54 protein-coding genes and 1 tRNA gene (2 of these 55 cut by a window edge) are annotated in these 56,193 nt (G+C 61.0%); 32 read left to right on the top strand and 23 right to left on the bottom strand.

What is annotated here, in order from left to right; genetic code table 11:
* Positions 1-443 carry the end of a cell division protein ZapE gene (zapE, locus tag B8991_RS03985; RefSeq protein WP_084350538.1) on the top strand. 622 nt of this gene lie to the left of the window's left edge, so the window shows 443 of its 1,065 coding nt (coding positions 623-1,065); the start codon falls outside the window, past its left edge; the stop codon is at positions 441-443.
* A gap of 396 nt (positions 444-839) precedes the next feature.
* Here the strand turns inward: zapE and B8991_RS03980 are convergent, their stop codons facing one another.
* Together B8991_RS03980 and accD are read right to left on the bottom strand one after the other, a co-directional pair.
* The gene (locus B8991_RS03980) at positions 840-2,105 is read right to left on the bottom strand and encodes a bifunctional folylpolyglutamate synthase/dihydrofolate synthase (protein WP_084350536.1); all 1,266 of its coding nucleotides are present in this window, start codon (positions 2,103-2,105) and stop codon (positions 840-842) included.
* Complete coding sequence (accD, locus tag B8991_RS03975) at positions 2,102-3,025, bottom strand: acetyl-CoA carboxylase, carboxyltransferase subunit beta (protein WP_084350534.1); 924 nt, start codon at positions 3,023-3,025, stop codon at positions 2,102-2,104. Before accD ends, B8991_RS03980 begins: the two co-directional genes overlap by 4 nt.
* A gap of 492 nt (positions 3,026-3,517) precedes the next feature.
* On the opposite strand from accD, the gene ilvD reads away from it, so the two are divergent.
* From ilvD to B8991_RS03950, 5 genes are all read left to right on the top strand, one after another.
* On the top strand, positions 3,518-5,251 hold the full coding sequence (gene ilvD / locus B8991_RS03970; protein WP_084350532.1) for a dihydroxy-acid dehydratase: 1,734 nt from the start codon (positions 3,518-3,520) through the stop codon (positions 5,249-5,251).
* Positions 5,232-6,056, top strand: coding sequence for a dihydroxy-acid dehydratase (locus B8991_RS03965; RefSeq protein WP_143514484.1), 825 nt, complete (start codon positions 5,232-5,234; stop codon positions 6,054-6,056). The genes ilvD and B8991_RS03965 overlap by 20 nt, the downstream gene beginning before the upstream one ends.
* Before the next feature lie 65 nt (positions 6,057-6,121).
* A complete protein-coding gene (locus tag B8991_RS03960; RefSeq protein ID WP_084350527.1) occupies positions 6,122-6,892 on the top strand; it encodes a DUF6478 family protein in 771 nt (256 codons plus the stop codon).
* Between the two features lie 19 nt (positions 6,893-6,911).
* The gene (locus tag B8991_RS03955) at positions 6,912-7,289 is read left to right on the top strand and encodes a hypothetical protein (protein ID WP_084350525.1); all 378 of its coding nucleotides are present in this window, start codon (positions 6,912-6,914) and stop codon (positions 7,287-7,289) included.
* A 78-nt stretch (positions 7,290-7,367) separates the two neighbouring features.
* Positions 7,368-8,288, top strand: a complete 921-nt coding sequence (locus tag B8991_RS03950; RefSeq protein WP_084350523.1) for a DMT family transporter — start codon at positions 7,368-7,370, stop codon at positions 8,286-8,288.
* A gap of 4 nt (positions 8,289-8,292) precedes the next feature.
* Here B8991_RS03950 and B8991_RS03945 read toward each other — a convergent pair whose 3' ends face one another.
* The 5 genes from B8991_RS03945 to B8991_RS03925 form a co-directional block, all read right to left on the bottom strand.
* A complete protein-coding gene (locus B8991_RS03945; RefSeq protein WP_084350521.1) occupies positions 8,293-9,624 on the bottom strand; it encodes an NAD(P)/FAD-dependent oxidoreductase in 1,332 nt (443 codons plus the stop codon).
* Positions 9,621-10,436: an ABC transporter permease gene (locus B8991_RS03940; protein WP_084350519.1), complete on the bottom strand. Its 816-nt coding sequence runs from the start codon at positions 10,434-10,436 to the stop codon at positions 9,621-9,623. Before B8991_RS03940 ends, B8991_RS03945 begins: the two co-directional genes overlap by 4 nt.
* 82 nt (positions 10,437-10,518) lie before the next feature.
* Positions 10,519-11,409 carry an ABC transporter permease subunit gene (locus B8991_RS03935; protein ID WP_084350517.1) on the bottom strand — a complete coding sequence of 297 codons (891 nt, stop codon included), beginning with the start codon at positions 11,407-11,409 and terminating at the stop codon, positions 10,519-10,521.
* A 1-nt stretch (position 11,410) separates the two neighbouring features.
* Positions 11,411-12,535, bottom strand: a complete 1,125-nt coding sequence (locus B8991_RS03930; protein ID WP_084350515.1) for an ABC transporter ATP-binding protein — start codon at positions 12,533-12,535, stop codon at positions 11,411-11,413.
* A 64-nt stretch (positions 12,536-12,599) separates the two neighbouring features.
* Positions 12,600-13,682, bottom strand: a complete 1,083-nt coding sequence (locus B8991_RS03925; protein WP_084350513.1) for a polyamine ABC transporter substrate-binding protein — start codon at positions 13,680-13,682, stop codon at positions 12,600-12,602.
* A gap of 162 nt (positions 13,683-13,844) precedes the next feature.
* Here B8991_RS03925 and B8991_RS03920 point away from each other — a divergent pair, with 162 nt between their 5' ends.
* Together B8991_RS03920 and B8991_RS03915 are read left to right on the top strand one after the other, a co-directional pair.
* Positions 13,845-14,507: a GntR family transcriptional regulator gene (locus B8991_RS03920; RefSeq protein ID WP_179141421.1), complete on the top strand. Its 663-nt coding sequence runs from the start codon at positions 13,845-13,847 to the stop codon at positions 14,505-14,507.
* Positions 14,508-14,577: 70 nt separating this feature from the next.
* Positions 14,578-15,981, top strand: coding sequence for an aspartate aminotransferase family protein (locus B8991_RS03915; RefSeq protein WP_084350512.1), 1,404 nt, complete (start codon positions 14,578-14,580; stop codon positions 15,979-15,981).
* 67 nt (positions 15,982-16,048) lie between these two features.
* Here the strand turns inward: B8991_RS03915 and B8991_RS03910 are convergent, their stop codons facing one another.
* Entirely contained in the window at positions 16,049-16,546 is a 498-nt protein-coding gene (locus B8991_RS03910; protein WP_084350511.1) for a DUF3576 domain-containing protein, read from the bottom strand.
* A 282-nt stretch (positions 16,547-16,828) separates the two neighbouring features.
* Between B8991_RS03910 and B8991_RS03905 the strand changes: the two genes are divergently transcribed.
* The 3 genes from B8991_RS03905 to B8991_RS03895 all read left to right on the top strand — a co-directional run bounded on the left by B8991_RS03905 (position 16,829) and on the right by B8991_RS03895 (position 20,020).
* Complete coding sequence (locus B8991_RS03905) at positions 16,829-17,806, top strand: porin (RefSeq protein ID WP_084350510.1); 978 nt, start codon at positions 16,829-16,831, stop codon at positions 17,804-17,806.
* A 100-nt stretch (positions 17,807-17,906) separates the two neighbouring features.
* Positions 17,907-19,367, top strand: coding sequence for a tetratricopeptide repeat-containing sulfotransferase family protein (locus B8991_RS03900; protein ID WP_084350509.1), 1,461 nt, complete (start codon positions 17,907-17,909; stop codon positions 19,365-19,367).
* Complete coding sequence (locus B8991_RS03895) at positions 19,367-20,020, top strand: YggS family pyridoxal phosphate-dependent enzyme (RefSeq protein ID WP_084350508.1); 654 nt, start codon at positions 19,367-19,369, stop codon at positions 20,018-20,020. The genes B8991_RS03900 and B8991_RS03895 overlap by 1 nt, the downstream gene beginning before the upstream one ends.
* Positions 20,021-20,026: 6 nt before the next feature.
* Here the strand turns inward: B8991_RS03895 and B8991_RS03890 are convergent, their stop codons facing one another.
* Both B8991_RS03890 and ribA read right to left on the bottom strand, forming a co-directional pair.
* Entirely contained in the window at positions 20,027-20,527 is a 501-nt protein-coding gene (locus B8991_RS03890; RefSeq protein ID WP_084350507.1) for a L,D-transpeptidase family protein, read from the bottom strand.
* A complete protein-coding gene (ribA, locus tag B8991_RS03885; protein ID WP_084350506.1) occupies positions 20,524-21,609 on the bottom strand; it encodes a GTP cyclohydrolase II in 1,086 nt (361 codons plus the stop codon). The genes B8991_RS03890 and ribA overlap by 4 nt, the downstream gene beginning before the upstream one ends.
* A gap of 173 nt (positions 21,610-21,782) precedes the next feature.
* On the opposite strand from ribA, the gene B8991_RS03880 reads away from it, so the two are divergent.
* From B8991_RS03880 to B8991_RS03850, 7 genes are all read left to right on the top strand, one after another.
* Complete coding sequence (locus B8991_RS03880; RefSeq protein ID WP_084350505.1) at positions 21,783-22,469, top strand: response regulator transcription factor; 687 nt, start codon at positions 21,783-21,785, stop codon at positions 22,467-22,469.
* Between the two features lie 228 nt (positions 22,470-22,697).
* On the top strand, positions 22,698-23,504 hold the full coding sequence (locus B8991_RS03875) for a nucleotidyltransferase domain-containing protein (RefSeq protein WP_084350504.1): 807 nt from the start codon (positions 22,698-22,700) through the stop codon (positions 23,502-23,504).
* A gap of 157 nt (positions 23,505-23,661) precedes the next feature.
* Positions 23,662-24,450, top strand: coding sequence for an exodeoxyribonuclease III (locus tag B8991_RS03870; RefSeq protein ID WP_084351127.1), 789 nt, complete (start codon positions 23,662-23,664; stop codon positions 24,448-24,450).
* A gap of 135 nt (positions 24,451-24,585) precedes the next feature.
* Positions 24,586-25,497 (top strand): thioredoxin family protein, encoded by a 912-nt coding sequence (locus tag B8991_RS03865; protein WP_084350503.1) that lies wholly within the window; start codon positions 24,586-24,588, stop codon positions 25,495-25,497.
* Positions 25,498-25,524: 27 nt separating this feature from the next.
* Positions 25,525-26,166 carry an LON peptidase substrate-binding domain-containing protein gene (locus tag B8991_RS03860; RefSeq protein WP_084350502.1) on the top strand — a complete coding sequence of 214 codons (642 nt, stop codon included), beginning with the start codon at positions 25,525-25,527 and terminating at the stop codon, positions 26,164-26,166.
* Entirely contained in the window at positions 26,163-26,348 is a 186-nt protein-coding gene (locus B8991_RS03855) for a Trm112 family protein (protein WP_084350501.1), read from the top strand. The genes B8991_RS03860 and B8991_RS03855 overlap by 4 nt, the downstream gene beginning before the upstream one ends.
* Positions 26,349-26,509: 161 nt before the next feature.
* A complete protein-coding gene (locus B8991_RS03850) occupies positions 26,510-26,911 on the top strand; it encodes a hypothetical protein (RefSeq protein WP_084350500.1) in 402 nt (133 codons plus the stop codon).
* On the opposite strand, the gene B8991_RS03845 is transcribed toward B8991_RS03850, so the two are convergent.
* Positions 26,856-28,109 (bottom strand): UbiH/UbiF/VisC/COQ6 family ubiquinone biosynthesis hydroxylase, encoded by a 1,254-nt coding sequence (locus B8991_RS03845; RefSeq protein WP_084350499.1) that lies wholly within the window; start codon positions 28,107-28,109, stop codon positions 26,856-26,858. The two genes, B8991_RS03850 and B8991_RS03845, sit on opposite strands and share 56 nt — an antisense overlap.
* 48 nt (positions 28,110-28,157) lie before the next feature.
* On the opposite strand from B8991_RS03845, the gene B8991_RS03840 reads away from it, so the two are divergent.
* The 4 genes from B8991_RS03840 to B8991_RS03825 all read left to right on the top strand — a co-directional run bounded on the left by B8991_RS03840 (position 28,158) and on the right by B8991_RS03825 (position 34,750).
* Complete coding sequence (locus tag B8991_RS03840) at positions 28,158-29,486, top strand: amidase (protein WP_084350498.1); 1,329 nt, start codon at positions 28,158-28,160, stop codon at positions 29,484-29,486.
* A gap of 198 nt (positions 29,487-29,684) precedes the next feature.
* A complete protein-coding gene (locus B8991_RS03835; RefSeq protein ID WP_084350497.1) occupies positions 29,685-30,863 on the top strand; it encodes an aminotransferase class I/II-fold pyridoxal phosphate-dependent enzyme in 1,179 nt (392 codons plus the stop codon).
* 11 nt (positions 30,864-30,874) lie between these two features.
* A complete protein-coding gene (locus tag B8991_RS03830) occupies positions 30,875-33,847 on the top strand; it encodes a DNA translocase FtsK (protein WP_084350496.1) in 2,973 nt (990 codons plus the stop codon).
* 300 nt (positions 33,848-34,147) lie between these two features.
* A complete protein-coding gene (locus B8991_RS03825) occupies positions 34,148-34,750 on the top strand; it encodes a LolA family protein (protein WP_084350495.1) in 603 nt (200 codons plus the stop codon).
* A gap of 43 nt (positions 34,751-34,793) precedes the next feature.
* Here the strand turns inward: B8991_RS03825 and B8991_RS03820 are convergent, their stop codons facing one another.
* Entirely contained in the window at positions 34,794-35,381 is a 588-nt protein-coding gene (locus tag B8991_RS03820; protein ID WP_084350494.1) for a transglycosylase SLT domain-containing protein, read from the bottom strand.
* A gap of 252 nt (positions 35,382-35,633) precedes the next feature.
* Here B8991_RS03820 and hspQ point away from each other — a divergent pair, with 252 nt between their 5' ends.
* Positions 35,634-35,960 (top strand): heat shock protein HspQ, encoded by a 327-nt coding sequence (hspQ, locus tag B8991_RS03815; protein ID WP_084350493.1) that lies wholly within the window; start codon positions 35,634-35,636, stop codon positions 35,958-35,960.
* A gap of 436 nt (positions 35,961-36,396) precedes the next feature.
* Here the strand turns inward: hspQ and B8991_RS03810 are convergent, their stop codons facing one another.
* Positions 36,397-36,915 (bottom strand): ATP-binding protein, encoded by a 519-nt coding sequence (locus B8991_RS03810; protein ID WP_084350492.1) that lies wholly within the window; start codon positions 36,913-36,915, stop codon positions 36,397-36,399.
* Entirely contained in the window at positions 36,887-37,225 is a 339-nt protein-coding gene (locus B8991_RS03805) for an STAS domain-containing protein (RefSeq protein WP_084350491.1), read from the bottom strand. Before B8991_RS03805 ends, B8991_RS03810 begins: the two co-directional genes overlap by 29 nt.
* Positions 37,226-37,323: 98 nt before the next feature.
* Between B8991_RS03805 and B8991_RS03800 the strand changes: the two genes are divergently transcribed.
* Entirely contained in the window at positions 37,324-38,496 is a 1,173-nt protein-coding gene (locus B8991_RS03800) for a thiolase family protein (RefSeq protein WP_084351125.1), read from the top strand.
* Positions 38,497-38,524: 28 nt separating this feature from the next.
* On the opposite strand, the gene B8991_RS03795 is transcribed toward B8991_RS03800, so the two are convergent.
* Both B8991_RS03795 and B8991_RS03790 read right to left on the bottom strand, forming a co-directional pair.
* Positions 38,525-39,229, bottom strand: coding sequence for a response regulator transcription factor (locus tag B8991_RS03795; RefSeq protein WP_084350490.1), 705 nt, complete (start codon positions 39,227-39,229; stop codon positions 38,525-38,527).
* On the bottom strand, positions 39,226-41,115 hold the full coding sequence (locus tag B8991_RS03790) for a PAS-domain containing protein (RefSeq protein ID WP_084350489.1): 1,890 nt from the start codon (positions 41,113-41,115) through the stop codon (positions 39,226-39,228). The genes B8991_RS03795 and B8991_RS03790 overlap by 4 nt, the downstream gene beginning before the upstream one ends.
* 197 nt (positions 41,116-41,312) lie before the next feature.
* Here B8991_RS03790 and B8991_RS03785 point away from each other — a divergent pair, with 197 nt between their 5' ends.
* From B8991_RS03785 to B8991_RS03755, 7 genes are all read left to right on the top strand, one after another.
* A complete protein-coding gene (locus tag B8991_RS03785) occupies positions 41,313-43,286 on the top strand; it encodes an AMP-binding protein (RefSeq protein ID WP_084351123.1) in 1,974 nt (657 codons plus the stop codon).
* 145 nt (positions 43,287-43,431) lie between these two features.
* A complete protein-coding gene (locus B8991_RS03780; protein ID WP_235866549.1) occupies positions 43,432-44,187 on the top strand; it encodes an ABC transporter ATP-binding protein in 756 nt (251 codons plus the stop codon).
* 93 nt (positions 44,188-44,280) lie between these two features.
* Positions 44,281-45,234 (top strand): branched-chain amino acid ABC transporter permease, encoded by a 954-nt coding sequence (locus tag B8991_RS03775; protein ID WP_084350487.1) that lies wholly within the window; start codon positions 44,281-44,283, stop codon positions 45,232-45,234.
* Between the two features lie 265 nt (positions 45,235-45,499).
* Positions 45,500-46,576: a branched-chain amino acid ABC transporter permease gene (locus B8991_RS03770; RefSeq protein WP_084350486.1), complete on the top strand. Its 1,077-nt coding sequence runs from the start codon at positions 45,500-45,502 to the stop codon at positions 46,574-46,576.
* A 61-nt stretch (positions 46,577-46,637) separates the two neighbouring features.
* Positions 46,638-47,930: an ABC transporter substrate-binding protein gene (locus B8991_RS03765; RefSeq protein WP_084350485.1), complete on the top strand. Its 1,293-nt coding sequence runs from the start codon at positions 46,638-46,640 to the stop codon at positions 47,928-47,930.
* Positions 47,931-47,999: 69 nt separating this feature from the next.
* Positions 48,000-48,824 (top strand): ABC transporter ATP-binding protein, encoded by an 825-nt coding sequence (locus tag B8991_RS03760; protein ID WP_084350484.1) that lies wholly within the window; start codon positions 48,000-48,002, stop codon positions 48,822-48,824.
* A 114-nt stretch (positions 48,825-48,938) separates the two neighbouring features.
* Positions 48,939-50,111, top strand: coding sequence for a phenylacetate--CoA ligase family protein (locus B8991_RS03755; protein WP_084350483.1), 1,173 nt, complete (start codon positions 48,939-48,941; stop codon positions 50,109-50,111).
* Between the two features lie 138 nt (positions 50,112-50,249).
* On the opposite strand, the gene ykgO is transcribed toward B8991_RS03755, so the two are convergent.
* Both ykgO and B8991_RS03745 read right to left on the bottom strand, forming a co-directional pair.
* The gene (ykgO, locus tag B8991_RS03750; protein ID WP_005850168.1) at positions 50,250-50,375 is read right to left on the bottom strand and encodes a type B 50S ribosomal protein L36; all 126 of its coding nucleotides are present in this window, start codon (positions 50,373-50,375) and stop codon (positions 50,250-50,252) included.
* Between the two features lie 77 nt (positions 50,376-50,452).
* Positions 50,453-50,527: transfer RNA gene (locus B8991_RS03745), tRNA-Val, on the bottom strand.
* A gap of 149 nt (positions 50,528-50,676) precedes the next feature.
* Between B8991_RS03745 and B8991_RS03740 the strand changes: the two genes are divergently transcribed.
* A complete protein-coding gene (locus B8991_RS03740) occupies positions 50,677-51,555 on the top strand; it encodes an N-formylglutamate amidohydrolase (RefSeq protein ID WP_084350482.1) in 879 nt (292 codons plus the stop codon).
* 87 nt (positions 51,556-51,642) lie between these two features.
* Here B8991_RS03740 and lpxK read toward each other — a convergent pair whose 3' ends face one another.
* The 5 genes from lpxK to B8991_RS03715 form a co-directional block, all read right to left on the bottom strand.
* Positions 51,643-52,647, bottom strand: a complete 1,005-nt coding sequence (gene lpxK, locus B8991_RS03735; protein ID WP_084350481.1) for a tetraacyldisaccharide 4'-kinase — start codon at positions 52,645-52,647, stop codon at positions 51,643-51,645.
* A complete protein-coding gene (locus B8991_RS03730; protein WP_235866535.1) occupies positions 52,647-53,867 on the bottom strand; it encodes a 3-deoxy-D-manno-octulosonic acid transferase in 1,221 nt (406 codons plus the stop codon). Before B8991_RS03730 ends, lpxK begins: the two co-directional genes overlap by 1 nt.
* A gap of 2 nt (positions 53,868-53,869) precedes the next feature.
* Positions 53,870-54,112, bottom strand: a complete 243-nt coding sequence (locus B8991_RS03725) for a DUF4170 domain-containing protein (RefSeq protein ID WP_084350480.1) — start codon at positions 54,110-54,112, stop codon at positions 53,870-53,872.
* Between the two features lie 80 nt (positions 54,113-54,192).
* Positions 54,193-54,969, bottom strand: coding sequence for an inositol monophosphatase family protein (locus tag B8991_RS03720; RefSeq protein WP_084351119.1), 777 nt, complete (start codon positions 54,967-54,969; stop codon positions 54,193-54,195).
* Between the two features lie 26 nt (positions 54,970-54,995).
* Positions 54,996-56,193 carry the 3' portion of a TldD/PmbA family protein gene (locus B8991_RS03715; protein WP_084350479.1) on the bottom strand. The gene runs 149 nt beyond the window's last position, so only the last 1,198 of its 1,347 coding nucleotides appear in the window; its start codon lies off the right edge, out of view; the stop codon is at positions 54,996-54,998.

Raw genomic sequence — 56,193 nt, 5'->3', positions numbered from 1 at the left:
ACTTCACCCCACCGGATGCGGCCGCGAGGCAAGAGATTGAAGCAATCTGGCAGGATCTGACAGGGGGTCGCTCTGAAGAGCTGGAGATTGTTGTCAAAGGCCGACGGATAGAGTTGCCACGGTATCACAACGGTGTCGCGAGGGTCTCTTTCTACCAGCTTTGTGGACATATGCTGGGTCCGGCGGATTATCTGGCGATTGCTGACGCGGTGCGTGTCCTGATTGTCGAGGATATTCCGCGTCTTTCACGACAGAATTTCAACGAGGCGAAGCGGTTCGTCACGCTGATAGATGCGCTGTACGAGGCGAAAGTGCGCCTGATTGCCAGCGCCGCCGCAGAGCCGGAGATGCTGTATGTCGAAGGTGAGGGCACTTTCGAGTTCGAACGCACGGCAAGTCGGTTGCGCGAAATGCAATCCGACGGCTGGGGGCAGGCCGGTTGATTTCAGCCGCCGCCTGAACCCTTGTTCCCGTCACAACTGGCGGCAAAAAATGGGGCCCCGAAGGGCCCCCAAGATCTGCTCTTGTTATCGTTGGTTCTTGCCTTTTTTGTTCGGTCCAGGCGCGTGGCCCTTTCAGATCGCAACGCGGTCCTTATGCAAACTGTCTGCTCCCGGCGCAGCGCGGTATGCCGGGCGCGGCCCGCGGATCATTCGGATAAATCTTGCCTGCGTGGCCGCCCGTAACCGGTCAGACACGGTGTTGCGCCGGTCGATCATTCATTTAGCTTCCAAGAGCCGGGCTGCGTGTTTTGCACCGATCTCTTGGATCTATTTATAGGCGTAGTTTTGCGAATCAGTCAACATCTTGTGATTCGCCATTTTGGGGGAGGCGCGCGATCAGCCGTTCTCGCGCAGGACATGCCCCGCAAGGTAGAGCGAGCCGCAGATCAAAACGCGTGCCTCGGGCTCGCGCGCCGCAATGGCGTGCAGGGCGTCTGCCACACTAACCGCGCTTGACGTATCAAAACCTGCGGTATGCGCAATTCCGGCTGTGGTCTCGGCAGGCAGCGTGTTGGCCTCGCCGGGGATCGACACCGCAGTAAGACTGTCTGCGACGCGCGCGAGGGGGCGCAGATAGCCGGTGACATCCTTGGTGTTCAGCATGCCGCAGATCAGATGCGTCGGCCGTTGGGGCAGGCTGCGCAGATGCGCCGCCAATGCCTCTCCCGCGGCGGGGTTGTGCCCGCCATCCAGCCACAGCTCGATCTGTGGAGCAGACGATACCAGAAGGCCCTTGCGCAGGCGCTGCATGCGGGCGGGCCAGTTGGCGGCCGTGACTGCGGCCTCGGCGTTGCCGGTGCCAAGCTGACGCAGAGCAGCGAGCGCAGCGCCCGCGTTTTCGATCTGATGCGCGCCGGGCAGGTTGGGCAGAGGCAGATCCAGCAGGCCGGTCTCGTCCTGATAGACCATGCGGCCATGTTCCGGGTAGGCGTGCCAGTGCTGGCCGTGGGCCAATACAGGCGCGCCCAGACGGGCGGCGGTCGCTTCGATGACCTCCAGCGCGGCTTCAGGCTGCGGGCCCACGATGCAGGGCACGCGCCGCTTCAGGATGCCGGCCTTCTCGGCGGCGATCTTTGGCAACGTGTCGCCCAGAAAGCCCTCGTGATCCATCGATACCGGGGTAATGACCGTCAGTGCCGGAGAGGCCACGACATTTGTCGCATCCAACCTGCCGCCCAGCCCGACCTCAAGCAGCGTGTAATCAGCCGGCGTTCGCGCCATCGCCAGCAGGGCGGCGCAGGTGGTGATCTCGAAATAGGTGATGCTTTCGCCATTATTGGCGGCGTAGCATTCGTCAAGATATGCCGTCAGGGCGGTTTCGGAAATCAGCGTGCCTGCCAGACGGATACGTTCGTGGAACCGGGCCAGATGCGGCGAGGTATAGGCGTGAACCCGGTGGCCAGACGCCTCCAGCCCGGCGCGGATCATCGCTTGGGTGGACCCCTTGCCATTGGTGCCCGCGATATGGACCACAGGCGGCAGCGAGTCCTGGGGATTGCCAAGCGCCTCCAGCAGCCGCCAGACACGATCAAGCGTCAGGTCGATGATTTTAGGGTGCAGCGCCATCATCCGGTCAAGGATGACGTCAGAACCGGCGGTCATTTTGCGTCAACCGCTTCGGTGTCAGAGGGCGTCTTGCCGTCCGGCGCAGGCAGGTCGCCCATGACGGCAGGCGGAAGACCCATCAGCATCCGGGTGATTGTGATAAGTTCTTCGCGCATCTTCGTGCGGTTGGTGACGCGGTCAAGCATGCCGTGTTCCAGCAGATATTCCGCGCGCTGAAAGCCGTCGGGCAGCTTTTCGCGAATTGTCTGTTCAATAACCCGCGCTCCGGCAAAGCCGATCAGGGCATTGGGCTCGGCTATGTGGACGTCGCCCAGCATCGCGTAGGATGCGGTCACGCCGCCGGTTGTCGGGTGGGTCAGCACGACGATATAGGGCAGCCCGGCCTCTTTCAGCATCTGCACGGCGACGGTGGTGCGGGGCATCTGCATCAGGGATAAAATCCCCTCTTGCATGCGCGCGCCACCCGCTGCCGAAAACAGGATCAGCGGCCGGTTCAGCGCGACGGCGCGTTCGGCGGCGGCAATAATGGCGTTGCCGACATACATGCCCATTGATCCGCCCATGAAGCGAAAGTCCTGCGCCGCGGCGACGATCGGCGTGCGTCCGATGTCGCCTTCGACAACCAGCATCGCCTCTTTTTCGCCGGTGGTCTTCTGCGCCGCCTTCATCCGGTCGGGGTAGCGTTTCTGGTCCCGAAATTGCAGCGGATCGGGGATTGGATCAGGCACGGCAATTTCGGTGAAGATGCCCGCGTCAAACAGCGCTTCAAAGCGCGTGCGCGGTGAAATTGCCATATGATGGTTGCAATTGGTGCAGACGTTCAGATTGTCCGACAATTCGCGGTGAAACAGCATGGTTCCGCATTCGTCGCATTTCGTCCACAGGTTCTCGGGGATTTCACGACGCGAAAAGATAGAGTTTATGCGCGGTCGGACGTAGTTAGTGATCCAGTTCATCTGCAATTTCCCGAAGCCTGTGTGCACCGTGAAATAGTCGCCGGCGAAGGGAATTGCAATCCGCCCCTTCGGATGAGGCGCGCGCTGGGAGTGCGAAGCGCGCGCCTTGTCCGGAGTGATGTTGCGCCATGGCCGGGGAGTGAGGAGCACCGGCGCAGATCGCCGGACTATCGGCGAGGGGAAGTCCACGTCTGCTGTGACGAGACTACACCTAGGGTTGTATTCTGCCTGTCGACTTCTGTCAAAGGTTTATTTTGTGACGTTCCAATCATTTGAAATGTCGTGTGAGAAGGGACGCCGTCCAATTCGGGCTTGTGGCAATGGGATCGCAAAGGTCAGATAACGGCCATCCCAAAAGACCAAACTCAACGGCGCGGACTTCGGCTTGCTGATTGCAGCGCTCGGCGCGCGCAACATACAGGAAGATCCTTGTGAAGGCACAACGCGTTGGGTATTCCATCTGCAACGCATTTATCAAGGGAGGCCAGCGCCATGCTCAAGCGCCAGTTCGATAAAACCAAGTTGCCAAGCCGTCATGTCACCGAAGGTGCGGCGCGCGCGCCGCATCGGTCCTATTACTATGCGATGGGAATGACCGAGGAGGAAATTCATCAACCTCTTGTCGGCGTTGCGACCTGCTGGAACGAGGCCGCCCCGTGCAACATCGCGCTGAACCGTCAGGCGCAGTCGGTCAAGATGGGGGTCAAATCGGGCAGCGGCACCCCGCGCGAGTTCACAACGATTACCGTGACTGACGGGATTGCAATGGGCCATGAAGGCATGCGGTCCTCGCTGGCGTCGCGTGAAGCGATTGCCGATACGGTAGAACTGACGATGCGCGGTCATTGCTACGACGCCCTTGTCGGCCTGGCGGGCTGCGACAAATCCTTGCCGGGCATGATGATGGCAATGATTCGTCTGAACGTGCCGTCTGTGTTCCTGTATGGCGGGTCGATCCTGCCGGGTCGTCTGAATGGCAAGGATGTGACGGTTCAGGACGTGTTCGAGGCCGTGGGCCAGCATCAGGCCGGCAACATGACCACATGCGAGCTGGAAAAGCTCGAAGCGGTGGCTTGCCCTTCGGCGGGGGCCTGTGGCGGTCAGTTTACCGCCAACACCATGGCCTGCGTGTCCGAGGCGATCGGCCTTGCGCTGATGAACTCGTCGGGTGCGCCAGCGCCTTACGAATCGCGCGATGCCTATGCCGAGGCGTCGGGCGTGGCGGTCATGAACCTAATCGAAAAGAACATCCGGGCGCGTGATATCGTGACGCGCAAATCGCTGGAAAACGCCGCGCGTGTCGTGGCCTGCACGGGCGGGTCGACAAATGCCGGACTTCACCTGCCAGCCATGGCGCATGAGGCGGGAATTGACTTCTACCTTGATGATGTTTGCGATATTTTCCGCGACACCCCGTATTTCGTCGATCTGAAACCCGGTGGGCAGTTCGTCGCCAAAGACCTCTATGAGGTTGGTGGCGTCCCGGTCGTGATGAAAGAGCTGCGCAAAGCGGGTCTGCTGCACGAAGACTGCATCACCGCCGATGGCTGTACGATTGGTGAATCGCTGGACAAGATCACGCGCGAGGCCGATGGCCGTGTGATCTATCCGATTGAAACGCCTTTGACGAAAACCGGCGGTGTTGTCGGGCTGAAGGGTAACCTTGCCCCCGAAGGTGCGATTGTGAAAGTCGCAGGCATGGAAGCGCAGCATCAGCTGTTCACCGGCCCGGCGCGGGTGTTCGAATGTGAACAGGACGCGTTCGAGGCCGTGCAAAGCCGCAGCTACAAAGAAGGCGACGTGTTCGTGATCCGCAACGAAGGCCCCGCAGGCGGTCCGGGTATGCGTGAAATGCTGGCGACCACTGCGGCGCTGTCGGGGCAAGGGATGGGCAAGAAGGTGGCACTGATCACTGATGGCCGTTTCTCTGGCGCGACACGCGGTTTCTGTGTCGGGCACGTTGGCCCGGAGGCCGCGCATGGCGGGCCGATTGCATTGCTGCAAGACGGCGACGTGATCACGCTGAATGCAATCGAAGGCACGATCGACGTCGCACTGACCGATGAAGAGCTGGCAGAGCGCAAGGCCAACTGGAAAGGCCCGCGCGAGACGATCTATGCTTCCGGTGCGCTGTGGAAATACTCACAGCTTGTTGGTGAAATCTACAAGGGCGCAGTCACCCATCCGGGCGGCAAGGCTGAAAAGCATGACTACATGGATCTATGATCGCATGATGATGCGCCCGGCATTTCTGCTGGGCGCAATCGTGTCGTTGTTGGCCGGATGTGAAGCGGGACCAGCTGGACATCGCGGCTTGCTGGCGTCAGCGCGCGGAACCGCTTCGGTTGACGCCAACCCGATCACGACCTTACCTGTTGTCGGCGGCGAGGTCGTCCTGAGCGCCCCTGACGATTATTGCATTGATCTGGAAACTGTCGAAAGCAAGCGCACGCGCGCCTTTGCGGTCATCGCAAGCTGTCAGATTCTGAGCGGCGATACTTCGGGTGCCCTTGTACCTCCGGTGCTTGTCACCGTGACGGTCGGCGGTAAGGATCCGGGCGCGCAGATCCCCTCACCAGAGCAGATTGCCACCAGTGCCGGGGGTGGTTTATTGCGGAGTAGCGCGCGGAATGGTGTTTCTGTGGTGCAACTCGCCAAAGGCGGAACCGGCGTGTTGCCGAATGGCGATCAGCGGTATTGGCGGGGCGCTTTCCTGGTCGCGGGACGACAGGTCGGCCTTGCACTCTATGCGCCGAAGGGCAGCGAAATGGCGTCTGCCAACGGCGGAGCGTTCTTACAGGCCACAGCACGGGCCATTCGTTCCGCCAGTCCGGATGTGGACGACACGGCGCAACAAGAAGCACTGCCCGTCGGAACCGATGCTGCCAACGCGGCAACCGCGCCGCGTCGTACGGCGATGCTTCGGGGCGCTGGCGAAGCAGGCAAAGCGGCTGCCGCAGGATCACAGCCGAGGCAGCAGGGACTTGGCGCGGCAATCGGCAGTTTGTTCAAAGGCGACGCCTTGCGTTAACGGTCTCGCAGCGGCCGGGTTTGGCGGTTGGGTCACGCGTCGTGATGTGTGGTAAGAGGGATGGCATGGCAGAGCAAAACCGATTTCTCGACCGGTTGACCAATCGCGCTGCCTTGCGCCGGTGGGCGCGCGCCGCACGACGCGCAGAAGCAACGGATCTGAAAGAGTTGCGGGCGCAGCGCCAACATGCCCGCCGCCTGCGTCATCATCTCGACAAGCTGATCCGAATTGCCGAGAGTCGGTTGGCACTGCCGCGGATCGGCTCTACTCGCTTTCCCAAACCAAACGATACCGATTGGGCCTATAGGCCACAATTGTGGCGCGGCCCGCTGCGTAATCCTGGCCTGTCCGCGGTGGTTTCGAACGCGACGATGGGCGAAGAGGTGAAGATCTTTCATGATTGTACCCGGTCGGAACTGACGCTGCGCCAGTTGCGCAATACCCGCGTGGCCGACCTTGCCCCATTTGGCCTGCAAATGGATGTGTTCGGTTTTGACGGCAGCTACCTGTCGCTTGCGATCGATCTGCCGGACAGTGCGGTGAAGGACCTCCGGCGTCGTCATCTGTTGCGCATGGAAGCGATCGTCGAGCTGGAAAATCCGCTCCGCATCTTTGCGCGCCTGAATATAAAGCACGGGCCCAATGTCGAACAGCTGGTCATGGAACTGCCGTTGACGGACAAGGCGGCCCTTGTCGAGTTTGATCTGGCCTATTCAAAGCTGAACGAAAGGCGCGTAGAGCGTCTATGGCTTGACCTGATCTTCGAAGAGCCAGCTATGAATCAGGTCATCCTGAGGGACCTGACGTTCAGCCGCAGACCACGGGCGGAACTCTAATGAAGAGGCCATACAGAGCATGAGCGACTATCACATTGCCAAGCGGCGCTTTGTCGAGGGTGTGTGGGAAGGGATCGTGACCCGCAAACGTGCCGATTCACCCGCGCCCAGGGTCGAGGTCACCCATCAGGGCCGCGCGCTTCCCGAGGTGAAACTTACAGAAAGCCCGGATGGAGGGCATTGGGATCTGACGGTTCCGGTCCCGGCAAATATGCTGGGAGACGGTGCGCAGGTGTTCCTGATAAACGATGCCGCCTCGGGCGATTTGCTGGACAGCTTCGCCATCATTGCAGGCGAGGTGCTGGCTGACGATCTGCACGCCGAGCTTCAGCTTTTGCGCGACGAACTGGACATGCTCAAACGCGCGTTCCGGCGGCATTGCCTGGACACAGGCTGACGCTTTCGTGTCAGCGCGATTGACCTTTCGGGCGCTCGGGTCCAATGTCGCCGGACACTGAACTTTCCCGAGGTTTGAATGTCCCCCGCTCGTGGCATGGCGCTGAAGCTGTTTGCGCTTTTTCTGTTCATGGCCATGTCCTCGCTGATCAAGGCAAGCTCGGCCGAAGTGTCCAGCTTTCAGGCGGTGTTCTTCCGGTCCTTCTTTGCCCTGCCAATCATTGTGATCTGGCTTGCCGCCCGCAAGGAGCTTTCGACAGGTCTGCGCACCCGGAACCCGGCGGCGCATTTCTGGCGCGGGATCATCGGCACGTCAGCGATGGGGTGCGGATTTGCGGCGTTGGGCCTTCTGCCACTGCCCGAGGTTACGGCGATCGGTTTTGCCTCGCCCCTGATTACGGTGCTGCTTGCGGCGGTTTTGCTGGGCGAACGGGTGCGCGCCTTTCGTCTGACGGCGGTTGGCATCGGGTTGGTCGGCGTGCTGGTCATCCTTTGGCCGCGGTTGTCGATCTCTCCAAAGGATATGGAAATGGCCGCGACGCTGGGCGTGGTTCTGGTGCTGACGGGCGCCGCGCTGCGGTCGGTTGCCCAGATCCATATCCGCCGCATGGTGCAGTCCGAACAGACCTCTGCCGTTGTGTTCTACTTTTCGCTGACCGCGACAGTGCTTTCGCTGTTCACCATTCCGTTCGGTTGGGTGATGCCATCGACGCCGGTGCTGTGGATGCTGATCAGCGCGGGGCTGATCGGCGGGGTCGGCCAGATCTTTCTGACATCCTCTTACCGATTTGCCGAAGCATCGGTTCTTGCGCCGTTCGACTATGCCTCGATGCTGTTCGCGCTGATTTTCGGCTATGTCCTGTTTGGCGAGGTGCCGACGGGTGCAATGATGATCGGCGTTGCCATCGTGATGTCTGCGGGCGCGTTGATCATCTGGCGGGAACGGCAGTTGGGGCTGGAGCGTGGCAAGGCCCGCCGCAGCCTGACGCCGCAAGGCTGAGGGATCAGTCGGACAACCGCGCCCAGGCATATTCCGCCGCCAGAAAGCCCCGCCGGTAACGACCAAGCGGGAAGCGCGGAGGCGGTGCTGCAAAGGCGCGCGGGCGCAGGTGGCGGGGTGGCTTGCCCTGTGCCAGATCAGCAAGGATCGTACCGCAATAGCTGCCCATCGCCACGCCGTTGCCGTGATAACCGAAGGCCGTGAAAGCGCCGGGCATCTGCGGGATCTCGCCGCAATATGGTGTCAGCGACGCCGTCAGACAAACCATCCCGGACCAGTAGTAGGGGGTGGGAACATGCGCCCAAGCCGGAAAGATCCGGTCGAAATCCGTGCGGACGCGGGCGCGAATGCGTGTTTCATTGGCGGCAGAGCTAACCAGACCGCCGCGCATGCCAAAGACCATGCGGTTATCCGGCGTCAGGTGAAAATAATGCAGCAGTCGCCGGTCTTCATAGCCCATCTGGTGGCTGGTCCAACCCTGCGCGTTCAGCGTTTCCGCGTTCATCGGTTCCGTGGCGATGACAGAACTTTGCGCGGGCAGGGTGCGCCCCCGCAGCCAGGGGATCAGGTCCTCGGTCGTGTAGCCATTAGTGGCCACGATCAGCCGGTCGGCCTTGATGCGCGCCTGGGGCGTGGTCACGACAAAGTCATTGCCATCCCGCGCGACGTCAAGCGCAGGGCTGTCGCCGTGAAGCGCGACCCCCGCAGATGCGGCCGCCCGCGCGAGGCCCGACAGGTATTTGCGCGGGTGCAGCGCGAAGCCCACCGGCAAGGTCAGCCCGCCGTGATGGGTTGAGGCCATGCCTAGCGTTTTTAGCTGCCTTGTGTCGTGGACCTCAGTTTTTGCCCGATAGGCCTTGTCCATATCCGGTTTTTGAGTGCGCAGATGTTTTGCGGCGGCGCGGGAATGGGCGAGGATCGTTTCGCCATCAGAATGCCGGTCGATAGCGATCCCCAGACGCGTCGTCAGGGCGGCCACATGGTCGATTGCTGCAAGCTCTGCGTCGCGGACCTCTTGCGCCGCGCCCTCGCCGAAACGGCGCGTCAGCACCTTGTCTGGCGCGCGTGTGCCGCCCGCGCAGCAGAAGCCGCCATTGCGTCCGGAGGCGCCCCAGCCGGGGTGGCGGGCGTCGATCAGGCAGACAGAGGCGCCATCTTCGGCCAGATGCAATGCCGCGTTCAATCCGGTGTAGCCGCCGCCGATGACAAGTACATCGGCCGATATGTCGTCCGTTGCCGAGGCGGCGGCCAGCGCGTCTTCGGGCACGTCCCGCGCCCAAAGGTTCAGCCGGTTCGGCTCGCCGGAAAGGGCGTAGGCCCCGTAAAGATGCCTCATGTGCGTTCGGCGGCGCGGGTTTCTGCCTCTTGCCGGACGGCAGAGCGTTTGGAGATCAGCGAGGCGGAAATCACCCCCACCGTGACAATCGCGATCATGATGGTCGACAGCGCGTTGATCTCGGGCGAGACGCCAAGCCGCACGGCCGAGAAGATCTTGATCGGCAAGGTGGTCGAGGACGGACCGGCGGCAAAGGACGCGATCACCAGATCGTCCAGCGACAGGGTGAAGGCCAGAAGCCATCCGGAAATCACCGCTGGCGCGATGATCGGCAGGGTGACAAGGCGGAAAGCCTCGAACGGCGAGCAGCCTAGATCCAGCGCCGCCTCTTCGAGGGAAATGTCAAAACTTGCCAGCCGCGACGAAACGACAACCGAGACGTAGCACATCGAAAACGTTGTGTGGGCCAAAACAATAGTCAGAATGCCCCGGTCCAGACCGATGCCGATGAACAAGAGCAGCAACGACAGACCGGTGATGACCTCTGGCATGACCAGCGGCGCGTAGATCATACCGGAAAACAGAGTACGCCCAGGAAAACGGTTGGCGCGCACCAGCACATAGGCGGCCATGGTTCCCAGAATCGCCGCGAGGGTCGAACTGAAGAATGCCACGCGCAGAGTGACCCAGGCTGCATCCAGAAACGCCTCGTTCCGGATCAGTTCGCCATACCATTTGGTCGAGAAGCCGGCCCAGACGGTGACCAGCTTTGACTCGTTGAAGCTGTAGACGATCAGGATGACCATCGGCAGGTAGAGAAACGCGAAGCCGAGTGTCAGCGATGTGGCGTTAAACCAAGTGAAACGTCTCATATGTCCGCCTCCGGCGTGGCCGCACGAAGCCAGGTGACGTTATAGATCCTCTGCCGACGGCCCTGTGAAAATGTTTGCGCCCTCATCGTTCGGCCTCGCGTTGTTTCTGCTGGTTGCGCTGGAACAGGATGATCGGCACGATCAGGATCAGCAGAAGAATGATCGCCACCGCAGAGGCAACCGGCCAGTCGCGATTGGAGAAGAACTCTTCCCACAGCACTTTGCCGATCATCAGCGTTTGCGATCCGCCCAAAAGCGACGGGATCACGAATTCACCCAAGGCGGGGATGAAGACGAGAAAACATCCAGCCACAATGCCCGACTTGGACAGCGGCACAGTCACCAGCCAGAAGGCAGAGATGCGCGAACAGCCCAGATCCTCGGCGGCTTCCAGCAGGCTGTCGTCCAGCTTTTCCAGCGCGGCGTAGATCGGCAGGATCATGAAAGGCAGGTAGGTGTAGACGATGCCGATATAGACGGCGGTGTTGGTGTTGAGGATGGTCAACGGTTCCGAGATCAGCCCCAGCGCCAGAAGCAACTGATTCAGCAGCCCTTCGGTGTTCAGGATGCCCATCCACGCGTAGACGCGGATCAGAAAGCTTGTCCAGAACGGCAGGATCACCAGCATCAGCAGCGTCGGCCGCCATTCGCGCGGCGCGCGGGCCAGCGCGTAGGCAATGGGAAAACCGGTGGCCAGCGTCATCAGCGTCGATAGCAGCGCGATCTGAAACGAACTGAGATAGGCCTTCCAGTAAAGATCATCTGTCGTCAGGAAGGTGAAATTCTCGAAATCCAGCGCGGCCACGAAAGCGCGGAAACCGGCCCACCCCTCGGACAGGTCAAGCTGCGGCGTGTAGGGCGGAATCGACAGCGCAATATCGGACAGCGAGATCTTCAGGACGATGAGAAACGGTACCAAAAACAGCGCCAGAAGCCACAGATAAGGCAGGCCGATGAGGATCAGGCGCCGCATGTCATTGCTCCAGCACCACGCCGGCCGTATCGGTCCAGCTTAGCCAAACTGTGTCCTCCCAGGTGAAGGACCGGCGGGCGATCCGGCGGGTATTGGCGGATTGCGCCTTGAGCACCTGACCGGATGGCAGCTCGACGTGATAGGTCGAGATGTTGCCAAGATAGGCGATGTCCAGCACCTTGCCAGTCATCGCATTGGCCGCATCATCAGGACGCTCGGCAGAAATTGTCAGCTTTTCGGGTCGGATCGCGAAATGCACCTTTTGCCCCGGCGACAGGCTGAGCGTACTGCGCGCGTTGATCGGTTGCTGGCCTTCTGCCCAGGTGATCGTGACGGCCTCACCCTCTTGGGCGGTGGCGCCTTCGATGATGTTCACCTCGCCGATGAAATCCGCGACATAGACCGAATTGGGTGCCTCGTAGATCACATCCGGGGTGGACACCTGAACAAGCCTGCCTTCATCCATCACCGCGACACGGCTGGCGACGGTCATCGCCTCTTCCTGATCATGGGTGACGATCACGAAGGTGGTGCCGGTCTTTTCCTGAATATCCATCAACTCGAACTGGGTGTCCTGCCGCAGCTTCTTGTCCAGCGCCCCCAGGGGTTCATCCAGCAACAGCAGTTTCGGTGCCTTGGCAAGGCTGCGGGCAAGCGCCACGCGCTGTCGCTGCCCGCCGGAAATCTGGTGCGGTTTGCGGCGGGAGAACTTGGTCAGTCGCGTGAGACGCAGCATTTCTTCGACCCGTGCGGCGATTTCTTCTTTCGAGCCACCGCCACGGCGCAGGCCAAAGGCGATGTTGTCCCAGACCGACAGATGCGGAAACAGCGCGTAGCTTTGGAACATCATGTTCACCGCGCGCTTGTTCGGTGGCACCGGGGCGATGTCCTTGCCCGCCAGAAGGATGCTGCCAGAACTTGGCGATTCGAACCCGGCAAGCATCCGCATCATCGTGGTCTTGCCGCAGCCTGACGGCCCCAACAATGCAAAGAATTCCTGTTCGAAAATATCCAGCGACAGTGCGTCTATCGCGACAAACTCTCCGAATTTCTTTGTCACCTGCTTGAACTGAATCAATGGTTTCGCTTCGGGGTCGTTCCAAGGGGCAAAGACCGTCTGGTTCATGCAATCGTCCAGCAAATTGTCAGGGTCAGGCCCGCGCAGTGGACGCACGGGCCCGTAAAAGAGCTTAGGTGCCCGATTTGATCTTGGTCCACAGCCGCGTGACCGTCCGCTGTACGCGCGGATCAAAAGGCGTGGTTGTGAACAAGTTGTTCAAAGCGTCCTCGGATGGGTAGATCGCCGGATCGCCGATCACATCCTCGTTGAGAAACTCTTGCGACGCCTTGTTGCCATTGGCGTAGTAGACGTAGTTCGAGGCCGCCGCCGCGTTCTGCGCGTCCATGATGAAATTCAGGAATGTGTGCGCCTCATCGACGTGTGGCGCGTCAACTGGAATCGCCATCTGGTCAAACCACATCTGAGCGCCTTCCTTGGGCGTATTAAACGCAACCTCAACCCCGTTATCGGCCTCGGCCGCACGGTCACGCGATTGCAGGATGTCGCCGGACCAGCCAACGGCAACGCAGATGTCACCATTTGCCAGCGCATTGATGTATTCGGACGAGTGGAACTTCTGGATATAGGGCCGCACGGCCGCATAGACCGGTTCTACCTTGGCGATCACCTCGGGGTCGTGGCTGTCGGGGTCTTCGCCGATATATTTCAGCGCCGCGGGGATCATCTCGGCGGGTGCGTCAAGGAAATGCACGCCGCATTCGGCCAGCTTTTCCATATTCTCGGGCTTGAAGACCAGATCCCAGGAATCAATCGGCGCATCGGGCCCCAGCGCCTCCTGGACCTTGGCAACATTCACGCCGATACCTGTGGTGCCCCACATGTAGTTGATCGAGTATTCATTGTCGGGGTCGTATTTCGCCGTCCGGTCCGAGATCACGCTCCACATGTTCTCAAGATTGGGCAGCTTGGATTTGTCGAGCTTCTGGAAAGCGCCGGCCATGATCTGACGTTGCAGGAATGTGCCGGTCGGCACCACCACGTCATAGCCCGATCCGCCGGACAGCATCTTGGTCTCCAGCAACTCGTTGCTGTCGAACACGTCGTAGATCAGGTCAATCCCGGTCTCTTCCTCGAATTTCGACAGAAGGTCCTCGTCGATATAATCGGACCAGTTATAGACACGCACCTCTTGCGCCTGTGCCGCGGCGGTCAGGGCGAGTGTTGCGGTGAAACTCAGCAGCGCTGTCTTCATAAATTTGCTCCTGTTGGATCTGGGACGCCTTTTGTCGGCAGCCTCTGCGTGGATTTGATCAAGTTTTCTACCGTCTGGCAACAACTGGATGTTTCCATGGCGGGGAAATCAACGCAAGGTGCGGCTCAAGATCCGAAAACTGCGAATAGGAGGGATGTTGTGATGAACGGCCATGCAAATCACTGTCAAAGCAAGCTGCCCGCGCATGAAATTGTTTACCGCGCGCTTCGCGCGCGCGTCCTGTTCGGAGAGATGGCACCGGGGGAGGCCGTGACCATTCAGGGCATCGCCGAGACACTGAATGCCGGAATCACCCCGGTCCGCGAGGCCATCCGGCGGCTGATTGCCGAAAGCGCGCTGGTGTTTCAGGACAATCGCCGCGTTATTGTGCCGCAACTGGATGCGGCCGCGATTGAAGAGCTTGTGATCGCCCGGAATGCGTTGGAACCAGAGCTTGCCAGACGTGCGGCATTGCGTGCGGACGTCAGGGCAGTGCGTCAGCTTGAAACGATTGACGCGCAGTTGGACAGGGCAATCGCGGGGGGGGATGTGCGTGGCTATCTCGAACAGAATTACCGTTTCCACGACGCGCTTTACGCGCAGGCTGCCGCGCCGATCCTGCGCTCGTTGGCCGATGGGTTGTGGCTGCGATTCGGACCGTCCCTGCGCGTCGTGTGCGGACAGTTCGGTACGCTCAACCTGCCGGACCGGCATAAAGAGCTGATCGAGGCGCTGAAATCAGCAGATGCCGATGCCGCCGCAGGGGCGATCAGGCGCGATGTCGAACAGGGGATGAATCAGGTCCGTGCCGCCTTGCAGACTTGATTCGATTGACAGTGCAGAATTTGATCATATTTTACGGCCAGCCAACCTTTCCTTTATCCGCAGGTGTCCCATGCCCCAGATTTCCAACCATATGCCGACCGCAGAATTGCAGGCGCTGGACGCCGCGCACCACATGCATCCCTTCACCACCAATGACGAGCTGACGCAGAAGGGCGCGCGCATCATCACCCGCGCCGATGGCGTCTGGCTGACCGATAGCGACGGCAACCGCATCCTTGACGGGATGGCGGGGCTTTGGTGCATGAATATCGGCTATGGCCGCAGCGAACTGGCCGATGTTGCCGCGCGCCAGATGCGTGAATTGCCCTATTACAACACGTTTTTCCAGACAACGCATGTACCGGCCATCGCGCTGGCGCAGCGGCTGGCAGAGCTCGCTCCGGGTGATTTGAACCACGTCTTCTTTGCCGGATCGGGGTCCGAGGCCAATGATACCAATATCCGCATGGCGCGAACCTATTGGCAGATCAAAGGCCAGCCGCAGAAAAATATCATCATTTCGCGCTGGAACGGCTATCATGGTTCATCCGTCGGGTCGGGCAGCCTTGGCGGGATGAAGGGTATGCACGCGCAGGGCGGCTTGCCGATTCCGGATATTCACCACATCAACCAGCCCGACTGGTGGTCCGAGGGCGGCGAACAAAGCCCCGAAGAGTTCGGCCTCGCCCGTGCACGCGAGTTGGAACAGGCCATCGAAACCCTGGGCGCCGACCGGGTTGCCGCCTTTATCGCCGAACCGGTGCAGGGCGCGGGCGGCGTCATCATCCCGCCCGCGACCTACTGGCCCGAGATCCAGCGCATCTGCGACGACCACGACATCCTGCTGATCGCGGATGAGGTGATCTGCGGATTTGGCCGCACCGGCAACTGGTTTGGCTCGCAAACCACCGGATGGCGGCCGCATATCATGACCATCGCCAAGGGGCTGTCCTCCGGCTATCAGCCGATCGGCGGATCTATTGTCTGTGACGAGGTTGCGTCTGTCATTGGCGGCGAAGAGTTCAACCACGGCTATACCTATTCCGGCCACCCCGTCGCGGCAGCGGTCGCGTTGGAGAATCTGCGCATCCTTGATGAGGAAGGTATCGTGACCCGCGTGGCCGAGGATACCGGCCCCCATCTGCGCGCCGCCTGGGAATCACTGGCCGATCATCCATTGGTGGGCGAGGCGAAGATCATTGGCATGATGGCCTCTATCGCGCTGACCCCGGACAAATCCGCCCGTGCGCCCTTTGCCGCCGAGGCCGGGACCGTGGGCTATATCTGCCGCGAACGGTGCTTTGCCAACAATCTGGTGATGCGCCATGTCGGGGACCGGATGATCATTTCGCCGCCGCTGGTGATCTCGAAACAGGAAATCGACACGCTGGTTGAACGCGCCCGCAGGTCGCTGGATGAAACCCACGCGGCGCTGAAAGAGCAGGGTTTGATGAAGGCAGGCACCCGCGACTGAGCCCCGCAACGACAACGGCCCGCAGATTTGCGGGCCGATTCGTAACGCAGTAAATGTTGTGGCGGTCCTACAGGCGGCTGTCGCGTCCGCGCAACTGGCGCGCTCGGGTCAGGATGGCATCCTCTACCGCGCGCACGGTGGACGCACTGGCCGGTCCGGACCGCGTCATCAGCGCCACGTTCAGCGACCGTGCATCAAGGGCCGGATCGCTGACATAGATCGTCGCGCGATAGGCGCGCCCGCCACCCGGCGGTGTGCCATACCCCGTTGAGATCACGCCGGTGAACGGATCGACCGATTGCACCGGCAGGAAGTTCAGCACCTCCAGCGAGGCATTCCAGATGTATTTGTTGACTGCGCCGACCTGACCCACATCATCACGGCCCCTGAAAATATCCCAGATGGTCGAGCGTGGCCGCCCGCGATCCCCATAGATGTTCTGATCCAGGATCTCATCCGCCGGAGGCGTGTCGACAGTGGTGCGGCTGCCAGATCGGCTGCACGCGCTTGTCATAACAAGCGTGGCGATAAGGCCGATGGCCAGTCCGTAGCGCGTGAATGCCATATAGTGTGCTCCTGCCCGCGTGGCGTCTTGTACCTTTCCATACCTGCCGCCGCCCGTCACGACAAGGCGCAGATTGTTTATAAGGCCGGGGGCTTGGACGGGCTTCGCCGAGCCGGGCTGACGGTCGGTGCAATTCTTGTGACAAAAGCGCATCACTAAAGCGCTTGTTGGCACGGCCCCAGCCGGATGTCTTGCAAACACGCGCCCGTCAGGAGCATAGATCATCCATCGAGACCGGAAAGCCGGTTTGATGCGTGCCTTTCGAACACATGAGGGAAAACTATGAAATCTATTCTTTTCGCTACCACGGCACTGGTCGCAACTGCCGGCATCGCCGCTGCAGACGTCAACCTGACCGGTTCCGCTGAAATGGGCATCATGGGCGGCGACGGTATCGCTGACCAGTTCCACACAGATATCGACGTGACTTTCGGCATGTCCGGCGAAGCAGACAACGGTCTGTCCTTCGGTGCATCCGTTGATCTGGACGAAGAAATCGGCGACAACAACGCCACAACTGGTGGTGTCGAATCCGGCGCAACTCGTGACGACACCGCCCACGGCGGCGCGACAATGTTTGTTGCATATGGCGGCGCCAAGCTGACCATGGGCGACACCGACGGTGCGTTCGACGCAGCAATGAACGAAGCCATCATCGGCGACTCGCTGGGCGACAACCACGAGCACGGCGGCTATAACGGCAACGCTGGCCTCGACGGCATGTATGACGGCCAGATCGCACGTTTCGATTACAGCTTCGACGCCTTCACCGGTTACCTGTCGGCCGAAGTCGACGACTCCGGCAACAACGATCCTGTCTGGGGTCTGGGTGTCAAGTATTCGGGTGAGCTTGCTGGCCTGACACTGGGTGTTGGTCTTGGTTACCAGACCACAGACGAAGACAACCCTGCTGACGAAGTTTGGGGTATCAGCCTCGACACCACATTCGCCAACGGCATCGTTGCCATCGCCAACTACTCGTCGATGAACTTCACAGCACCTGGCGCGAAAGACATGGAGCACTGGGGTGTTGCGTTCGGCTACACAATGAACGCTCTGACCGTTGCTGTGAACTACGGTGAGTTCGACAACCTTGCTGGCGTTGACGGCGACACATCCAAAGGCTGGGGCCTGATCGCCAACTACGACCTGGGCGGCGGTATCGAAGCTCAGTTCGGCTATGGTGACTCCGAAGCCGAAATCGGTGGCGTTGACCTCGACGCAGACACCTACTCGCTGGGTCTGGCAATGAGCTTCTAAGCTCAAGCCAATCTTGGTTACGGAGAGAGCGGGCCTTGGTGCCCGCTCTTTTCTTTTGTGCCGCAGCGCAGTAGCACATGGGCCAGCAAGAGAGGCCCCGATGTTCCCGATCAACCGCGCGCAGATTTCCGAACAGTACAAGCGGGCCAAGCAATTCCACGCAGCGGGACGGTTGGCAGAGGCCAGGACACTCTACCAATCCTTGCGCGTTGCCGCGCCGAAAATGGCGGAACTGCCGTTTCAACTGGCCCGGATCGCCGAAGCAACCGGCGCCCATACGCAAGCCGCGGACCTTTACGCCGAGGCCGATGCGCTGAAACCGGGCGAACCGATGATCCTGCAAGCACTGTCACAGGCCAGTCAGGCCGCCGGTGACCGCAAGGGCGCGCTGTCGGCGCTGGACAGGCTGATCGCGCTGACCCCCAAGGCGATTAAGCCGCAGGCCGAAAAGGCCGCCTATCTGCAACGCTTGGGGGAATTCGACGCGGCAGAAAAAATCTACCGCCGCCTGCTGAAAGCGCATCCTTTGGACGGCGAACTCTACCGCGTGTTCCTGGGCACCAAAAAACTGACCCGTGGCGACAAGCTGCTGCGCGATATGCAAAACGCTTGGAAACATGCGGGCCAAAGCGATGAAAGCCGGATGCATCTGGGTTTTGCCCTGGGCAAGTCTCTGTCAGAGACGGGCGAGGCCGACAAGGTTTTCGGGTATCTGGACGATGCCAATGCGCTGCAACGCAAGTATTTTCCATATGATCCCGCCGAATATACCAGGGACGTGGACGCGCTGCTTGCCGCGCAGGACGGGGCTGACATATCCGCAGCGACGGGAACGCTGGCATTGCGGCCGATTTTCGTGATTGGCATGCCGCGCTCTGGTACGACATTGGTCGAGCAGATCATCGCCAGCCATTCGGATGTGACCGCCGGGGGCGAGCTGACGCTGTTCCCGCGTCTGGCCTTTCAGGCCGTTGGCGGACCGCGTGACATGACCCCGCTGCGCGACATCGCGCCGGACAAGCTGGCCATGCTGGCCCGGACATATGCCGATGCGGTGATGCGAATGGTCGGCGTGGATAGTGGCATTGTCACCGACAAGTCGATCCAGCCCTATCTGGTGCTGGGTCTGCTGCGCCGCGCCCTTCCCGGCGCGCGGTTTGTCATCGTGCATCGCGATCCGCGCGATGTGGCGCTGTCGATCTACCGCAACTACTTTGAAAATGGGGTGCACCGCTATTCCAATTCGTTGCCGGACATCGCGCATTATGTGAAGACCTTTCACCGGGCGATCGCCTTCTGGCGCGACCGCATGCCGGGGGCGTTCCATGAGGTGCGATACGAGGATCTTGTCGCCGATCCAGAAGCCCAGTCGCGCGCGTTGATCGGCGCGGTCGGGCTGGACTGGCAGGACGCCTGCCTTGAGTTTCACAAACACGCGGGCGATATTCGCACGCTCAGCCTGCATCAGGTGCGCCAGCCGATCTACCAGACATCGGCGGCCGCCTGGAAACGCTACGAGGCCGATCTGGCCCCGTTCATCGACGCAATGAAGGAGCCGTGATGGGACTGTCGGAAATCAAGGAGCGCATCGCCAAGGCCGAGGCGGATGCAGGACGAGAGGCCGGCTCGGTCAAACTGATCGCGGTGTCCAAGGTGCAGCCTGACGACCGGGTGCGCGCTGTGTTGGGCGAAGGGCACCGTCTGTTTGGCGAGAACAAGGTGCAGGAAGCCGCTGGAAAATGGCCGGGTTTCCGCGATGAGTTTGACGGCGTTCAGGTGCATCTGATCGGGCCATTGCAAAGCAACAAGACCCGGCAGGCGATAGAGCTGTTCGAGGCGATCCATTCGGTCGACCGGCCCAAGCTTGCCAAAACGATTGCCCGGATCGCGCAGGAGATCGGACGCTGCCCGGATCTGTTTCTTCAGGTCAACACCGGCGAAGAGCCGCAAAAGGCCGGTGTGCTGCCCGCCGAGGCGGATGCGTTCATCGACGAATGCCGGGGCCTCGACCTGCCAGTGCGCGGGTTGATGTGCATCCCGCCGGTCGACGAGGCACCGTCGCTGCATTTTTCATTGCTGGCGAAGATCGCCGCGCGCAACGGGCTTGAGGGTCTGTCGATGGGGATGAGCGACGATTTCGAACAGGCAATCGCTTTGGGGGCGACGCATATCCGTGTCGGCTCGGCCATCTTTGGCGAACGTGTGCCGGGCTGACGCGTTTTATCGCGCCCGAACGGTCAGCCGGGTTGCCGGCGTGATCCGGCGTGCGATCTGCCAAAGGTGATCTGGGCGGAACGCAACGCAACCTTCGGTCGGAAAGCCGGAGCGACGCCATCTGTGCAGGAAGATCGCGGATCCGGCACCGGGTTTTGCATCCGGCCAGTTCCAATCGGTCAGCAGGATCAGATCATAAAGCGGATCCGCACGGCGCAGGCTTTCGTGGCCGTAGGGATAGGGCGCACGAACGAGCCTGTTGTAATCGGGTCGCTCCGGGTCATCTGACCAAAGATCGCCGGGCCGTATCGGGCGCGCCCAGTGAGACGGCGGCGCAATCCGGTCCGGGCGATACAGTATCCCGGTGATCCTGTGGGTGCCCACGGGAGTGGCCCCATCACCTTCGCGCTTGTCCGTGCGGATGCCGCCACGGCCTATTGTGCAAGGCCACATCCTGCCGATGAAACGAACACCCTGTGGGGTCAGGACAAGATCGTCCGCAGTCAAAACAGATGCCCGGATTTTGTTGCCTTGGTAGAGAGGTAGGCTTCGTTATGCGCGGTTTTCCCGACCTGTAGCGGTACCCGTTCGGCAACATGGATGCCGTGCTTTTCCATTATCGCAATCTTCGCCGGGTTGTTGGTCAGCAGCCGGACAGAGGAAAACCCCAGCTTCTTCAGAATGTCCGCGCCAATGCGAAAATCACGCTCGTCATCCTCGAACCCCAGCCGGTGATTGGCCTCGACCGTGTCGAAACCCTGGTCCTGAAGCGAATAGGCGCGCATCTTGTTGGCCAGACCAATGCCGCGCCCCTCCTGGTTGAGATACAACAGCACACCCGCGCCCTCGTCGCCCATCTGGGCGAGGGCCGCGTGTAATTGCGGGCCGCAGTCGCATTTCAGACTGCCCATCAGGTCGCCGGTGAAACAGGCCGAGTGCAACCGCGCGAGAACAGGCGCGTTGCGGGCGGGCTTGCCGATTTCCATCGCGTAATGTTCCTCGCTGCCGTCCTCCGGGCGGAAGACATGCAGGCGGCCCGCTTCTGACACAGCGATTGGCAAGCGAGCGGCGACAACCTCTGACAGCGGGCTGAGGCTTTGCAGCAGGGGCGCGACGCTTGCGGCCTGAAGCCGTGTCAGCCCGTGTTTTTGTGCAAAGCCACCCGCGTCATCCAAGGACAGGACCAGCGCGGCTGGTAGCAACTGCGCGGATTTTATCAGCAACACAGCCAACCGGTGGGGGCTGGCGTCGCCATCCCGGCGCGTCACAAGCGGCCCCTTCATCGGCTTGCGCAGATCATCCGCCGGATCGGCAAGTCCGCGCACCCAGCCCAGCGTCGCGTCGTTCGGCAAAGCCACGCGCGCCACATCCCCGTCATAGGCACGCGCCTTTAGTGTGGCCGCACGTCGCCCCGTCAGCGCCAGATCAACCGGCCCCAGCGTTTGCGCAAAGGCCAGTCTTTCGGGTGTCAGCGTTTCGGTCGCCAGAATCAGTGCGGGTGCCGGCCCGTCCATAACAACCGGCACGCCCATCCGCAGATCTGCGCGGGCGCGGGCCAACATCTCCTTTGGGTCGGGGGCGAAGGGCATGGGAGATCTCGATTGTTGCAAGATGGCTTTGGCATGTAACGAATTTACCCCGGAATTGAAACATATTCGCGGACTTGGCCCTTCCTTTACACGAGGACGTGAGGCAGTTGCAGCAAATCTTGCCCTGCACCGTGGCGGCACACATCTTTCACTCAGAACATGGAGGACGCCAAATGGCACAACTCAAGAACATTTTGCTGGTCGATGACGACGACGACCTGCGCGAGGCCCTGTCTGAACAGCTTGTGATGACAGAGGATTTCGAGGTTTTCGAAGCCGGTAATGGCGCGGATGCAATGATCCGCGTCAAGGAGCAACTATACGATCTGATCGTGCTGGACGTGGGGCTTCCGGATACCGACGGGCGCGAGCTGTGCCGCCTGATGCGCAAGCAAGGCGTGAAGGCACCGATCCTGATGCTGACCGGCCATGACAGTGACTCTGACACCATCCTTGGGCTGGACGCGGGTGCCAATGACTACGTCTCCAAGCCATTCAAGTTTCCGGTGCTTCTGGCCCGTATTCGCGCCCAGTTGCGACAGCACGAACAATCCGAAGATGCGGTTTTCCAGCTTGGGCCGTATACGTTCAAGCCGTCGATGAAGATGCTGATTACGGATGAAGACCGCAAGATCAGGCTGACCGAGAAAGAGACGAACATTCTCAAGTTTCTCTACCGGTCCAATGATGGGGTGGTGGCGCGCGACACGCTGCTTCACGAAGTCTGGGGATATAATGCCGGCGTGACGACACACACGCTTGAGACGCACATCTACCGGTTGCGCCAGAAAATCGAGCCGGAACCCTCCAATGCGCGCCTTCTGGTGACTGAATCAGGCGGTTATAGATTGATTGCGTAGGGAAAAAGAGTATATTAACCCCAGCCGTTGTGTCGGGTTCGACACAACCATAGAGATTCCGACCTCCCGTTGCATGTGCGGGTTATCGCATGCACCTCCCTGTTGGACTGACCCGGGCTTCGGCCTGGGTCTTTTTTGTCCGGGGGCAGATCGGCATTCACTGTTGTATCTTGTGGCGGAACCTACATGATTTGATGACGCATTTTGATCCACACTAGGCTGCGTAGAATGGACCATGCAAAGGCTATTGATACGATCGTTGACGCGATCAACGACGCTCCGGGTATTCGGGCGCTGTTTCTGAGCGGCAGTTATGCGACCGGAATGGCTGACGCCTACAGTGATCTTGATTTCGTGCTGGTCGCCGATGAGGGGGCGACCGATGCTGTGGCTTCTGTTTGGCGGAATGCCATTGAAAAGACCGGCAATATCGTTTTGTGGTGGGATCGGATGACGGTCCCCGTGCTGATCAATGCCATTACCGAAGACTGGACGCGCACCAATGTCATCATCCTCAAGCCCGACCAGATGCGCGCGCATACTCAAAGCAGTCTGAAGCCGCTTTTTGATCATGCGCAGATTTATGACGGGCTGCCCGAGACCGTGGCGGATACCGGTCCGAATCTGCGTAAAGTCAAATACCAGATTGAAGAGTTCATCCGCATTCTGGGCCTCCTGCATCTGGCGGACGGTCGCCGCGAATATATCAACGGCGTGCTTGGGATCTTTCATCTGCGCAACCTTCTGGTCGATCTGCTGATCGAGGAAACCAACGCGCCGCATCGCGGCGGTGTGCTGCATCTCAACCGTCTGATCACCGATGAGCAAAAGGCGATTTTGACGTCGCTGCCGCCTCCGGTTCCCAACCGCAAGGCGATGATCGAGGGTCATTTGGCCTATGCAAAGGCCTATTTGCCGCGGGCGCGCAAATGGGCGCGGCACTTGGGTGTGGAATGGCCGGAACGGTTCGAGGCAGCGACTTGGGCGAAGCTGAATAAAACCTTGTCGATCAAGCGTCCCTACGATCCGGAATGACGGGCGCAATCGGGCTTTGGGCCGGATGAGTCAACAGGCCCGTTGCGCAGGTGACACGGCGTGGCGCGCAGGCAGACCGGCTTGCACCCCGGCGTTGATGCGGGCAAGGTCGCGCTTCCTGACCTGCCGCGATTGCCGCCCAAACCGGAGCTTGCCGATGACCTTCACCCTGGCCACATGGAACATCAACTCCGTCCGCCTGCGCGAACCCATCGTCTGCAAGCTGTTGCAGGAAGAAGCGCCGGACGTGCTGTGCCTGCAAGAGTGCAAGAGCCCGGTCGACAAGATTCCGCTGGAAGGGTTTCGCGCCCTTGGATACGAACATATCGTGGCGCGAGGACAGAAAGGCTATAACGGCGTCGCGATCCTGTCGAAATTGCCGATCGAAGATGTGGGTGGGCATGATCTTGTCGGCCTTGGCCATGCCCGGCACGTCGCGGCAAAGCTGGAAAACGGCGTGACGATCCACAATTTCTATGTGCCGGCCGGTGGCGACGTGCCGGACCGCGAGGTGAACCTGAAATTCGGCCAGAAGCTGGATTACCTCACCGAGATGCGCGACTGGTTCCACGGTGACCGCCCGGAAAAGTCGATCCTTGTGGGCGATCTGAACATCGCCCCGCGCGAAGATGATGTCTGGAGCCACAAGCAGCTTCTGAAGATCGTCAGCCATACACCGGTGGAGGTCGAACATCTGGCGCAGGCACAGGACGCGGGCAATTGGGTGGACATCACCCGGCAGGACATCCCCGAGGGTCAGCTTTACAGTTGGTGGTCCTACCGCGCCAAGGATTGGGATGCCGCCGACAAGGGCCGCCGACTGGATCACGTCTGGGCCACGTCCGACATTTCCAATGCCGGCCATTCCAGCCGTGTGCTGCGCCATGTGCGCGGGTGGGAAAAGCCCTCGGATCACGCGCCGGTCTTTGCCACTTTCGATCTGTGATCGCGCCGGGCGCGGGGCGCTGTACGCAGGTAATGGCTCGGGTCAGGCTGCTCCGGACAGGGCGCGCCCCTTGCAACATGGGTCGGCATGGGCCATCTAGACCGCAACGCAAGCGATAGATATGGAACTTGGGAAATGATCGAACTTGGTGCCGCTCCGCAAGCTGATGCAACGCTGATCGAGGACGTGACCGAAGCCGACTTCATGGCAAAGGTTGTCGAGGCCAGTCAGACCACACCGGTGATCGTCGATTTCTGGGCACCTTGGTGTGGCCCCTGTAAAACGATGGGGCCGCAGCTGGAAGCAGCGGTGACAGCCGCCAAGGGTGCCGTGCGGATGGCCAAGGTCAATGTCGACGAGGCGCAGGGCATCGCCGGACAGATGCGCATTCAGTCGATCCCCACGGTCTATGCGTTCTGGCAGGGTCAGCCCATTGACGGGTTTCAGGGCGCGGTCGCTGAATCCGAAATCAAGGCATTTGTCGAACGTGTCGTGCAGGCAGGCGGCGGCGATGCGTCCGGTGGCTTGGACGAGGCGCTGACCGCCGCAGAGGAAATGCTGGAACAAGGCGCGGCTGCCGATGCTGCCCAGATATTCGGAGCAATTCTTGGCGAAGACCCCAACCACGCCGCGGCCTATGGCGGCATGGTCCGTTCGCATATCGCGGCGGGGGATCTGGAACAGGCAGAGGCCGTGCTGAACGGCGCGCCTGCCGAGATCAGCAAGGCACCGGAACTTGAGGCGGCCCATGCACAGCTTGAACTGGCGAAACAGGCCGAGAATGCTGGCCCGGTGTCGGAATTGCGCGCGCAGGTCGATGCAAACCCGGACGATCATCAGGCGCGGTTTGATCTCGCCCTGGCGTTGCACGCCAGTGGCGATGCGGAAGCGGCGGTTGCCGAATTGCTGGACATTTTCCGTCGGGACCGCGAATGGAATGACGGCGCTGCCAAGGCGCAACTGTTCACCATTTTCGAGGCGCTGAAGCCCAATGATCCGGTTGTCTTGAACGGTCGTCGCAAACTGAGCTCGATGATATTTGCCTGATCGTGTCGCAACGCTAGTTTCAGCGACATGAGCCGCAAACTCGATCTTCCGGACATCATCCCGATTTTCCCGCTTCCGGGGGCGCTATTGCTGCCGCGTGCTCGGCTGCCGCTGCACATATTCGAACCACGCTACCTGCAAATGCTGGAGGACACGCTGAAAACCTCTTCGCGGCTGATCGGCATGGTGCAGCCGTTTGACACGCCGAATGGCGAGGACGCGTTGCACAGTATCGGCTGCGCGGGGCGGGTGACGCAGTTTTCGGAAACCGAGGACGGGCGCTACATGATCACGCTTGCCGGCGTGTCGCGCTACCGGGTCAAGCGTGAGCTTGACGGGTTCCCCCCTTACCGACGTTGCGAAGTGTCTTGGGAGGGCTTCGAACAGGACCGGACCGCCCACGCCGTGCCGGATGACACGTTTTGCCGCGACAGCTTTCTCAAGATACTGGGCCGATATTTCGACGCGCGGGAATTGTCCGCCGATTGGGACACGCTGGCCGAGGCCGATGACGAGCTGCTGATCAATTCCCTGTCGATGCTGCTGGAATTTGCGCCCGAGGACAAACAGGCCCTTTTGGAAGCGCCCTCGCTGACCACGCGCCGCGAGACATTGGTCACGCTTCTGGAATATGCCCTGCGCGGCGGTGGAGAGGATCTGATGCAATGAATGCGACCCCTGAATTTGATCGCCGGATGCTGGAGGCTTTGGTCTGCCCGCACACCCACGCCGTGCTGGTCTATGATCCGGACGCACAGGAGCTGATCTCCCGCAATGCAGGTCTTGCCTATCCGGTGCGCAACGGCATCCCGGTAATGTTGCTGGACGAAGCCCGCAGGCTGGAAGATTAGGCTGGGGTAAGCCGCTGTTCCGGTGCTTGCTTCGGGCGTATCTTCGCCAATGCAATCTCTTCGCTAAAGCGATTTGGACGATCTCTTCGGGCATCACCTGAAGGTGATTTTTGCTGTGACAGGGACTGAGCTAAGCTCTGCCCGAAAAGGGGGGCTGTCCGATGTATCGACCTATTGTTTCTGCTCTTTTCGGCGCTCTGGCAGTCATCCTGACGGTTTGGTTGGGTCTTGGAGAGCTATTGGGCGCGCATCCGTTCTGGGATGTGCAGGTGGCGCTGGTCGGTGCCCCGATCGGTGCGCTGATCGCGATGTTGTTGGGCTGGCTTGAGCGCAGCGGTGCCGCTTTATTGGCTGGGGCTGCAATCCTGATTGTGGGTCTTGTAATGGCGATGCGCGGCAAGATGGCGTTTGCGTCCTCTTATGCCGAAGATCTGTTTTCCGGTGCGTTATGGTATTACGGCTGGATCACGATTTTCATAGGGGCTGCACTCGCGATAGCCGCGCTGTTCAGCCGCGCATCAGGTCTGGCAGGTCGCCCGTCAGCCCCGCCGCCTCTCGGATAAAGCCGCGGCGCAGGGCAGGGACCGACTGAATCGCCTTCATACCCAGATCGCGCCCCGCACGCAGCAGCGGGTTGTCGTTTGAAAACAGCCTGTTGAAGATGTCCGTAGCCCCCGCGAGCGTGGCAGTGTCGAAGCGTCGCCACTGTTGATACCGGGCCAGAACGTCGGATTGCGCGATGTCCTCACCGCGCCGTTGCGCGTGGGCCAGCACATGCGCCAATGCGGCCACGTCACGAAAGCCCGCATTCAGGCCCTGACCCGCAATCGGATGCACACCATGCGCCGCATCGCCGACCAGGGCCAGCCGCTCGGCGACAAAGCTGTTCGCAAGGCTCAGCGACAGCGGATAAGTAAACCGGTCCCCGGCAAGGCTGATCTCGCCCAGAAAATCACCGAACCGGGGGCGCAGGGCGGTCAGATAACCCTCATCCGGCAGGGCGTTGATCCGGGCTGCGGCGTCGTCGCTCTCGCTCCAGACGATCGAGGACCGGTTGCCTGTCAGCGGCAGGATCGCCAGTGGCCCCGAGGGCATGAAAAGCTGATGCGCGATGCCGTGATGCGGGCGGTCGTGGGCGATGGCGCAGACCAGCGCGGTTTGACCGTAACGCCAACCGGTGCGCCGGATGCCCGCGCGCAGGGCTGTTCCGCTTTGCCTGCCATCGGCGCCGATCAGGATGCGTCCGCGCAAGACCTCACCGCTGTCCAGCGTCACCGAAACGCCCGTTGCATCGGTCTGTTGTCCGGTCACCTTAGTATCAGGCAAGTGGCGGATCAGATCCGTCGCTCCCATGGCCTGCATCAACGCGCGGCGGAGGTAACGATCTTCGACCATGTAGCCCATCGGGCCTTCTTCAATCTCGGAATGGTCAAAATGCAGCCCAAGGAACGCGGCACCTTCGCCCGCGCGCCCGTCGCTGACCTTGATCTCCAGCATCGGCTGGGCGTCATCCTCCAGTACGTCCCAAAGCCCCAGCCGCGCCAGCATCCGTTGCGAAGCCAGCGCAAGCGCGTAGGATCGCCCGTCAAAGTCATGCGCAGTGGCCTTATCCACCGGCATCGCGTCGATGACGGTGGCGGACAGGCCGGCCTGCCCGGCAGCAAGCGCAAGTGCCGGGCCGTTCAGCCCGCCACCCACAATTAGAAGATCCGATATATCGCTCATGTCTGCCAATATGGTCGGCGGCGCGGGATTGTCCATGCGCCGCGCTGCCGCTACCCTCGGGCAGTCAAATCAGAGGAAGCAGACATGCAGCAATGGTCGGAACAAAGTGCGGCGGAACTCGGGCGCGGTATTGGCGCGGGCGAGATTGATCCGGTGGCGCTGGCAGAGTTTTTTCTGGACCGTATTGCATCGCATCCGTTGAACGACCGGATCTATGCGCGGCTGACCCCGGATCGCGCCATGGCCGAGGCGGGGGCGGCGTCTGCGCGTGCCAGGGCAGGCCGACGGCTATCGCCGCTGGACGGGGTGCCGTGCAGTTGGAAAGACCTGTTCGACACGGCCGGTGTCGCGACCGAAGCAGGCTCCAGATTGCTGGAAGGGCGGGTGCCTGACCGCGATGCAGAGGTGCTGCGCATAGCGACCGCGATGGGGTTGGTCTGTCTGGGCAAAACCCATCAGTCAGAACTGGCGTTTTCCGGTCTTGGATTGAACCCCATGACGCAGAGTCCGCCTTGCGTGAATGACGAAAGCGCGGTGTCGGGCGGATCATCCTCGGGCACCGCCACGTCTGTCGCCTTCGGGCTTGCGCCGATGGGCATCGGGTCCGATACGGGCGGCTCCGTGCGCGTCCCTGCGGCGTGGAACGATCTTGTCGGGCTGAAGACCACCTCCGGGCGGCTGTCTCTGTCGGGCACAGTGCCGCTATGCACCCGTTTCGATACGGTCGGTCCGTTGACCCGCACGGTCGAGGATGCCGCGCTGGCGCTGGCGGTGCTGGAGGGCAGGGGGCCTGCTGATCTGCGCGGGGCCTCGCTGAAGGGCGTCCGCCTTGCCGATTTGCGCACCATCGCCAGCGACGATCTGCGCGACACGCCCGCCGCCGCCTATAGCGCCGCCGTTGAAAAGTTGCAGGCGGCAGGCGCGGAGGTCGTCCAGATCGACGCGCCGGAGGTTGCCGAGGCAATGGCCGACACGCCCACGCTTTATGCCGGCGAGGCCTATGGCCAGTGGCGTGACACGATCGAGGCCGCGCCGGACAAGATGTTTGCCCGTATTCTGGACAGGTTCCGCGCCGGGGCCGAGGTCTCGGGGCCGGAGTTTGTCGCGGCTTGGCGGCGGTTGGACGCGCACCGCGCCACATGGGCCAAACGCGTGGCCGGGTTTGACGCGGTGATCTGTGCAACTGCACCGAATCTGCCGCCGAATGTCGACCGGCTGATGAACGATCCGGATTACTATGTCTCCGAAAACCTGATGACATTGCGGAATACACGAATCGGAAACCTGATGGGTGGCGCGGGTTTGACCCTGCCCACCGGCGTGCCAAGCTGCGGCATTCTCTTCATGGGCAAAGCTTACGGCGAAGAGTTTCTGTTGCGTCTGGGCAGCGCCGCAGAGGCCGTCTTGCGCTGACCAGACCCGCCCGGCGCGCCAATAGCGGCTGACCTGATGTCAAGACCGCGAGTGCCGGGGCAGAGCCGTCCACAGCCATTGCGATGTTACTGCCACAGCGCTGATTTTCCCCCGGCTTTCTGTGGACGGCCCACGGGCGCTTGGCTATTCTGGCGCAAAGCGGGGCGTTAATGACCCCGCATTTTGAGGCAGTTGAATATGTTTCCCGAGCGGTTCTCGAACCTTCCGGCCTACGCGTTCCCACGCTTGCGGGCGCTTTTGGACCATCACGCGCCCGGCGGCGACGTGGTGCATATGACCATTGGCGAACCCAAGCATGATTTTCCGGCCTGGGTCGCCCAGATCATCGCGGAAAATGCCGCCGGATTCGGGCGCTACCCTGCCAATGACGGCACGCCTGAACTGCTTGAGGCGATTGCGGGTTTCGTAGGGTGCCGCTACGGCGTGACACTGGACGCGGCCACGCAGGTGATGGCGCTCAACGGCACCCGCGAGGGGCTGTATAACGCCGCGATGGCGCTTTGCCCTGAGACTGTGCGCGGCAAGCGGCCCGTCGTGCTGATCCCCAACCCGTTCTATCAGGTCTACATGATTGCGGCGATTTCGGTGGGTGCAGAGCCGGTCTTTGTGCCTGCCACCGAAGCGACCGGCCATTTGCCCGACTATACGCAGCTTGCGCCAGAGGTGCTGGACCGTGTGGCGCTGGCCTATGTCTGTTCGCCCTCCAACCCGCAGGGTGCGGTCGCGAGTGAGGCCTATTGGCGCGATCTGATTGCGCTGGCTGAAAAGCACGATTTCCGCATCATGGCGGACGAATGCTACTCCGAGATCTACCGCGATGCGCCGCCCGCTGGCGCATTGCAGATCGCGCAGGCCATGGGAGCGGACCCGGAGCGTGTGGTGATCTTTCATTCGCTGTCGAAGCGGTCCAACCTGCCGGGGCTGCGGTCAGGCTTTGTCGCCGGCGGGCCGCAATGCATCGCCCGCATCCGTCAGTTGCGCGCCTATTCCGGGGCACCTTTGCCGCTGCCCATTCAGGCCGCCTCGGCCCGTGTTTGGGCGGACGATGCGCATGTTGTGGAAAACCGGGCGCTTTACCAAGAGAAATACGCGCTTGCGGACGAGATCTTTGCGAATGTGCCCGGCTACTCAGGGCCAGAGGCAGGGTTCTTTCTGTGGCTGCGCGTCGGCAATGGCGAAGAGGCGGCCCTGAAGGCGTGGACCCAGACCGGCGTCCGGGTTCTGCCGGGTGCCTATCTGGGCCGCGAAGTAGACGGGGTGAACCCCGCAGAACAGTTTATCCGGGTCGCCATGGTGGCCCCAAAAGAAGAGATGCAGCGCGGGCTGATCCGGCTCTGTGACTGTCTGTACGATTGAGGCGAGGGAAAATGGCATATCAGGCACGGGGGCGTGATCCCCTTTTCGACAGCAACATGCAGGCGGCGATCGAAAAGCGCGGAAAAGAACTGATCGGCGTGCTGCTGGTCATTCTGGGTTGCGCAGCGGCGGCAATGATTGCCAGCTACACGCCGGACGATCCCAGTTGGCTGTCGGCCACGGATGCCCCGGTGCAGAACTGGCTGGGTCGGCTGGGGGCCTCGATTGCCGCGCCATTGTTCATGATCGTCGGCTGGGGAAGCTGGGGGCTGGCCTTGGTTCTGGTCACCTGGGGCGTGCGGTTTGCGCTGCACCGCGGTGATGAGCGCGTCTCCGCCCGCGTGATCTTTGCTCCGATCTGGATTGCACTGGCCGCGGTCTATGCCGCTGGTCAGAATATCGGCCCGGACTGGACCCACAGCTTTGGCCTGGGTGGCCTGTTCGGCGACATGATGATGGGCACATTGCTGAACATCCTGCCTGTCGGCGCGACCTTCGGTCTGAAGCTGGTGCAGCTCTTGCTGGGGGTGGGACTTCTGGCGCTGGGCGCCTTCGTGCTGGGCTTCACCATGCCAGAGCTGCGCAGTATCGGCCGTTTCCTGATAGTGGGTATCGTGATGACCTATGCCACGATCCTGACGCTTCTGGGACGTGGGGCCGGTGCCTCGGTCCGCGCGGCGCAGGCGACACAGACTCGTCTTGCGGAACGTCGTGCCCGGAGCAAGGCAGAGGCTGCCGAGGCCGCTGAATGGGCCTATGCGCAGACCTCCGTTCCCGCACCGGAATTCGATCCCGAAGACTCGACAGAGAAATCCAGCTTCCTCGCGCGGATGCCTGCGCTCATCAAGCGTCCGCTTGACCAGATGCCGGAACCCGAGTTGATCGAGACAGAATCCCATGCCGATGTGGGCGACGGGCCCAGCGATGACCGGATCAAGGCGAAGATCGCCGATGTCATCAAGGCGCGCGTTCGCAAGAACCCTGCCATGCAGGTCAAAAGCGCCGCACCGCTGACCAAGGGACGTGGCCGCGGGCCGGATCCGTTGATCATCACGCCGCGGACTGGTCTGCCGCCGGAACCGCCGCTGACCTCCGGCATGCCGCGCCTTCCGGTGGAACCACCGTTGACCAGCGCAGCCGCAGGTGTTGCCGCAACACCAGAGCCATCCGCATCTCCTGACACGCCAACCCCGCCGCAAACCGGCCGGATCATCACGCCACGCCCGCGTGCCGATATACCCGCTGCGGCCCCCGAGCCGCAGCCTCTGCCGCAAGAGGATGCCGATCTGGACGAGGCAGAGATGCTGGACGATCACTACCATTTCGAGCCACCAATGCAGACTCAACCGCTTCCCATTCCGGATGCAAAGAAAGTCGTGCAACAACCGGTGCGCAAGCCGATGCAGCCTTCGCGCCGTGCGAAGCAAGAGGCGCAACCCAGCCTGAAATTCGAGGACAATCCCGACGGATACGAACTTCCGCCGCTCAACCTGCTGATGAGCCCCGACAAGATCCAGCGCCATGTTCTGGCGGACGAGGCGCTGGAGGAAAATGCCCGGATGCTGGAATCCGTGCTCGACGATTATGGCGTGAAGGGAGAGATCGTCTCGGTCCGTCCCGGTCCCGTCGTTACCATGTACGAGCTGGAACCAGCCGCAGGCCTCAAGGCCAGCCGTGTGATCGGGTTGGCGGATGACATCGCGCGCAGCATGTCGGCGCTGTCGGCGCGTGTGTCCACCGTTCCGGGGCGCAGCGTGATCGGTATCGAATTGCCGAATGAAAACCGCGAGATGGTGTCCTTCCGCGAGATCCTGTCGACTCGCGATTACGGCGATGGCAACCACAAGCTGCCGCTGGCGCTGGGCAAGGATATCGGCGGCGATCCCGTGGTGGCGAACCTTGCGAAGATGCCTCACCTGCTGATTGCCGGGACAACCGGTTCGGGTAAGTCGGTGGCGATCAACACCATGATCCTGTCGCTGCTGTATAAGCTAACGCCGGACGAATGCCGTCTGATCATGATCGACCCCAAGATGCTGGAACTGTCGGTCTATGACGGCATCCCGCATCTTCTGTCGCCCGTTGTGACCGACCCGAAAAAGGCCGTGGTTGCGCTGAAATGGACCGTGGGCGAGATGGAAGAGCGCTATCGCAAGATGTCCAAGATGGGCGTGCGCAACATCGACGGCTATAATGGCCGCGTCGCCGAGGCGCTGTCCAAGGGCGAGATGTTTGAACGTACCGTGCAGACCGGGTTTGACGACGAAACAGGCGAGCCGATCTTCGAGACGGAAGAGATTGAACCCAAGAAAATGCCCTATATCGTCGTGATCGTCGACGAGATGGCCGACCTGATGATGGTTGCGGGCAAAGAGATCGAGGCCTGTATCCAGCGTCTGGCACAAATGGCGCGGGCCTCGGGTATTCACCTGATCATGGCCACGCAGCGCCCATCGGTGGATGTCATCACCGGCACGATCAAGGCGAACTTCCCGACGCGGATCTCTTTCCAGGTCACGTCGAAAATCGACAGCCGCACCATTCTGGGCGAAATGGGGGCCGAACAGCTTCTGGGCATGGGCGACATGCTTTACATGGCTGGCGGTGCCAAGATCACCCGCTGCCACGGGCCGTTCTGTTCGGATGAAGAGGTCGAGGAGATCGTCAACCATCTCAAGGCTTACGGCCCGCCCAGCTATATCGGTGGCGTGGTCGAAGGTCCGGATGATGAAAAAGCCGACAATATCGACGCCGTGCTGGGGCTGAATACCGGCGGCAACACCGATGGCGAGGACGCCCTTTACGACACCGCAGTGGCTATCGTGGTTCGCGACCGCAAATGTTCGACCTCCTACATCCAGCGCAAACTGGCGATCGGCTACAACAAGGCTGCGCGTCTGGTAGAGCAGATGGAGGATCAGGGCATCGTCTCGGCGGCCAACCATGTCGGCAAGCGTGAAATCCTGGTTCCCGAACAGGGCTGATAGGTCTTCGGTCAATAAAACTCATCCGGCACGGCGCACGGGCCTTGGCGTTCCAACACGGCCTTGCCCTGTCGGATGAACCCGCGTCTGCGTAGGGCTGAAATCTGCGATATGCCCCCTGCCGCCCCCTCCCCTGCCGGAACCAACTGTCCGCTGACGGCGTTTTGATGCCTGCGGCGTCGGGCTCCCCTTGATATGCGGCAACGGCGAGGTGATATCTCTGACACACCGGCCGTTATCGCATATCACCGGGTTCGTGCCCTAGATGCGCTGGACAGAAACAACGATTGAGGACGACATATGACCTTTCTTCGCACCTTGGCCGCGGCCAGTGCCGTTGCCTTTCTGGCGATGCCCGCAGCGGCGGAAAAGCTATCTCTGAATGCGATTTCCAACTACCTGAATGGCCTGACATCGGCCAAGGGAGCGTTCACCCAGATCAATGATGACGGTACGATCTCGACGGGTACGATCTATATCAAGCGGCCCGGAAAGGTGCGATTCGAATACAATCCGCCCGAACAGGCGCTGGTGCTGGCCTATGCCGGCGAGGTGGCGATCTTCGACAAGAAGACGGGCCAGGGGCCAGACCGTTACCCGCTGGCCCGCACCCCGCTCAGCATCATTCTGGATCGTAATGTCAATCTGGCACGCGCCAATATGGTGACGGCGCAGGGCTATGACGGCACTGCCACTACGGTGACAGCGCAGGATCCCGACCATCCCGAATACGGAAACATTCAGCTGAAGTTCACAGGTCCGCCGGTGCAACTGCGTCAGTGGATCATACGCGATGACAGCGGCAGCACCACGACGGTTGTTCTGGGGGATCTGGAAGAAGCTTCGGGCCTGTCCAACCGGATCTTCGACATCAATGCCGAAGTCGCCAAGATGAGCCGCTAGGACAATCCCGCAGCGCCGATCCGCCGCGGGAAGCTGCCGCCCGTCAGCGGGCCGCGCGGCAGTTGATCAGTTGCGCCTGATAGGTGTTCGAACGGCTGCCAACCTCGCTTGCGACCCGCACCAGCCACGCTTTGGAATTATAGCTGCCACGGGCAAAGCCGGTATGGCCTTCGTGATAGGCAAGATATTGGTTGCGTGCGTCCCAAAGCTGCACCCCATTCCGAGAGCGGGTCTGGTTCATGTACCAACCCATGAAATCAGTGGCATCGCGGATATTGTCCCGCTTGGCGCTCATCTTTCCGTTGGCGCGACGATATTCATCCCAGGTCGCATCCAGCGCCTGTGAATACCCGTAGGCAGAACTTTGCCGGCCAATGGGAATCACCCCCAGCGAATAGCGCAGCGGGGTGCGGGCGTTGCCGACGAATTTGCTTTCCTGGTAGATCGTGGCCATCTGCACATGGACCGGAACACCCCAACGGCGTTCAGCGGCACGCATGGCGCGAATATATTTTGGGCGCTGGGTGAGGATCGAACAGGCGTTGTCCAGATCACGGGGCGCGGTATAGTTGCCGCCGCCGCAGGACGCGACCAAAATCAGTATCACCATCGCGCGAAGAGTTCTGCTCATCTGCCTCTCGCTTTTTTGTAGTATTTTGAGGGCATGTTAGCTGATCCGGGCGTCTGAGGAAATCACAATCCCGTCGGTCGTGCCGGGCAGTTCAAAATTGTCGCCGCGCAGCCTTTGTCGCCAGAAGGGCGATTTTGACACAAACGTGACTGTAATGGAAAGGTTCACAGTCTGTTTCTATTGGATTCCCGGCCGATATTGGACATTGGGTGGGTGAACAGGCTAAGATTGTATTGAGGGAAACAGGGTTCCATGCATACGCAAAGCGCCAAATACCATCTCGGTCAGGTCGTCCGTCACCGGAAACATCCGTTTCGCGGTGTGGTTTTTGACGTCGATCCGGAATTTTCCAATACCGAGGAATGGTATGAAGCCATCCCCGAGGACAGCCGTCCTGTGAAGGATCAGCCGTTTTATCACCTGTTGGCTGAAAACGACCAAAGTTTCTATGTGGCCTATGTGTCAGAGCAGAACCTTGTTGCGGATTATTCCGGCGACCCGGTCGATCACCCCGATATTTCCGAACTGTTCGGGGCTTTTCAAGACGGCAGCTATGAGCTTCACTTTCAGATGAACTGAGGCAGGTGTCAGCCGAGTGTGGTTAGGTATCTGAGCGTTCGGCGAGACGAGATCACCCCGGTCATTCGACATCTTCTGCGATTGGCCTTGCGGTTCGTCGTTGATTTTGTGCGCGTTCCCCAATGCTCTACAGGGGTCACGGCCTTTGCCTGCCGGGGGCTTTCCGTCGATTTCGGAAAGTACCTTGGCGTCACGCACTGGTGGGGGCTGTAAACGCGTGACGCCAAGGGAAGCTATTTGCAGCTACCCTTTTGTTTTGTCCAATATTCCTGACCGAAATACGGAGCAAATCAGGCCTCTTTGGGGCACAATCCTTTTTGCTTCGCATCAATGGTAATTGCAGGGTGCGGTCCAGGATGGCCGGCTCCGAACCGGATGTGCTCTTTAACGGATGCGCTGTGCGGTGACCGCATGTAGAGCGGCGCGCTGAAGATCTTCAGTTGGCCGGATGTCTGGAAAAGCGCAGCACCAATTCGTTCCAGTTCTCCCGGTGACTATATGTGGCGTCAATAATCAGGGAACGGATCAGAAACCAGCCAAAACCACCCTCGGGCAGATTGGCGATTTCATTCCCGATCGTGGCAGGTTTTCCTGCGGGCAGGCGCAATCCTGGCATCGGGGTTCCATCGTGACGGATGCTGATGCGAAAACTGTCCTCCAGCAACATGATGGATAGCAGGATCTGTCCGTTTTCCCTGTCCCGAAAAGAATGTTCAACGACGTTGTTCAACGCTTCGGCCATTGCGAGTTCAATATTGTTGGTGGCGGTCGGATTTTGTCCGGCATCGGCGACGGCCTGCGCGATACACCCCAGCGTCTTGCGCACGGCATCGGACGTACTTTGAAACGACAGGCTCAATAAGGATCGCGGGATCGAGTCGCACATCTTCGTCGCTGCTTCCAATGCGTTGAAACTGCGGTGGCGTTCAGTTGCTACGTTGGGCAACGGCATCATCGATGGTGTCAAAAATGCCGAAGATTGTATCCATACGGGTCAATCGAAAAACCTTGTCGACATTCGGCGTCAGGGCACACAGGTCCAGAGTTCGGCCGTCTTCTAGCTGCTTCATTGCGGCAACAATTGCGCCAAGCCCGCTTGAATCGATGAAATCCACATTGCACAGGTTCAGGACAATGCGTGCGGGGCCGCCATCACTGACCTCTCGCATCCGGTCCTTGAACTGGATCGCCACGGCGGCATCAATGCGGGCTTCCTCTACGGTGATGATCTGCGTGGCACCAATAATGCTGCTCGACAGGTTCATGTCGTGTCTTCCTGCTTTGTTCCTTGTCAGGTGACACTAGATTCCATTCCTTACTATTCTGTATGCAGGTGTCAGACACATCATTCATGGAGGATCGCATGCACGAAGTCGTCATTACGGGTGCCGCCCGCACGGCAATGGGCGGATTTCAAGGCGCGTTTTCCGCCGTCAGTGCCGCTGACCTGGGTGGGGCTGCGCTGCGCGCCGCTTTGGCACAGTCCGGCGGAAGCACGGTGGACGAGATCCTCATGGGATGTGTGCTGCCCGCAGGGCAGGGTCAGGCCCCGGCGCGGCAGGCGGGGTTTGCGGCCGGTCTGGGCGAAGAGGTGCCTGCCACGACGCTCAACAAGATGTGCGGCTCTGGCATGAAGGCGGCGATGCTGTGCTTTGACCAGATCGCGTTGGGACAGTCGCAGGTCATGGCAGCCGGCGGGATGGAGAGCATGACAAACGCGCCTTACCTGCTGCCCAAGATGCGCGATGGGGCGCGGATCGGGCATCAGCAGGTCGTGGATCACATGTTTCTGGACGGGTTGGAAGATGCCTACGACAAGGGCCGTCTGATGGGCACGTTTGCCGAAGATTGCGCCGAGGCGTTTCAGTTCACCCGCGAGGGGCAGGATCAATACGCGCTGGCCTCTTTGTCGAACGCATTGGACGCCGAACGCAGCGGGGCGTTTGACAAAGAGATCACGCCGGTCACGGTCCATGCCCGCACCGGCGAAGAGGTCATCACCAAGGACGAACAACCCGGCAAGGCGCGGCCTGAGAAGATCCCACAGTTGAAACCTGCCTTTCGCAAGGGCGGCACGGTGACAGCCGCCAACTCGTCGTCAATTTCGGATGGGGCGGCGGCGCTGATCCTGGCGGACAGGTCCACGGCAGAGGCGCAGGATATGCCGATCCGCGCGCGCATCCTTGGCCATGCCAGCCATGCTCAGGCCCCGGCACTGTTCCCCACGGCCCCGGTGCCTGCCGCGAAAAAACTGATGGAGCGGTTGGGCTGGCGGGTGTCGGACGTCGATTTGTGGGAGGTGAACGAGGCGTTTGCCGTTGTTCCGATGGCGTTCATGCATGAATTGGGTTTGCCGCGCGATATTGTGAACGTCAACGGAGGGGCTTGTGCGCTGGGTCATCCAATCGGGGCAAGTGGTGCGCGGATCATGGTGACGCTGCTCAATGCGCTGGAGGCACGCGGGTTGAAGCGCGGCATCGCGGCGATTTGCATCGGCGGCGGTGAAGGCACGACGATCGCGATCGAGCGCCCCTAGCGGCGTTGCTTCCACCCTGCGACAGGTTTCAGCCCTGACGCCAGACAACATCCCCCAGAAAGATATAGCCCGCGCCATAGATCGTCTTGATCAGGCGCGGGTTTTTGGGGTCTTCGCGCAGCTTGGTGCGCAGACGAGAGATGCGGACGTCCATCGCCCGGTCAAAGCTTTCGCCCGCAGCGCCGCCCAGACTTTCCTGCATATGGGTGCGGCTTATCAGACGGTTGGGGCTGTCCAGAAACAGCCGCAGAACCTCTCCCTCGGCATGAGAGAACGGCGTTTCGGTGCCACTGGCATCTTCCAGCACATAGCGGTCGAAATGCGCGGACCAGCCGCTGAATTCCGCCGTATTGGCCGAGGCGCGGGCAGGTTTCGCGCCGCGCAGGCGGGCGCGGATCCGCGCCACCACCTCTGCCGGATCGAACGGCTTGATGATGTAGTCGTCGGCGCCCAGTTCCAGCCCGGTCACACGGTCCTGAACCTGCGCGCGCCCCGAGATGATGATGACAATCGCGCCACGTTCCAGCGCCAGCCGGTGCACAAGGCTTAGCCCGTCGCGATCCGGCAGCCCCAGATCGACAAGGCAGACATCGGGCGTGTTGCGTTGCAAGGCAGCCTCGAACTCTGTCGCGCGGCCAAAGCTCATGGTGCGGAACCCGGCCTCCTCCAATGCATCGGCAAGCATCTGGCGGATCGCCGGTTCGTCATCGAGGATGGAGACAAGGGCAGTCATGCGGCAGATCTTTGCAGCATCAGGAACCCCATCAGTTGCGCCTGCGTGAACGGTTTGGCCAGCACCGGTACGCGGTCCGATGCCTCGCGGTGCAGCGGATTGTCGGGGGGCAGCGACGTCATCAGGCTGACGCGGTGATCGGGCAGAAGGTCAAGCAGTGCAAGCCCGGTTTCGGGGCCTTCCAGCGAAACGTCCGACAGCACCAGGGCAATGTCCGGCAGCCCCTTGGCCAGCAGCACGGCCTCAGCGACCGACGCGGCCTCGACCACTGCATGACCCATATCGGTCAGCATTTCGCGGACGCCTGCCCGCAGGTCGGGACTGTCCTCGACAAGCAGGACAAGACCGGGCGCTGGCGTGGTTTGCGCCCGGCGCAATGGCAGCCGCAAGGTGACACGCGCGCCAGTGTCGGAATTGCCCAGTCGGACCTCACCGCCCGCCAGCTTTGTCATGTCGTACACCATCGCCAGACCCAGCCCCATGCCCTCGCCACCCTTGGTGCTGAAGAACGGATCCAGCCCATGTGTCAGGGCCTGATCCGAAAATCCCGGCCCCGTGTCGCTGACAACAAACTCGGCCCAGGTGTCCATATGGGGGCGGGCGTGAAGTGTGATCTGGCCGGCCCCGCAGCAGGCATCGCGGGCATTAAGGATCAGATTGAGGATCGAATCCTGCAACATTCCCGGATCCAGCAGCAAAGCTCCGGAAAACGTATTGTCCACGGTCAGCGACAGCCCATCGGACAAGGAGGGCGTGACAAGGGTTTGCAGATCGCGCAGGAACTGCGGCATGCAGGTCGGTTCTGGCGAAAAGGCGCGGTGGCCAGTCATGTCAGCAATCCGGTGCAGCAGCGCACCGCCGCGCCGTGCCGCCTGAACCGTGCCGGTGACAAGCGGTTCGGCCGTTTCCGGCAGGTCCAGCCGTTGCAAACGTGATTGCATCCCAAGGATGATCGTCAGAAGGTTGGAAAAATCATGCGCGAGGCCGGATGTCAGTTGCGCCCCCAATTCTCGTTTTCGGGTCTGTTGCAGCGCAGCCCGCGCCTGCGTTTCCTCTGTGACGTCCATCGACAGGATATAGACACCATTGTCGGACTGATCGGGATTGAAAGCCGCCCGGATCCGCCGGGAACTTCGGATATCGGTAAATTCGAACGTTGATTGCTGTCCCTCAAGGGCAGCCGTCAGATAAGGTTCTACCGTTGCGAAAGCCTCTGGCCCCAGCGTTTCCGAGATATGCAGACCGAGGATTTCCGACGGCCGTCCCGGAATCACCGTGCTGAGGCGCCGGTTCGAATAGGTGTAGCGTCCATCCGCATCAAGATGCGCGATATGCGCGGGCATCATCTCTGCCACCAGCCGGGTGCGGGCCTCCATTTCGGTCAATTCGCGCTTGGCTTCCTCCAGAGCGGTGACGGTGGCGGCGAGTTTGCGGTTCATCGCCGAAAGCTCTTCTGACCGGGCCAGAACCTGATCGGACAGATGTTCGGAATGTGTGCGCAGAAGCTCTTCCTGCCTGCGGGTCTGGGTGATGTCGGTATAGACCGTGACCCAGCCCCCCTGTGGCAGCGGCGCGCCCTCGACGCTTATGACGCGCCCATTCGCGCGGGTGCGCTCCATGTAATGGGGCTCGAACGCCAGCGCCTGTTCGACACGAATGCGCACGAAGCCCGCGGCATCGTCGACTTCGCCATACTCGCCGCACATCACCAGATGGCGGACCGTATCTTCAAATTCGGCACCGATGGTACACAGCGCCTGCGGCAGGTTGAACATTTCCTGAAACCGCCGATTGCAGACGACGAGCCGCAGATCGCTGTCGTAAATCGTCAATGCTTGCTGAATCAGGTTCAGCCCGGCGCGGGTCATCGCAACTGACTTTTGCATGGTGCGTCCTCTTTACCCTTTATGGCTAGCACCGGGGGCGGGCATCGCAAAGCCCGACATGGCGGCTGTTACAATTCGTAAGAATTGGGAAATGTTCAGGAAAAAGTTGACCGGCAGCGTGGGCACTGTCCAAATGGACATCAGAACCGCAGCAAGTGGTCTTGTTCGGCAAAGTCCGGACGTTGGGAGGACTGAATTTGGCACATCTCACCGAGGGTGTAGAGGGTTTGCGCTCGATTCCTGCGCTGCTTGGGCGCAATGCCAAGATCCATGCCGATTCGCCTGCATATCGCGAAAAGGAATACGGCATCTGGCAAAGCTGGACATGGTCCGAGGCAGAGCGCGAGATCGAGGCGCTGGCACTGGGCCTGTTGAAGCTGGGTGTGAACGAGGGCGACTTTATCGCCATCATAGGCCGCAACCGGCCCTATCTTTACTGGTCAATCGTCGCGGCGCAGATGGTGGGGGCGGTTCCCGTGCCGTTGTATCAGGACGCCAGCGCCGAAGAGATGGCCTATGTGCTGGGCCATTGTGGCGCGCGTTTTGTGATCGTTGCCGATCAGGAGCAGGTCGACAAGGTGATCGAGGTGCAGGAAGGGCTGCATCAGTTCGAGCATATGATCTATCTCGACCCGCGCGGCCTGCGCAAATACGACCACAGCCATTTGCATCAGTTCAGCCAGGTTCAGGATCAGGGACGTGCCGCGCGTGAGGACTTCAGCGCCGAACTGGAGCGCCGCCAGGCGGGCAAGAATTACGACGACATTTGCGTCATGCTGTATACGTCTGGCACGACCGGAAAGCCCAAGGGTGTCGTGCTGTCGAACCGCAATATCATCGAGACGGCCAAAAATTCCGCCGAGTTCGATCATTTGAAGACGGATGACGAGGTTCTGGCCTATCTGCCGATGGCCTGGGTGGGCGATTTCATCTTCTCGATCGGGCAGGCCTATTGGACAGGGTTCTGCGTGAATTGTCCCGAAAGCCCCGAGACGATGATGACGGACCTGCGCGAGATTGCGCCCAGCTATTATTTCGCGCCGCCGCGCGTGTTCGAGACACAACTGACCAGCATCATGATCCGGATGGAGGATGCCAGCCCGTTGAAAAAGCGGCTGTTTCATCACTTCATGTCCCGTGCCCGCAAGGTCGGCCCGAAGATTCTGGATGGCGAGCCGGTGGGGCTGCTGGACCGCCTGCACTACAAGCTTGGCGAGGCTCTGGTCTTCGGTCCGCTGAAGAACACGCTGGGGTTTTCCAAGGTGCGTGTGGGCTATACGGCAGGTGAGGCGATCGGTCCGGAGATCTTTGATTTCTACCGGGCGCTCGGGATCAATCTAAAGCAGCTATACGGGCAGACGGAGGCTTCGGTTTTCATCACGCAGCAGCCCGATGGGCAGGTGCGGTCCGATACCGTGGGAGTGCCTTCGCCGGGTGTGGAGATCCGCATCGCCGAGAATGGCGAGGTGTTCTATCGCAGCCCCGGCGTGTTCGTGGAGTATTTCAAGAACGCGGACTCAACTGCCGATACCAAGGATGCGGAGGGGTGGGTGGCGACCGGCGATGCGGGCTTTATTGAAGAAAGCACCGGCCATCTGCGGATTATCGACCGCGCCAAGGATGTGGGCGCGATGGCGGATGGTGCCATGTTCGCGCCGAAATATGTCGAGAACAAGCTGAAATTCTACCCAAACATCCTTGAGGCGGTGGTGATGGGGGCTGGACGCGACCGGTGCTGTGCCTTCATCAACATTGACCTGACGGCGGTCGGAAACTGGGCCGAGCGCAACAACATTGCCTATGCCTCCTATCAGGAACTGGCCGGACATAGCCGCGTTCTGGATATGATCCAGGCGCATGTCGAGGAAGTGAACGCGAGCGTTGCACAGGACGAGATGTTGTCGGGCTGTCAGGTGCATCGGTTTCTGGTTCTGCACAAGGAGTTGGACGCCGATGACGGTGAGTTGACGCGGACCCGAAAGGTGCGGCGCAAGATCATCGGCGAGAAGTTCGGCGATCTGGTGGAAGCTTTGTATGACGGGTCAGACAGCATCTATACCGAGACCGAAGTGACCTATGAGGACGGCCGGAAGGGCAAGATCAAGGCGACGCTGGAGATCCGCGATGCCAAGGTCATGCCGGTGGCACCCAAAGCGATGGCGGCAGAATGACGTGTGACGTGCGCCTGCGGCGACACCCCACCCGCCATCCCGCGAACGCGCTGGGCAGACAGTTTGATGTGAACAAGGGGGACGGGCGGTGAAAGATACCGAAGGATACGTCACCGCAGATGGTCGCCAGATTGGCGGCGTGCTGATGGAAATGCGGAACATCACGCTGAAATTCGGCGGTGTGGTGGCGATCAAGGATATCTCTTTCGACATACGCGAAGGTGAGGTTCGGGCGATCATCGGGCCAAACGGTGCGGGTAAATCGTCGATGCTGAACATCATCTCGGGCTTCTATACGCCGTCCGAGGGCGAGGTCTGGTACAAGGGCGAGAAACGCCCGCCGATGAAACCCTATGAGGTCGCGCGGCAAGGCGTGGCGCGGACTTTTCAGAACATCGCTCTTTTCGAGGGGATGACGGTTCTGGACAATATCATGACCGGGCGGCTGACGCATATGAGTGCGGGGCTTGTCTCTCAGGCGATGTGGTGGGGCAAGGCACGCGACGAAGAGATTGCCAATCGCGAGAAGGTCGAGGAAGTCATCGACTTTCTGGAGATCCAGAGCATTCGCAAGACCCCGGTGGGGCGTTTGCCATACGGGTTGAAGAAGCGCGTGGAACTGGCGCGGGCGCTGGCGGCAGAGCCGTCGATCCTGCTGCTGGATGAGCCAATGGCCGGGATGAATGTCGAGGAGAAAGAGGACATGAGCCGCTTTATTCTCGACGTGAATGATGAGTTCGGCACCACCATCGCGCTGATCGAGCATGACATGGGTGTGGTCATGGATATCTCGGACCGGGTCGTGGTGATGGATTACGGCAAGAAGATTGGTGATGGCACGCCTGACGAGGTGCGCAACAATCAAGACGTGATCGACGCATATCTGGGAGTGCAACATTGAGACATCGCAGACCACCTGTCCCGGGCTTGACCCGGGACCTTGCGGCCCAAGCTGAGAGGCCCTGGGTCAGGCCCGGGGCGGGGAGTGAAATACATGTTGAATGACATTTTTGTAGCGCCGTTCGTGGACATGTTCGCAGCGCCGGACTTTCTAATGCAAGTGCTGTGGGAGGGGCTGGTCTCGGGCATCCTGTATGCGCTGATCGCGCTGGGCTTCGTGTTGATTTACCGATCCAGCCGGATCTTCAACTTCGCTCAAGGCATTATGGTGGTCTTTGCTGCGCTGACGCTGGTAGGGCTGCACGCAATGGGTGTGCCTGCGTGGATCTGCATTCTGCTGACGCTTGGTGTGATGTTCGTTCTGGCGGTGGTTGTCGAGCGGGTTGTCCTGCGGCCATTGGTGGGCCAGCCGGATATCATTCTGTTCATGGCGACCATCGGGATCACCCTGTTCCTGATCGGACTGGGCGAGATCATCTTTGGCGGCGAGAACAAGGTGATGATCACCGCAGAACTGGGGATTCCCACGGGCTCGGTCCTTCTGGAACCATTTGGCGGGCTGCTGATCCTGGAGCAGAAGGATATTACGGCGGTTATCGTCGCGGCATTGCTGGTCGTCGGGTTGCTGATCTTTCTCAACAAGACCCGCATGGGCCGCGCGATCCGGGCGCTTGGGGATGATCATCAGGCAGCCCTGTCGGTCGGTATTTCATTGCAGACGATCTGGGTTCTGGTCTGGTTTATCGCGGGCATCATCGCACTGGTGACGGGCATCGCCTGGGGTGCGCGGGCCGGTGTCAGCTTTGCTCTGGAGGTGATTGCCTACAAGGCGCTGCCGGTTCTGATGCTGGGCGGTCTGGAATCCATTACCGGGGCAATCGTCGGCGGGTTGATGATCGGAATGCTGGAGAAACTTTTCGAGATCTATTGGGGTCAGCCGCTGCTAGGGGGCAATACCGAAACGTGGTTCGCCTTTGTACTGGCGCTGATCGTTTTGTTGTTCCGTCCTCAGGGTCTGTTTGGCGAACGAATTATCGAGAGGGTTTAGCGACCGCCGGAGGCACGTTCGGGAGCCTCCGGCGGGAGTATTTGGCACCAAGAAGAAGCATGGGTGCGCAGACTAGAAGGTGGCAGTTCGGGACGTGGCAGTTAGACGCTTTTGGCAGATCCCGAGATGCACGACGCGTGTGATGATTGTGGTTCTGCTGGCTGCTGCGGGGCCGACGTGAAGAGGTGGAGCGCTGGCGCGCCGACCAGAAGACCGGATTGGGCGTGATGGCAGTTGTCGCGCTGGCAAGGAAAGAGATCAACGGATGCTTTACAGAACAGCCGGACAATTCAAGACAAGCTATACTGCGGATCAGGCACTGTTCCCGATCCGGCAGGATGCCTATCTGCTGGGAATTATCCTGATCTTTGCCTGGGTGGTTTTCCCGTTGACCGCCTCGGAGTTCACCTTTCAGACATTGCTGATTCCGATCCTGATCTATTCGCTGGCGGCGATGGGGCTGAACATCCTGACGGGCTATGCCGGACAGCTGAGCCTTGGGACAGCGGCCTTTATGGGCGTGGGCGCCTATGCCTGCTACAAGATGGTCACGATCATGCCGTGGATGAATCCGGTGGTGGCAATCCTGCTGTCGGGTGTGTTCAGCGCGGGTGTTGGCGTCGCCTTTGGCATCCCCAGTCTGCGGATCAAGGGGTTCTACCTTGCGATCGCCACGCTTGCGGCGCAGTTCTTTCTGGTGTGGCTGTTTGAGAAATGGGCGTGGTTGTACAATTACAACGCCTCCGGCGCGATCCAGGTGCCCAATCTGAAGATGTTCGGCGTATATATCGCCGGGCCGCAGGCAGATTCGATGATCCAGTATTTCGTCGTTCTCGGCATCGTGACGTTGCTGACCTTGCTGTGCATCAATCTGACCCGTGGCAATCTTGGGCGGACCTGGAAAGCGACGCGCGACATGGACATCGCGGCAGAGCTTATCGGGATCAACCTGATGAAATCCAAGCTGACGGCCTTCATGGTGTCGTCCTATGTGGTCGGTGTGGCGGGCGCGCTGTTCGTGTTCATGTGGCGCGGCGCGGCAGAGCCGAACCTTTTTGACATCCCGCTGAGCTTTCGGATCCTGTTCATCGCCATCATCGGTGGGTTGGGGTCCATTATGGGGAATTACCTTGGCGCGATCCTGATCGTCGGGCTGCCGGTGGTGCTCAACACCTTGCCGCAAACCCTGGGCATCCCGATTTCATCTGCCATGGTCGAGCATCTCAACATCATGATCATCGGCTCGCTCATCATCTTCTTTCTGATCATCGAACCGCACGGGCTGGCCCGGCTTTGGGCGCTGATCCGCGAGAAACTGATCATCTGGCCGTTTCCGTACTAAGCGGACGGCCCAAGAAACCAAAAAAACCAAAAATTGTCGAAATCCAATGGGAGGAATATAGATGAAACGCTTTACCAGACTGGCCGCCGCTGCGGTGATTGCGTCGCTTGGTGCGGGCACCGCAATTGCCGAAGGGCTTTACACGCCGAACCTCAGTTACCGGACCGGGCCTTTCGCGGCCACCGGCATTCCGTTGATGAACGGGCAGGCCGACTATATGGCGATGCTCAACGCGCGCGATGGTGGCATCGGCGGTGCAATGATCGACTTTGAGGAATGCGAGACCGGCTATTCGACCGAGAAAGGTGTCGAATGCTACGAAAAGACCAAGGGCAAGGCGATCGTGACGCAGCCTTGGTCGACCGGTATCACGCTTCAGGTTTTGCCCAAGACCAATGTTGACGAAATTCCCATCCTCGCGCCCGGCTATGGCTTCTCGCCGATGGCCGATGGCAAGGTCTTTCAGTGGGCGTTCAATATCCCGGCAGGATATTGGGACGCTGCCGACATGATCGTTCAGTATATTGAAGGACAGGGGTCACTGGATGGCAAGAAGATCGTCTTCCTGCATCTTGACCACCCGTTCGGTAAAGAGCCGCTGCCTTTGATGGAGTCTCTTGCCGAGCAGAAAGGCTTTGAACTCGTGCCGGTTCCGGTCGGACTGAAGGAAATGCAGAACCAGTCGGCACAGTGGTTGCAGATCCGCCGCGAACGTCCCGATTACGTTGTGATGTGGGGCTGGGGCGCGATGAATGCAGGTGCCATCACCGAGGCCGTGAAGACCAAATTCCCGATGGAAAACATGCTGGGCGTCTGGTGGGCCGGGCATGACGCTGACCTGAAGATCGTCGGCGAAGACGGCAAGGGTTACAAATCGATCAGCTGGTCCTTCCCCAATGCCGATGCGCCGGTCATGGCCGACATCAAGAAGCACGTCGTGGATGCCGGAAACAGCCAGTCCAACGAGGAGGAAATGTCCGGTGTGTTCTATTCGCGCGGGATCATCATCTCTGCCATTCTGGGTGAAGGCATCGCCACTGCGCAGAAACATTTCGACACCGCCGAGATCGACCCCGGTCAGCTGCGCTGGGGACTGGAGAACATCAACATGACCGAAGAGCGGATTTCCGAACTGGGCCTTGATGGCATGGTTCCGCCGTTCTCGACCTCTTGTTCCAACCACACCGGGCATTCCGGCGGCTGGATGCTGGAATGGGACGGAGAGAAGTTCGTGAAAGTGTCCGATCTGCTGACCGCGAATGTCGACAATTATGCCGAACTGATCGCGTCGAGCGCCTCTGAATATGCGGACGCCAACGCGCCTTGGCCGGTGAACGAAGACTGCGAGGGCTAAACGCCCCTGTCCCGGCGGCGGCGCATGCTGCCACCGGGAAATCTGAACTCCTGCAAGAGAAGTAGACCCATGCCGGACGCCGAAAACACGCAAGAGATGCTTCTTGAGGTCAATAATATCGAGGTGATCTACAATCACGTGATCCTCGTGCTGAAAGGTGTGTCCCTGTCAGTTCCCAAAGGCGGGATCACCGCTTTGCTGGGCGGCAATGGCGCGGGCAAGACGACGACGCTCAAGGCGATCTCAAACCTGCTGCATTCCGAACGCGGCGAGGTTACCAAGGGATCCATCATCTACCGCGGCGAAAGCGTACAGGACCGTGATCCCGCCGAGCTTGTCCGCAAGGGCGTCATTCAGGTGATGGAGGGGCGGCACTGCTTTTCGCATCTGACGGTCGAGGAAAACCTGATGACCGGCGCCTATACGCGGCGCGATGGGCGGGCCGCAGTCGAACGGGATCTGGAAATGGTCTACGACTATTTTCCGCGTCTGAAGGAGCGCCGCAAATCTCAGGCCGGCTATACCTCGGGCGGGGAGCAGCAGATGTGCGCCATCGGGCGCGCGTTGATGAGCAGACCCGAAACGATCCTGCTGGACGAGCCGTCTATGGGTCTGGCACCGCAACTGGTTGAACAGATTTTCGGCATCGTCAAATCGGTGAACGAGAACGAGGGTGTCAGCTTTCTTCTGGCCGAACAGAACACCAACGTGGCGCTGCGCTTTGCCCATTACGGCTATATTCTGGAAAGCGGGCGGGTGGTGATGGACGGACCCGCCGCTGAGTTGCGCGAAAACCCGGACGTCAAGGAATTCTACCTGGGCATGTCGGACGAGGGCCGAAAATCCTTTCGCGACGTGCGCAGCTATCGCCGCCGGAAACGGTGGCTGGCATGACCGGCCTTTGGTGAACCACATGATCTGGCCACTTCAATCCGGTCTTGGGATGTCTGCCAGCCTTGGCGCTGCAAGTCTTGATTTCAATATACGGCCCATCAGGGGAGACGCGGCATGACGATCTTTTTCGACGAACTGGAAACCCGCAGTCAAGATGCGCGCGAGGCGGCGCAGTTGCAGGCGCTGAACGCACAGCTTCAGCGCAACGGGTATGATCCGGTCACGGATCTGGGCGGATTGGCGGCGTTGCCGGTGCTGCGCAAATCCGAACTGGCCGCGCGGCAGGCAGAGAATCCGCCTTTCGGCGGATTGCCCGTGTCGGGTTTCGCGCATGTATTTCAATCGCCTGGGCCGATTTATGAACCGGGGGGCGTGGGCCATGACTGGTGGCGCATGGGGCGGTTCCTGCATGCCTGCGGCATCGGCGCGGGTGATGTTGTGCAGAACTGCTTTGGCTATCACCTGACCCCGGCCGGCATGATATTCGAGAATGGCGCGCGCGCCGTGGGGGCCACCGTGCTGCCCGCTGGTACCGGCCAGACAGAGCTTCAGGTGCAGGCCGCGCAAGCCGTGGGCACCACCGCTTATGCGGGCACACCGGATTATCTCAAGCTGATCCTCGACAAGGCGGGCGAGATGGGTGTTGCGCTGAAGATCACCAAGGCGGCGGTCGGGGGCGGGGCGCTCTTTCCCTCTCTGCGACAGGAATATGCCGACCGGGGGATCACTTGCATGCAATGCTATGCCACTGCCGATCTGGGGCATGTCGCCTATGAAAGTCCGGCGATGGAAGGCATGATTCTGGATGAGCATGTCATCGTGGAAATCGTCACCCCCGGCACCGGCACGCCGGTTCGGCCCGGCGATGTCGGCGAGCTTGTCGTCACCACGCTCAACCCCGATTATCCGTTGATCCGCTTTGCCACGGGCGATCTGTCTGCTGTGATGCCGGGCCGCAGCCCCTGCGGCCGTACCAACACAAGGATCAGGGGCTGGATGGGGCGCGCCGACCAGACCACCAAGATCAAAGGCATGTTCGTGCGTCCCGAACAGGTGGCGGCCCTTGTTGCGAAACATGGCGAAATAAGCCGCGCCCGCGTCATCGCCACCCGAGACGGCGAGATGGATGTGATGACCGTGCAGTTGGAAAGCGACGCGCCTGCCGTAGAGGATTATGCGAAATCGGTAGCCGAGGTGCTGAAACTGAAAGGTCAGATAGAGGTTGTTGCCAAGGGCACCCTTCCCAATGACGGCAAGGTTATCGACGATCAGCGGGTCTATGAATGACCTGACACTGGTTTTGTCGTGGTCCGGCTGCGATTGCGCCTGAGCGTCTTTTCCACCCGTTCAGCCGGACACGAAAAAGGCCGCCCCGTCGGGGCGGCCTTTTCGCTTGTCCCCGCAAGGGGGCCGCAAAAGCGGTCTTCAGCCCTGGCGGGCTTTGAACCGTCGCTGGGTCTTGTTGATAACGTACACGCGGCCCTTGCGACGCACCACACGGCAATCCCGGTGGCGGTTCTTGAGCGAGCGGAGCGAGTTTCTGACCTTCATTGGGTCTCTCCTGACGTCGCGGCGCGCAAGCGCCATTGGTTGCGGGTGCCGCCGTTTGCACGGTGGCGGTGAATTCATGGTGGGCGGTACTGGGATCGAACCAGTGACCCCTACGATGTCAACGTAGTGCTCTACCGCTGAGCTAACCGCCCATGAAACCGATGCAATATACGTGCCCCAACATGAATGGGGCGCGGAAGCCCGCGCCGGTAGAGGGGTCTTTAAAAGGAGTCGCAGACAAGATCAAGGGGCTTTTGGCACAGCATGAAACCGGGCTATGCTAATGCGAAGAGGAGAACCGATGCCGAAGGCCGCCTATCACGTCATGCACCCGGACGCACGCACATCCTGCGTGGTCTTCGCCTCGCCGCATAGCGGTCGGGATTACCCTTGGTCGTTTCTGCGCAGCACGCAGCTGGATGAACATTCGATCCGCACGTCCGAGGATGCGTATGTCGATCAGCTGTTCGAATGCGTGCCACTGTTCGGGGCACCGTTTCTGAAGGCCGGCGCACCGCGCGCGTTCATCGACTACAACCGCAGCGCGGAAGAGCTTGACCCGGCCCTGATCGAGGGTGTCCGGCGCTCTGTTCACAACCCGCGTGTTGCGTCGGGACTTGGCGTGGTGCCGCGCGTGGTGGCCAATGGCCGTGCCATCTATCGTGGCAAGCTGCCATTGGCAGAAGCGCATCGCCGCCTGACCCGTTACTGGCAGCCCTATCACGAACAGATGCAGACGCTTCTGGATCAGGCACAGCAGCAGTTCGGTCAGTCGATACTCGTGGATTGTCATTCCATGCCGCATGAGGCGGTAGACGGCATCACCCGTTTCGGGGCGCGTCGCCCGGATATTGTGCTGGGCGACCGGTTTGGGGCCTCCGCCGATGGCGGCGTGGTCGATAGGGTAGAGGCCGCCTTTACCGCCGCCGGGCTGTCCGTGGTGCGCAATGCGCCCTTCGCGGGTGCGTTTATCACTCAGCACTACGGGCGTCCGAACCGGGGGCAGCACGCTATCCAGATCGAGATTGATCGCGCCATCTATCTTGATGAAAAGGCAATCCGGCCGAACAGCGATTTCCACGAGTTCCGAAAACTTCTGCGTGGCGTGATTGCCGACATTGCCCTGATCGGCCAGCCTGCGATTGAATTGCCCACCGACAGACCGCTCGCGGCGGAATGAGCGGCGATCGTCGGGACGCCTGTCGCGCCGCAAAGGTTGCGGGATGGTGGGCGAGATGAGGCGCATTTCCCTACGCCGAATGGCGCATCAAGCGCCGGATGATGGTCCCAAAACACGGTCAAGCGCCCGGTCCAGAACCATCCAGTCGGGGATCTCCAGCCGGACGGGCAGCGTCACCACCTTCTGCCGAAAGTTTGCGGGTAGGCGGACGGCGTCTTTCTCTGTGGTCACAAGCTCGGCCCCCAGCAAGCGCGCCTCGGTCTCCAGCCGGGCCATCAAGGCAGGCGTCAGTGGCTGGTGATCGCTGAGCGCCTCTGCCCGCATCACGTCGGTGCCCAGGCCGCGAAGGGTTGCAAAGAATTTCTCGGGATGGCCGATGCCCGCAAATGCCAGCGCGCGGGTGTCGGCCCAATCCATCCCGGTGGGCAGCGGTTCCAGCGCGCCCGCTATCTGCGGGACGGTGATCGCGTTGCCCCACGTCTCTGTAAAACGCCGCTGTGCGGGTGCTGCGCCGATGGACAGCACCAGATCGGCCCGAGAGATACCAGCTTCTACCGGCTCTCGCAGGGGGCCTGCGGGCATGCAGCGCCCGTTGCCGAACCCGCGGGCGGCATCCACGACGACAATGCTGAGATCCTTCTCGATGGCAGGGTTCTGAAACCCGTCATCCAGAACGATCACATCTGCGCCATCCGCAATTGCCGCATGGGCACCGGCGGCGCGGTCCCGCGCGACCCAGGCCGGACAGAACGCCGCCAGCAGCAATGGCTCGTCCCCGACCCGCGCTGCGGTATGCGCAACGGGATCCACCCGCAGCGGTCCCGGCTCTGACCCGCCATACCCGCGGGACACCACATGCGGGCTGTGGCCTTTTTCCATCAGGCGTTGCACCAGCGCGATGGCGGTGGGGGTTTTGCCAGTCCCGCCGGCATTGATGTTGCCAATGCAGATCACCGGCACCGACAGGCGTTTTCCCGCTTTTGCCACGCGCCGTGCCGTGACCGCCGCAGTGATCCGCGACAGTGGTGTCAGCAGGCGCGCGCGCCAGCCCGGAGCGTCGGGCGAATTATCCCAGAACAGCGGCGCCTGCATCAATCCTCCTCCGCCGCGTCCAGCGCCTCGTTGAGAAACGCGATCACCTGATTGGTCAGTTCTGCCCCTTCCGAGACCACTTCCCACCCCGCATGGGCCATCTGGGCGGCGCGATCCGGGGCAATGAGCTGTGCTACGGCGGCGGCCAGCGTTTCAGCGTCCCGGACGACGCGGGCTGCCCCCGCTTTTGCAAGCCGCGAATAGCTTGGCAAATAAGACCCCACATCGGGGCCGTGCAGGACCGCAGATCCCAGAGCTGCCGCTTCGAACGGATTGCGCCCTTTCTGGCCCGTCAACAGCGAGGATCCGACCAGACTGACCGGTGCCAGCCTGTACCACAGGCCCAGATCGGCAATGTCCACGACCAGCAGGATCTCTGTCGCTTCGTCGGGCTGTTCGCCGATGTCCCAGCAGGCATGACGCAACGCACTTTCTTCAATTTTATTGAGGATAATTCCGGCATCGACACCCACTTCGGGTACGATCACCAGAAGCAGCCGATGCGCCAGCCGCCTGATCTGCCGAAAGGCGTTCAGTACGATGTCCACTTCGTTCGCCTGGACCCTTGCGGCCAGCCAGACCGGGCGCCCGGACAACATCGCAGCCGCGTCGGAATGATCGACATCGTTACAAGGCAACGGCAACGGTGTTTCCAGAAGTGGGCCTGCGACGCGGATCGAATTGCCGCCCAATCCAAGCCGTCTGAGGCGTCGCAGGGCGTTGCCATTGACTGCGAAGTGCCTGTCGAACAGCCGCAACGTCGAGATCACGGTGTCAGGTAGCCATCGCAGCGCAGGGGTGGAAAACGCTTTGTCCTGAATATCAAGAAGCGCCAACGCACAGCCGCGTTCCGCCGCGGCCCGCAACAGGGCGGGGCGCAATTCCGATCCGGTCCACAAGCAGGTAGTCGGGGACCAATGCGTAAGAAATGCGGCTGAATCCGCAACAGTGTCGGGGGGCAGACGTAGGCAGATCACGCCGGCCAGATCATGTCTTGGCGGTTCGCCATTGCAATAGGTCAGCAGGCAGAAGAACCCGTTGCGCTGCTGCCCCAGCCGCTGGCAAATATCCGACAGCGCCCGCAGTTGGCTTGCGTCCTCGGCATGTGCCCAGACCAGCGCCCCTGCCGGGCGGCTTGGCATTGGCGCGCTGCTGATCTCGGACGCGCGGCCACGCGACAGGGCAAGGTAGGCGGCAAGGCTGAGCGGAGCGCGGGCCAATGTCAGCCAAGTTCCTCGGTCGAGGATGCGTCTGTTTCTTCGTCGCGCAGCCGGTGCAGATGCGCGATGAAATAGCGCATATGGGCGTTGTCGACGGTTCGCTGCGCTTCTGATTTCCAGGCGTTATAGGCGGTTTCGTAATTCGGGAACATGCCGACGATGTGAATATCGTCCATATTCTTGAACTCGGATTTTGTCGGATCGACCAATTCGCCTCCGAAGACGAGATGCAGGCGCTGGGTCATGTCATGTCCTTTCAGGCGTGTCTTCTACAGGGTACGGGTTGGCCGGGCAGGGTCAAGCCACAGTCCGCCGGGGTGTCAGGTCACGGCCGCAACGCGCCGAGAAACGCGTCGTGCAGTGGCGGAGCGGCGACAAGCGCGCCGGGCGTCTGCGGATGCGCCCCGTTGAAGCGTAACGGATCGCCGAAACGGTCCGAGACACGCGCGCCGGCTTCGGCGCAGATCACCGCACCGGCCGCGATGTCCCATTCCCAGCTGGCGCGCAGCGTCACCATGGCGTCGAACCGGCCTTGCGCCACCAAGGCCATGCGGTAGGCCAGCGACGGACGATGGTGCCGGTTCAGCTTTGGTGGCGTGCCGATCCAGTTTTTGTCCAACATCGTGGGGCGGGCCACCAGTACTTCTGCACCGCTAAGCTGACGCACATCGCTGACGTGGATCGGCGCATCGTTCAGGACAGCCCCGCCGCCCTGTGCCGCAGCGTAAAGCTTGTCCATCATGGGCAGGTGAATCACGCCAGCGGTCACGCGCCCATCCTCCACCACGGCGATGGAATGCGCCCAGGCGGCATCGCCTTTCATAAAGCTGCGGGTGCCGTCGATCGGATCTATGACGAAGGTGCGGCGCGTCGTCAGCCGGGCAGGGCCGTCCACATCTTCCTCGCTCAGCCAGCCATAATCCGGCCGGGCGTCCCGCAGGATCCGTTTCAGGGTTTCATTGACGGCGAGATCCGCCTCTGTCACCGGGCCGGCACCATCGGGTTTTTCCCAGAACCGCGCCGTCGGACCAGCGAAGGCCAATGCGGTCTGTCCCGCCGCGCGGGCAGCGTGGATCAGCAAAGACAGGTCCTGTGCGGGCAAGCTATCCACGGGTGCGTCCACCCCGCTCAGCTCCCGGCGAGGGTCAGCCCCTCGACCAGCAGTGACGGTACGACACGCGACAACCACGGACGCGCGTCATTGGCCGGACGCAGCCCGCGCAGCATGTCGCGCAGGTTGCCTGCGACGGTGCATTCGTTGACCGCCCCGGCGATCTGACCGTTCTCGATCCACAGGCCAGAGGCCCCGCGAGAATAGTCGCCGGTATTGGGGTTGATGGTCGAGCCGATCATCGACGTCACCAGCAGACCCGTGCCCATATCGCGGATCAGGTCGTCGCGGCTCTGCTGGCCTTGTGTCATGGCGACGTTTCCCGGACTGGGCGAAGGGGCAGAACCTGTTCCGCGCACCGCATTGCCGGTGCTTTGCATCCCCAGCTTGCGGGCGGTGGCAAGATCCAGCGTCCAGCCTTGCAGCACACCGTTCTTGACGATGTCGCGGGACCGGGTCGGCAGCCCTTCGGCATCGAACGGACGCGAGCCGCTGACACGGGGCCGGTGCGGGTTCTCGATCAGGTCAACCCCGTCGGGCAGCACTTGTTCTCCCATCGCGTCACGCAGCCAACTGGCCCCACGAGAAATGGCGCTGCCGTTGATGGCCGCCAGCAGATGCCCGATCAGTGATGCGGAGATACGTTCGTCAAACAGCACCGGATAGCTGCCGGTCGGGGGTTTGGTGGCACCCATCCGCGCGAGCGTGCGTTCGGCGGCGCTGGTGCCTATATCTTCGGCACTGCGCAGATCGGACTGAAAGATCCGGCTGTCGCCGTCATGGTCGCGCTCCATCCCGGCCCCCGTCCCGGCGATGGCCACACAATAAAGCGAGCGGTCGGTGCGCCGGTAGCCGCCGGAAAACCCGTTGCTGGCCGCCAGATGCATCTGGCGGTTGGAATAGGCGGCCGCAGCCGATTGCACCTGGCTGATACCGGTCACGGCCAGTGCCGCAGCTTCGGCGCGTTCGGCGTCTTCCTGCAACATGGCGGGGGATGGCTCTGGCGTGTCGTCGGCCAGTTCCAGCGCGGCCACGTCCCAGGATTGTGCAAGCTGATCGGGATCGGCAATGCCGGCATAGGGATCTTCGGGTGCCTCGCGCGCCATCAGAACGGCGCGCTCTGCCATCTCTGTGATCGTGTGCGGGGAAATGTCCGAGGCCGAGACATTCGCCTGACGCTGCCCCACGAACACCCGCAATCCGATATCGGTGCCT

The sequence above is a fragment of the Primorskyibacter flagellatus genome (assembly GCF_900176485.1).
GTDB lineage: Bacteria > Pseudomonadota > Alphaproteobacteria > Rhodobacterales > Rhodobacteraceae > Primorskyibacter > Primorskyibacter flagellatus.
Note: the sequence above shows the minus strand (reverse complement) of the source record. Positions and strands in the feature narration are given on the sequence as shown.

What these genes read in the sequence shown, in the direction of transcription:
- B8991_RS03845 (WP_084350499.1), bottom strand. Translation starts at nt 28,109, where the DNA reads ATGGACAATCCCGCGCCGCCGACCATATTGGCAGACATGAGCGATATA.
- B8991_RS03965 (WP_143514484.1), top strand. Translation starts at nt 5,232, where the DNA reads ATGACTACATGGATCTATGATCGCATGATGATGCGCCCGGCATTTCTG.
- B8991_RS03770 (WP_084350486.1), top strand. Translation starts at nt 45,500, where the DNA reads ATGCTTTACAGAACAGCCGGACAATTCAAGACAAGCTATACTGCGGAT.
- accD (WP_084350534.1), bottom strand. Translation starts at nt 3,025, where the DNA reads ATGAACTGGATCACTAACTACGTCCGACCGCGCATAAACTCTATCTTT.
- B8991_RS03960 (WP_084350527.1), top strand. Translation starts at nt 6,122, where the DNA reads ATGGCAGAGCAAAACCGATTTCTCGACCGGTTGACCAATCGCGCTGCC.
- B8991_RS03900 (WP_084350509.1), top strand. Translation starts at nt 17,907, where the DNA reads ATGTTCCCGATCAACCGCGCGCAGATTTCCGAACAGTACAAGCGGGCC.
- B8991_RS03945 (WP_084350521.1), bottom strand. Translation starts at nt 9,624, where the DNA reads ATGAGGCATCTTTACGGGGCCTACGCCCTTTCCGGCGAGCCGAACCGG.
- B8991_RS03795 (WP_084350490.1), bottom strand. Translation starts at nt 39,229, where the DNA reads ATGACTGCCCTTGTCTCCATCCTCGATGACGAACCGGCGATCCGCCAG.
- B8991_RS03810 (WP_084350492.1), bottom strand. Translation starts at nt 36,915, where the DNA reads ATGATGCCGTTGCCCAACGTAGCAACTGAACGCCACCGCAGTTTCAAC.
- lpxK (WP_084350481.1), bottom strand. Translation starts at nt 52,647, where the DNA reads ATGCAGGCGCCGCTGTTCTGGGATAATTCGCCCGACGCTCCGGGCTGG.
- hspQ (WP_084350493.1), top strand. Translation starts at nt 35,634, where the DNA reads ATGCATACGCAAAGCGCCAAATACCATCTCGGTCAGGTCGTCCGTCAC.
- B8991_RS03835 (WP_084350497.1), top strand. Translation starts at nt 29,685, where the DNA reads ATGTTTCCCGAGCGGTTCTCGAACCTTCCGGCCTACGCGTTCCCACGC.
- B8991_RS03725 (WP_084350480.1), bottom strand. Translation starts at nt 54,112, where the DNA reads ATGACCCAGCGCCTGCATCTCGTCTTCGGAGGCGAATTGGTCGATCCG.
- B8991_RS03825 (WP_084350495.1), top strand. Translation starts at nt 34,148, where the DNA reads ATGACCTTTCTTCGCACCTTGGCCGCGGCCAGTGCCGTTGCCTTTCTG.
- ilvD (WP_084350532.1), top strand. Translation starts at nt 3,518, where the DNA reads ATGCTCAAGCGCCAGTTCGATAAAACCAAGTTGCCAAGCCGTCATGTC.
- B8991_RS03755 (WP_084350483.1), top strand. Translation starts at nt 48,939, where the DNA reads ATGACGATCTTTTTCGACGAACTGGAAACCCGCAGTCAAGATGCGCGC.
- B8991_RS03775 (WP_084350487.1), top strand. Translation starts at nt 44,281, where the DNA reads ATGTTGAATGACATTTTTGTAGCGCCGTTCGTGGACATGTTCGCAGCG.
- B8991_RS03895 (WP_084350508.1), top strand. Translation starts at nt 19,367, where the DNA reads ATGGGACTGTCGGAAATCAAGGAGCGCATCGCCAAGGCCGAGGCGGAT.
- B8991_RS03855 (WP_084350501.1), top strand. Translation starts at nt 26,163, where the DNA reads ATGAATGCGACCCCTGAATTTGATCGCCGGATGCTGGAGGCTTTGGTC.
- B8991_RS03940 (WP_084350519.1), bottom strand. Translation starts at nt 10,436, where the DNA reads ATGAGACGTTTCACTTGGTTTAACGCCACATCGCTGACACTCGGCTTC.
- B8991_RS03850 (WP_084350500.1), top strand. Translation starts at nt 26,510, where the DNA reads ATGTATCGACCTATTGTTTCTGCTCTTTTCGGCGCTCTGGCAGTCATC.
- B8991_RS03875 (WP_084350504.1), top strand. Translation starts at nt 22,698, where the DNA reads ATGGACCATGCAAAGGCTATTGATACGATCGTTGACGCGATCAACGAC.
- B8991_RS03830 (WP_084350496.1), top strand. Translation starts at nt 30,875, where the DNA reads ATGGCATATCAGGCACGGGGGCGTGATCCCCTTTTCGACAGCAACATG.
- B8991_RS03820 (WP_084350494.1), bottom strand. Translation starts at nt 35,381, where the DNA reads ATGAGCAGAACTCTTCGCGCGATGGTGATACTGATTTTGGTCGCGTCC.
- B8991_RS03740 (WP_084350482.1), top strand. Translation starts at nt 50,677, where the DNA reads ATGCCGAAGGCCGCCTATCACGTCATGCACCCGGACGCACGCACATCC.
- B8991_RS03905 (WP_084350510.1), top strand. Translation starts at nt 16,829, where the DNA reads ATGAAATCTATTCTTTTCGCTACCACGGCACTGGTCGCAACTGCCGGC.
- B8991_RS03930 (WP_084350515.1), bottom strand. Translation starts at nt 12,535, where the DNA reads ATGAACCAGACGGTCTTTGCCCCTTGGAACGACCCCGAAGCGAAACCA.
- B8991_RS03765 (WP_084350485.1), top strand. Translation starts at nt 46,638, where the DNA reads ATGAAACGCTTTACCAGACTGGCCGCCGCTGCGGTGATTGCGTCGCTT.
- B8991_RS03780 (WP_235866549.1), top strand. Translation starts at nt 43,432, where the DNA reads ATGGAAATGCGGAACATCACGCTGAAATTCGGCGGTGTGGTGGCGATC.
- B8991_RS03920 (WP_179141421.1), top strand. Translation starts at nt 13,845, where the DNA reads ATGAACGGCCATGCAAATCACTGTCAAAGCAAGCTGCCCGCGCATGAA.
- B8991_RS03800 (WP_084351125.1), top strand. Translation starts at nt 37,324, where the DNA reads ATGCACGAAGTCGTCATTACGGGTGCCGCCCGCACGGCAATGGGCGGA.
- B8991_RS03760 (WP_084350484.1), top strand. Translation starts at nt 48,000, where the DNA reads ATGCCGGACGCCGAAAACACGCAAGAGATGCTTCTTGAGGTCAATAAT.
- B8991_RS03925 (WP_084350513.1), bottom strand. Translation starts at nt 13,682, where the DNA reads ATGAAGACAGCGCTGCTGAGTTTCACCGCAACACTCGCCCTGACCGCC.
- B8991_RS03980 (WP_084350536.1), bottom strand. Translation starts at nt 2,105, where the DNA reads ATGACCGCCGGTTCTGACGTCATCCTTGACCGGATGATGGCGCTGCAC.
- B8991_RS03915 (WP_084350512.1), top strand. Translation starts at nt 14,578, where the DNA reads ATGCCCCAGATTTCCAACCATATGCCGACCGCAGAATTGCAGGCGCTG.
- B8991_RS03840 (WP_084350498.1), top strand. Translation starts at nt 28,158, where the DNA reads ATGCAGCAATGGTCGGAACAAAGTGCGGCGGAACTCGGGCGCGGTATT.
- B8991_RS03860 (WP_084350502.1), top strand. Translation starts at nt 25,525, where the DNA reads ATGAGCCGCAAACTCGATCTTCCGGACATCATCCCGATTTTCCCGCTT.
- ribA (WP_084350506.1), bottom strand. Translation starts at nt 21,609, where the DNA reads ATGCCCTTCGCCCCCGACCCAAAGGAGATGTTGGCCCGCGCCCGCGCA.
- B8991_RS03790 (WP_084350489.1), bottom strand. Translation starts at nt 41,115, where the DNA reads ATGCAAAAGTCAGTTGCGATGACCCGCGCCGGGCTGAACCTGATTCAG.
- B8991_RS03950 (WP_084350523.1), top strand. Translation starts at nt 7,368, where the DNA reads ATGTCCCCCGCTCGTGGCATGGCGCTGAAGCTGTTTGCGCTTTTTCTG.
- B8991_RS03805 (WP_084350491.1), bottom strand. Translation starts at nt 37,225, where the DNA reads ATGAACCTGTCGAGCAGCATTATTGGTGCCACGCAGATCATCACCGTA.
- B8991_RS03935 (WP_084350517.1), bottom strand. Translation starts at nt 11,409, where the DNA reads ATGCGGCGCCTGATCCTCATCGGCCTGCCTTATCTGTGGCTTCTGGCG.
- B8991_RS03880 (WP_084350505.1), top strand. Translation starts at nt 21,783, where the DNA reads ATGGCACAACTCAAGAACATTTTGCTGGTCGATGACGACGACGACCTG.
- B8991_RS03955 (WP_084350525.1), top strand. Translation starts at nt 6,912, where the DNA reads ATGAGCGACTATCACATTGCCAAGCGGCGCTTTGTCGAGGGTGTGTGG.
- B8991_RS03870 (WP_084351127.1), top strand. Translation starts at nt 23,662, where the DNA reads ATGACCTTCACCCTGGCCACATGGAACATCAACTCCGTCCGCCTGCGC.
- ykgO (WP_005850168.1), bottom strand. Translation starts at nt 50,375, where the DNA reads ATGAAGGTCAGAAACTCGCTCCGCTCGCTCAAGAACCGCCACCGGGAT.
- B8991_RS03910 (WP_084350511.1), bottom strand. Translation starts at nt 16,546, where the DNA reads ATGGCATTCACGCGCTACGGACTGGCCATCGGCCTTATCGCCACGCTT.
- B8991_RS03865 (WP_084350503.1), top strand. Translation starts at nt 24,586, where the DNA reads ATGATCGAACTTGGTGCCGCTCCGCAAGCTGATGCAACGCTGATCGAG.